The sequence below is a fragment of the Stutzerimonas stutzeri genome (genome assembly GCF_024448955.1).
Classification (GTDB): domain Bacteria; phylum Pseudomonadota; class Gammaproteobacteria; order Pseudomonadales; family Pseudomonadaceae; genus Stutzerimonas; species Stutzerimonas stutzeri_AQ.
The window spans coordinates 57672-115342 of record NZ_JAMOIH010000006.1; the positions used below are offsets into that span (position 1 = coordinate 57672).

The window sequence follows — 57671 nt, forward strand, 5'->3', positions numbered from 1 at the left end:
GCGCACACCAGTCTCGATCAGATCGCTCGCGACGCTGGTGTTACCCGCGGCGCGGTGTACTGGCATTTCCAGAACAAGGCTCATCTGTTTCACGAAATGCTGAATCAGGTGCGGCTGCCGCCGGAACAGATGACCGAGCGACTCTGCAGCTGCACGCAACAGCAGCCTTTGCAGGTACTACGCGAACTCTGCATCGAGGGTCTCGGGGCGCTGGGCCGCGACGAGCAGAAACGCCGCGTGATGACTATCCTGTTGCATCGCTGCGAGTTCACCGAGGAGCTGCGCGAAGCCGAAGAGCGCCACCAGGCGTTCATCAATATGTTCATCGATCTCTGCGAAAAGCTGTTCGAGCACGCCGCCGACGCACTTTATCCAGGCATCACGCCACGGCTTGCCGCGCGCACGCTCCATGCGTTGATCGTCGGCCTGTTCAGCGACTGGACACGCGACTCCGCCCTGTTCGATCCCGAGCGCGATGGCCCAGCGTTGATCGATCCGCTCTTCCGGGGGCTGGTCCGCGATTGGGACGCCGTCCAGGCGAAAGGCTGAGGCACATTCCCTGGACCGCGGCCCAGCTGCCGCGGCGCCTACCCGACCTGATACCCCTCCTGCTCGATCACTTCGCGGATCGCCGCTTCGCTCAGATCGCCGTCAACCTCCACTACACCCGCCTGCCGATCGACGCGGACCCTGGCCTGAGCGTCAAGCGCGAGAATCGCGTTGGTCACGGCGCGCTCGCAATGGGCGCACGTCATACCCTGTACGTTGAACGTCTGCATAGATACCTCCCATCTAGGTGTTGGCAGGCATGATCAACCTTGCCATGCAGGCAAGGTCAACACTTTAGCTGCGACTGTTACCTGTCTTGACCTTTCCATAAGGTAAAGGTTGAAGATGCTGGCAACAGACCACTCGGGGAGCGAACCATGACCAGCTCAACCTTCACCCTGCCCATCAGCGGCATGACGTGCGCCAGCTGTGCCGGACGAGTCGAACGCGCATTGCTGAAAGTACCCGGCGTGCAGAGCGCAGCCGTGAATCTTGCCGCTGAACAGGTCCGTATCGACGCCACCGAGGGCAGCGCCACCGAGCTGATCCGGGCCGTGGAAAAAGCCGGCTATGGCGTACCGGTGCAAACGCTGGAGCTCGCCATCGAGGGCATGACCTGCGCCAGCTGCGTCGGTCGCGTCGAACGCGCACTGCTCAAACAACCCGGCGTCAGCAGCGCTTCGGTGAATCTCGCCAGCGAACGTGCCCGTGTCGAAGTGCTTGGCACGGCCGATCCAGCGGTACTGATACAGGCCGTCGAGGCCGCGGGGTACCAAGCTCGGGCCGCTAATACCGCACAGGCGAACGCCGATGATGGCAAGAGTCGCCTGATCCGTGAACGCCTCGCGGTGATCGCCGCCCTGTTGCTGGCGGCACCACTGGTGGTCCCGATGCTGGGCGAGCCGTTCGGTTTGCACTGGATGCTACCGCCATGGGCGCAGTTCCTGCTCGCCACGCCCGTGCAATTCATTCTCGGTGCTCGTTTCTATGTCGCCGGCTGGAAAGCCGTGCGTGCTGGGGCGGGCAACATGGACCTGCTCGTGGCGATCGGCACCAGCGCCGGTTATGGCCTGAGCCTCTACCAATGGTGGGCGGCGCCGGCGGGGCAGATGCCGCATCTGTATTTCGAGGCCTCGGCAGTGGTCATCGCCCTGGTGTTGCTGGGCAAATACCTGGAAAGCCGCGCCAAGCGTCAGACCAGTGCCGCCATCCGGGCACTGGAGGCGTTACGACCGGACCGTGCGGTACGGGTCGTCGACGGCCGCGAAGAGGACGTCGCCATCACCGCGCTGCGACTGGATGATCTGGTGCTGGTCAAGCCCGGTGAGCGCTTCCCGGTCGATGGCGAGGTAGTGGAAGGCGAAAGCCAGGCCGACGAAGCCCTGATCAGCGGCGAAAGCCTGCCGGTGGCCAAAGCCCCTGGCGATCGCATCACTGGCGGCGCGATCAACGGCGAAGGCCGCTTACTTGTACGTACCACGGCGCTCGGCGGCGAGACCGTCCTGGCGCGCATCATCCGTCTGGTCGAGGATGCTCAGGCAGCCAAGGCACCGATCCAGAAGCTGGTAGACAAGGTCAGCCAGGTGTTCGTCCCCGCCGTTCTGCTCATTGCGCTATGCACCGTCGCGGGTTGGCTGCTCGCCGGCGCATCGGTGGAGGTTGCGCTGATCAACGCCGTCGCCGTGCTGGTGATCGCCTGCCCGTGCGCCCTCGGGCTGGCAACGCCGGCAGCGATCATGGCCGGCACGGGCGTGGCGGCGCGCCACGGGATTCTGATCAAAGATGCCGAGGCGCTGGAAGTCGCGCATGCGGTTACGGCCGTGGCCTTCGACAAGACCGGCACCCTGACATCGGGCGAACCGCGGATCGTCCATCTGCACGCAATCGACGGCGACGAATCCGCGCTGCTGCAGCAGGCCGGTGCCCTGCAACGCGGCAGCGAGCATCCTCTGGCGCGGGCGGTACTGGATCGTTGCGCGGAGCAGGAATTGAAGGTCGCGGACGTGAACCGCAGCCAGTCGCTGACCGGGCGCGGCATCGCTGGCGATCTCGATGGTCGTTCGCTGGCGCTGGGCAACCGTCGCCTACTCAATGACAGCGGTCTGCAACCGGGCGATCTGGCCGATAAGGCCGAGGCCTGGGAAGCCGAGGGACGAACCCTGTCCTGGCTGATCGAAACCGCGCCGCAGCCGCGTGTGCTCGGCCTGTTCGCCTTTGGAGACCGCCTCAAGGAGGGCGCCGCCGATGCCATCGCTCATCTCAATGCGCGACATATTCGCAGCCATCTGATCACCGGCGATAACCGGGGCAGCGCTCGGGTGGTGGCCGATGCATTGCAGATCGATAGCGTGCATGCCGAGGTGCTGCCGGCGGACAAGGCCGCCACGGTGGCCGACTTGAAGAAGAACGGCGCAGTGGTCGCGATGGTGGGTGACGGCATCAACGATGCGCCGGCACTGGCTGCGGCCGACGTCGGCATCGCCATGGGCGGCGGCACCGATGTGGCGATGCACGCGGCCGGCATCACCCTGATGCACGGCGATCCACGGCTGGTACCGGCGGCGCTGGAAATCAGCCGACGCACCTATCGCAAGATCCAGCAGAACCTGTTCTGGGCCTTCATCTACAACCTGGTGGGCATTCCGCTGGCAGCATTGGGCTTTCTCAGCCCGGTGGTAGCCGGTGCGGCGATGGCGTTGTCGAGCGTCAGCGTGGTCAGCAATGCCTTGCTGCTCAAACGGTGGAAGCCGGAAGAATGAGCATGTATGCCCTGAGGCTGCGACTCGGGAATCGAATAGACCTTCAAACGAGGGAAGCCACATGAACATCGGCCAAGCCGCGAAGAAAACCGGTCTGTCGGCGAAGATGATCCGCTATTACGAATCCATTGGACTGATCTCGCCGAGCGGGCGCAGCGCCAATGGCTATCGTCACTTCGGCGAGGAAGACCTGCACCACCTCGCCTTCATCAAGCGCTCGCGGGATCTGGGCTTCTCGCTGGAAGAAGTGGGTCGGTTGCTGACGCTATGGCAGGACCGCCAGCGAGCCAGTGCAGACGTGAAGGCGCTGGCCGGCGTGCACGTCGACGAGCTGAACCATAAGATCGCCGAACTGGTGAGCCTGCGCGATACGTTGCAACAGCTGATCGACCATTGCCATGGTGATCACCGCCCCGACTGTCCCATCCTTCAGGACCTGGCGTCCGGGTGCGGCTCGAACCCGCAACGGTGATCCTGCCACGAGGTGCGTCGCCACGTCACTGGTATGTCCACTTGCCTGAATCATTGCAATATGTAAACCCGATGAATAAACTTCCGCCCATGCAAGGCGGCCAGCGGCTTCACAACCTCTGGCGTTTTAATCGGGCTTAATTCCAGCCCTGATCAAGCCGCCTTGTCTCCAGAGGCCTCTGGCCTTCCCCGCGTCACCTGAACCAATAAAAAGAAGGATAGGCTGCCTTGCCTGCAGCCTGTTCGGTAGATTCGTTCGCCACTTCCCGGCGTCCCTGACCTGATTCGGCGTCGCATTGCGCGCCCAGTCTCCGCCACATCTCATGCGGCGGCCTGCTTCAGTGTCACGGCGCTAGGCATGGTCATACCAATTATCCGAGCAGATCCATGCGGCCATGCCATTGGTCAACAGGTGCGCATTCGATAATTGACTAGGGCAACGAAACCACCGATGAAAAAACTTACAGTGGCGCTCTTGTGCTTGGGCCTGGCCGCCTGCTCCAAGCCCAACGAGCCCGAGAAAACCGTTGATGTGCTGCTGATCGGCGGCGGCATCATGAGCGCAACCCTGGGCACCTACCTGCACGAGCTCGAACCCGAATGGACCATCGACGTGTACGAGCGTCAACCCAGCGTCGCCGATGAAAGCTCCAATGCCTGGAACAATGCCGGTACCGGCCACTCCGCATTCTGCGAGCTGAACTACACACCGCAAAAAGCCGATGGCAGTATCGACATCAGCAAGGCCGTGACCATTGCCGAGTCGTTCGAGATTTCCAAACAGTTCTGGGCACACCAAGTGGAGCGCGGCGTGCTTCAAGAGCCGCGTCGGTTCATCAATTCCGTCCCGCACATGAGCTTCGTCTGGGGCGAGGACAACATGCAGTTCCTGCGCAAGCGTCATGCGGCGCTGCAACAAAGCCCGCTGTTTAGCGACATGGAATACTCCGAGCAGCCCGCGCAGATTGGCGAATGGGTTCCGCTGCTGATGAACGGCCGCGACGAATCCCAGCCGATCGCCGCCACGCGCATGTCGCTCGGCACCGATGTGAACTTCGGCGAAATCACCCGTCAGCTGTTCGATGCCCTGGGCAAGAACGAGCAGGTCAAGCTGAATCTGCAGCATGAAGTACGCGACATCGTGCGCAACGACGATGGCACCTGGACCGTGACCTCGGCCAACCTCGCCGATGGCGAAGCCCAGACCAGCGTCAAAGCCCGCTTCGTCTTCATCGGCGCTGGCGGCGGCGCGCTGAAGCTGCTGCAGCTGGCCGACATTCCCGAAGCCAAGGGCTATGCCGGCTTCCCGGTGGGCGGCCAGTTCCTGATGACGCGCAACCCCGAAGTCGTTGCCCAGCACCAGGCCAAGGTCTACGGCCTGGCATCGGTCGGTTCCCCACCGATGTCCGTTCCGCATCTGGATACCCGCGTGATCGACGGCGAGAAGGTGCTGCTGTTCGGACCCTTCGCGACCTTCTCCAGCAAATTCCTGAAGAACGGCTCGCTGATGGACCTACCTCGCTCGGTCAGCACCGACAACGCACTGCCGATGATCCAGGCCGGCCTGGATAACCTCGACCTGAGCCAATATCTGGTCGGGCAGCTGATGCTCAGCCAGGAAGACCGCATCGAGGAGCTGAAGAACTACTTCCCCAAGGCGGATGCCAGTGACTGGGAGCTCATCACTGCAGGGCAGCGTGTACAAATCATCAAGGACGATGCCGAGAAAGGCGGCGTGCTGCAGTTCGGCACCGAAGTCGTCAGCTCCGCAGACGGCTCCATTGCTGCCCTGCTGGGTGCCTCGCCGGGCGCCTCCACGGCCGCGCCGATCATGCTCAACCTGCTGAAGAAGACCTTCGCTGAACAGGTCGAGTCGCCGGAGTGGCAAGCGAAGCTGAAAACCATCTTCCCGTCCTACGGCCTGGCACTGAACGACGACGCGGACCTCACCGCGCGGGTGCGCGCCTTCACCAGTCAGCAACTGCAGCTCGACGTGCCGGCCGCTCAGGCCGCGGTAAAGCCGAATGCAACTCCGGTGAACTGAGACACTCGCTCGAACCGAGAAACCCGCTTCGGCGGGTTTCTTTTTTGTGACCCGATGCCCGCGCTTAGGCGTCGCAAACAGCTCGTTCCGTCCATTTAATTGGCGTCACATTCACGTCGTAGCGGTTACGCCGGCTCCGCCATAGCGCAACGCTCACCGCGACGATGGCTACGGCTTCTTTTGATCTTTATTTTATTGGTATCTGCATGAACAGATGGTTTGGAAACATTGGCGTCAGCCGCAAGCTCACCATCGGCTTCGGCGCCGTCCTGATCCTTACGCTTGTCCTGGCCTGGATCGGCTGGGGTAGCTTAAGCAGCGTTATCCAACGCAGCGGCTGGATGACGCAAATCGCCCAGCTCAACAACGACCTGACGGATCTGCGCATCGCGCGCCTGCAACTCATGTTGGCCAACGGCGACGCAACCACCAGCGCACGCGTGGACCAGACGCTGGACATCTACCTGACCCACCAGACCAAGCTGCTCAACACCTTCAAAAACCCGGTAAACGTGGCGATGCTCAAGGAGCAGGCCGGCTACAACGAGCTGTTCCGCCGCTCGCTGAACGACATGCGCCAGGGTTATGCGCTGGCCAACGACGCCCGCCAGACCATCGATGACAATGCCGCACGGCTCGGCGAACTCACCACGCAAGTCAGCGCACGGGTCATGCAACTGGCCGAAGACAACGACCAGCACCTCGGGCAGTACCGTGCCATCACCGAGGTCAAGGAAGCGATCAAGCAGGCGCAGTATCTGCTGCGGATCTACATGGCCTCTTCTACCTCGCAGAACGCCCAGGCCGTCTATGGGCAGCTCGATGCAGCCCTGGCCACCCTGGACCGGCACCACGGCGCCCTCCAGCTGACCAGCCGGGATGCCGCGCCGCAGATTCGCACGGTTCTTGGCCAGTACCGCACGGCAATCGAATCGCTCGAAGCCGCGACCCAGGCAATTGCCACGGCGCGCCAGGGCATGATCGACCATCAGACGGAAATCCTGCGACTGAGCAAGGCGCTGTATGCCTATCAGCTGGAACGGCTGGATATCGAGGGCAGCGAAGCGGGCAATCGCCTGATTCTCAGCGCAACATTGGCTGTACTGCTCGGCATTCTGGCGGCGTGGCTGATTACCCGGCAGATCGTTCTGCCGCTGCGCACCACCCTCGCGGACGTCGAGCGCATCGCCGCGGGCGACCTGACCGCCACCACGCAGATCACCCGCCGCGACGAACTCGGTGTCCTGCAGCAGGGCATCCAGCAGATGGGAAGCACCCTGCGCGAGTTGATCGGCGGCATTCGCGACGGCGTGAGCCAGATCAGCAGCGCCGCCGAGGAGCTGTCGGCGGTGACGACGCAGACCAGCGCCGGAGTCATTAGTCAGAAGGAGGAAACCGATCAGGTCGCCACCGCCATGCATGAGATGTCGGCCACTGTCCATGAAGTCGCGCAGAACGCCGAACACGCGGCGCGGGCCGCCACCGAGGCGGATATCGAAGCGAGCGACGGCGACCGCGTGGTTGCCGAGGTAGTCACGCAGATCGAACGCATGGCCAGCGAAGTCGTCCGCTCCTCGGAAGCGATGGCGGCGCTGCAGAGCGACAGCGACAAGATCGGCAGCGTGATGGGTGTGATTCGCGCCGTGGCCGAGCAGACTAATCTGCTGGCGCTCAACGCCGCCATCGAGGCGGCGCGCGCGGGCGAAGCCGGACGCGGTTTCGCCGTAGTCGCCGATGAAGTGCGTGGCCTGGCGCAGCGCACGCAGAAATCCACCGAGGAAATCGAGCAACTGGTCACCGCCCTGCACAACGGCACCCAGCAGGTCGCGGCCATCATGCAAAGCAGCCGCAACCTCACCGACAGCAGTGTCGAGCTGGCGCGTCGCGCGGGTAGCTCGCTTGCCAGCATCACCCGCACCGTGTCCAACATCCAGGCGATGAACCAGCAGATCGCCACGGCGGCGGAAGAGCAGAGCGCCGTAGCCGAGGAAATCAGCCGAAGCGTGGTGAACGTACGCGACGTCTCCGAGCAGACCGCCGCGGCCAGCGAGCAGACGGCTGCATCGAGCGTCGAACTGGCCCGCCTGGGCAGTCAGCTGCAGACGATGGTCAGTCGCTTCCGTATCTGACCGGTTGTTGCCCGAGGCCAGGCATTGCGCCTGGCCTCGATTGCATCAGCTCGCCTGCGACTGCAAATAATTCTGCAGGCCGATGCGGTCGATCAGCCCGAGTTGCTGCTCGAGCCAGTACGCATGATCTTCTTCGGTGTCCATCAACTGCAGCGCGAGGATGTCGCGCGTCTGGTAATCGCCGTGCTGCTCGGCCAGCGTCATACCCTTGGCCAGGGCTTCTCGAACCTTGTACTCCAACGCCAGATCGCTGCGCAGCATCTCGGGCACGGTATGCCCGGCGTTTATCGCATGGGGTGTCATGTCAGGCGTGCCTTCGAGGAACAGGATGCGTTGCAACAGCGCATCGGCGTGCTGGGTTTCTTCTTCCATCTCGTGATTGATGCGCTCGTAGAGCTTGGCGAGGCCCCAGTCGGCATACATCCGCGAATGCAGGAAATACTGATCGCGCGCCGCCAGCTCGCCACGCAGCAGTTCTTTCAGATATTCGATGACTTGTGGCTGACCTTGCATTGCGACTCTCTCCTGCGCTGACTACTGAAAACCCGGGCAATGATACGCCCAATCGGCGTTGGACATCCCGCTACCCCGTTGTCTCGGGCAACGACTGACCAGCCGGTCACTAAAGCATAGGCCGAACTCCCGAGCCGGAGCGGGGTTCTACAAGAACTGTCGCGGCGTTTCGCATTGTCGCTGCGACGCCTTTGCTCGCCCTATCAGGAGTACGGATGTCGCCGCCATTGCGAACACACCGAGGCCCGCTACCGCATTTCAGCATCACCGCAGCCCTATGCGCGCTGTTGACCCTGCCCGGCTGCGCCGACGACGAGCAGCCCGCGCAAGTGCCGCCGCGTGTGGCCTTTGTCGAACCGCTGCAGCGGTTCGATCACGGCCCGCAGACGCTGCGCTTTCCGGGCGTGGTCGAGAGCGTGACCACCACACAATTGGCGTTCCAGGTACCGGGGCGCGTCGAGCGCATTCTCGTCGACGAAGGAGAGCGCGTGGAAAAGGGCCAGCCACTGGCCAAACTCGACCGCACGGATTATGAGCTGCAACTGCGCGAGGCCGAGGCTCGGCTGCGCCAGCTAGAAGCGGACCTGACACGCAAGCGCACATTGCTCGCCGAAGGCATTCTCGCGCCAGCAGCAGTCGAGCCATTGCAGGCCAACGTCGTGGCGGCGCGCGTGGCCCGCGACAGTGCCCGGCGCGACATCGACCACAGCACGCTGAATGCCCCTTACGATGGAGTCGTCGCGCGGCGTCTGGTCGAGCCGGACATGGTGGTCGCCACCGGTTCGCCGGTGCTCGAACTGCAGAACAACCAGCACATCGAGGTCACGGTCGACCTGCCCGAGACCGCCGCGTTGAACATTCCGCTGAACGCCACCTTGCAGGCCGAAGGCGAGCTGGTCATTGCCGACCTGACGCTGCCGCTGACCTACAAAGAGCACAGCACCCAGCCACGCGAAGGCTCGCGCACCTACCGACTGACGCTGCGAGGCGATCCGCCGGCCGACTACAACCTGCTGCCGGGAATGGCCATGCGGGTTCGTCTGCAGCGCCCAGCTGCCCCGCGAGACGATGCGCCACCACGTTTTCGCCTGCCCCTATCTGCCGTACAAGCGGCACCGAACGGCAGCCACTATCTGTGGCTAGCGGTGAACGGCCACGCCCAGCGCCGCGATGTGCAACTCGAACGCATCGAAGAGGACTACGCGGTAGTCAGCGGCGAGCTGAACGATCAGATGCTGGTGGTGGTGGCTGGTGGCAGCAAGCTTTCCGAAGACCAACCGATCAAAGCTGAACGGCGGAAATAAGCGGATGGACTTAGCCCGTTACGCCATCTGCAAGCCGGTCAACATCTGGGTGTTGCTCCTGATCTGCCTGATCGGCGGGACCATTGCGTTCTTCGAGATGGGCCGCCTGGAAGATCCCGAGTTCACCATCAAGGAAGCCGTCGTCACGGTGCAATATCCCGGCGCGACTGCCGTAGAGGTCGAACAGGAAGTCACCGAGCCGCTGGAAAGCGCCATCCAGGAACTCGCCGAGATCAAGGAAATCCGCTCGCGCTCGATGATCGGCCAGGCCGAAATCCGTGTGGAAATCCAGGACCGCTACACCGGCGAGCAGCTCGATCAGATCTGGGACAAGCTGCGCAACAAGCTCGACGATGCCCGGAAGGAGCTGCCACCGGGCATCGACCCACCGCTGGTCAATGATGATTTCGGTGACGTCTACGGCATTTTCTTCGCCTTGACCGGCGACGGCCTGACCCTGGAAGAGCTGCACGAGGTGGCCAAGGATCTGCGCCGTGGCCTGATCACGGCTAACGGTGTCGGCCAGGTCGAAATCGCTGGCGTGCGCGAGGAACGGATTCTGGTCGAGGTCGATCAGGCGCGCCTGGCCGCGCTGCGTCTGTCTCCACAGGAATTGGTCGCCGCGCTCAGCGACGCCGATGCCGCGGTGGAAGCCGGCGGCGTGCGCGCCGGCGAGTTCTTCGTGCACATTCGTCCGAGTGGCGCCTTCGATTCGCTGGATGCCCTGCGCGCGCTGCCAGTCGGCCAGGGCCAGCAGAGCGTCGACCTGGGCTCCATCGCCACTTTGAAACGCGAGTATGCCGAGCGTCCGGTTCAGATCATCCGCCATAACGGCGAGCCGGCGCTGACGCTAGGAATCAGCGGCATCTCCGGCAGCAACATCGTCGAGGTGGGCAATAGCGTCGAAGCGGCGCTGCAGGCCATGCAGCACTTGATGCCGCTGGGAGCCGAGCTGCATCCGCTCTACCAGCAGCACAGCATCGTCAACGAGTCGGTCAATAGCTTCGCGCTGAACGTCTTCCTGTCGGTGGCGATCGTCGTCGGCGTGCTGTGTCTGGCGATGGGCCTGCGCGCCGGCATGATTATCGGTGCGGTGCTGTTCCTGACGGTGCTCGGCACGTTGCTGTTGATGTGGCTGGCCGGAATCGAGCTGGAGCGCATCTCCCTCGGTGCGCTGATCATCGCCATGGGCATGCTGGTGGACAACGCCGTGGTGATCTGCGACGGCATGCTGATCCAGAAGCAGCGCGGTATGAGCATCCTCGACGCATCACGCAAGACCCTGCAACAGACGCAATGGCCGCTGCTGGGCGCGACCATCATCGGCATCCTGGCGTTCGCCGGCATCGGCCTGTCGCAAGACACCACGGGGGAATTTCTGTTCTCGCTGTTCTTCGTCATTGCCGTCTCACTGCTGCTGAGCTGGCTGCTGGCGCTGCTGGTGGTGCCGCTGTTCGGTCATTACTTGTTGGAGCGCAAAGATGACCGGCAAGCGGACAACGCGAAGGGCGCTGACGAGGCCTACAGCGGACCGATCTACAACCGTTACCGTCGCGTTGCCGGCGCTGTTCTGGCGCACCCCTGGCTGACGCTGGGCGTGCTGGTGGTGCTGACCGTTTTCAGCGTGCTGGGTTTCAGCCGCGTACCGCAGAGCTTCTTCCCACCGTCGAGCACGCCGCTTTTCTACGTCAATCTGTTCCTGCCGCAGGGTTCGCACATCCGCGAAACCAGCCGCACCGCCGAAGACGTCGAGGACTACCTGAAGGGACTCGACGGCGTCACCGATGTGTCCACCTTTGTCGGTGCGGGCGCGTCGCGCTTCATGCTGACCTACGCGCCGGAGCAGCCCAACCCGGCGCTGATGCACTTTCTGATACGCACCGAAGATGCGGAGGTGATCGCTGGACTGGTTCACGAGGTGAACCAGACATTGCCAGGCCGTTACCCTTCTGCCGATGTCGCCGCCGCGCAATTCCTGTTCGGACCCAACGCCGAAGCCAAGCTCGAGGCCCGCATCAGCGGCCCCGAGCTGGATGAATTGCGCCGATTGTCCGCTGAAGGTCAGCGAATCCTGCAAGAACAGGGGCACGTCTTCAACGTCCGCGACGACTGGCGCGCACCGGTACCGGCGCTGCGTCCGCAACTGGATCTCGACCGCCTGGCCGACGCCGGGCTGACCCGCCAGCAAGTGGCGCAAGCCCTGTCGGTGGCCAGCGAAGGGCAGCAGGTGAGCGTCTTCCGTGACGGCGACGAGCTGATCCCGATCTTGCTACGGGCAACGCCCGAGGATCGCGTGGCGCCGGGCGACCTGCTGCAACGGCTGATCTGGAGCCCGGCGACCAACCGCTACGTGCCGCTGGCGCAAGTGGCCGACGGCATCGAGGCCACCACCGAGGAATCGATGATCCGCCGCTACGGCCGCGAGCGCACCATTGCTGTGCGCGCCGAACCGCGCGACGGAGAAAACACCAACGTCGCCTTCCAGCGGATTCGCCCGTTGATCGAGGGCATCGAATTGCCGGTCGGCTACTCGTTGGAATGGGGCGGCGACCATGAGCAGTCTTCCGACGCTCAACAGGCGCTGGCCAGCACCCTGGCGCTGCCCTATCTGGCGATGGTGCTGGTCACGGTGTTGCTGTTCGCCAAGGTGCGCCAGCCGCTGATGATCTGGCTGGTGGTGCCGATGGCGCTGTGCGGCGTCACCCTCGGCCTGCTGCTGACCGGCCAGGCATTCGGCTTCATGGCCCTGCTCGGCTTGCTCAGCCTGACCGGCATGTTGATCAAGAACGCCGTGGTGCTGGTGGATGAGATCGACCGGCAAATCGCCGACGAGGTCCCACGCCTGACCGCCATCATCGAGGCATCCGCCTCGCGCCTGCGGCCCGTGGTCATGGCTGCGGGCACCACGGTGCTGGGCATGGTGCCGCTGCTGTTCGATCCATTTTTCGCCAACATGGCGGTGACCATCATGGGCGGGCTGGGTTTCGCCACGCTGCTCACGCTATTGGCGGTGCCGTGCCTGTACCTGCTGTTCATGCGCGTCAAACCGGAGGAAACCTGATGCCGCGCCGATTGCCTCGTACGCCCCTGCTCTGCGCATTGGCATTGGCGCTCGGCGCCTGCTCCAGCGTGCCCGAGCGGCCCGAGCCCGATGTGCCTGAATCCTGGTTTCATGCGGTGCGCGAGCAACCGGCAGACGCTGAGGCGCTCGCCGACTGGTGGCGGCAGTTCGACGATCCGGCATTGACTCAGCTGGTGCACCGGGCATTGGAAAACAACCGCGACATCCGTCTGGCGATGCTGCGCGTCGACACCGCGCGGGCGCAGTTGCGTCAGACTCGCGCCGGGCTGTTCCCGACCTTCGATCTGCCAGGTTCGGCCAGTCGTCAGTGGATCGAAAACAACAATGAGCAAGACCCCGACAGCCCCATCGGCGAGTTCGTCCCGGATGACGACGTGATTACCTTCGACAGCTGGGAACTGGCGCTACAGGCTACTTGGGAATTGGATATCTTCGGCGCCACCCGCGCGCGGACCGACAGTGCATGGCAGCAGATTCGCTCGGCCCAGGCCCAGGCCATCGCCGCTCGGCTGGCGGTTGCCTCGAATACCGCTCAGGGTTACGTGCAACTGCGTGCGATGGAAGGCCAGCGGGCGTTGCTGGTGGAAGGCATCGAACTGGCCTCAGGACTTGAGCGTATCGCCCGCGCGCTGTTCGAGGCCGGCGAGGTCACCCGTCTGGATGTCGAAGCCAGCGCAGCCGAACGGGCTTCGCTGGAAGCCGATCTCGATGAGCTGGACATCGATCTGGCCGAAGTGCGGTTGGCGTTGGACACGCTGCTTGCCGAACCGCCGGGCAGCACCGCGCGCCAGCTCACAGCGTCGACTAAAGTGCCGCTGGCAGACCATCCCATTCCGCCGGGGCAACCGCTGGACCTGCTGCGCAGACGCCCGGATCTGATCGCCGAAGCCGCGCAACTGGAGGCCGCACAACTGCAGTCGCTGGCCGCTCGCCGTGACTTGTTCCCGACGCTGGCCCTGCAGGCTGCCGTGGGCCGCTCAGGGCTGGCGCTGGGTGACGCCATTTCCAGCGCATCGAACTTCGCCCGCCTCGGCGCCACCTTTGGCCTGCCCTTCCTCGATTACCGGCGTCGCGGCGCAGCCATCGACCTGGCCGATGTCGAGGGTGAAAGCACGTATCTTGGTTTTCAGCAGACCTTGGCCGAGGCGCTGGAAGAGGTCGAGCGATCATTGGTACGTATCGACGGGCAGCAACGCCGCCTGGATTCGCTGCGTAACACCCTGCGCCATCGCCAGTACGCCTACGAGCTCGCGCAGAAGAGCTATCGACTGGGCGAGGCGAATCTCAACGAAGTACTCGATGCCCAGCGCGGCTCACTGCAGGCGAGGCAGCAAGCCCTGCAGGGCCGCACCGCTCTGGCGACAGCGCAGGTCGTGCTGTTCGTGGCGCTGGGTGGTGGTTGGGAGATGAATCCGAATGCGCTGGGGGCTGGGACGGACACCGAGACGTCGGGCCAGTAGAGCCTGGCCGAGCCGGACGCGAACGCTCATGGTCCTACGCTCTTGCATGGAACCGCCGATACCAAGCACTCCGGCGTCTTGGACGCAAAGCGTCCCGAAGTGCCGTGCCCACGCGGGAGCGTGGGCACGATCAATCCGTGCCTCCCTCGACGTTCGATCATCGCCAGCTGATCTGGCTGTTTCGGGCTCTGGCTATTGAGCTGGCTTACCCACCGAAAGCAAGCCCTGAGGCCGGGCCGAGCGCCAAGGCCGAACAAATTCGGCCCTACAACTGCTCCGTGGAGCCAAAGACCTTCGGCCACCTTGCCAGCACAGCACCCGTCACAGTGATCAAGGACGCCACACTGCCTCGTAGGGCCGAATTCATTCGGCCCTACGGCCGCCCGGTTCGCGAGCAAGCTCGCTCTTACGAAAGCGCACGGGGCGAACCTCGCTTTTTTTTCGATCACCCCCGCATCCACGGCGGTGTGGGCGGCTCGTCGCTGGGCTCGTCGGTTGCGTTGCGCAAGGCTTCCTTACGTGCCTGATCAGCCAAGGTAGCCTTGATCTCTCGCATGACCGCATCCAGATCGGCAGCGTCCTCCGGCTCGGCAAACTCTCCGGTCAGCTCAGAATCCGGCGTCAACTTGCCATCCTCATACAGCGCCCACATTTCCTTGGCATAACGGGTGAACTTAAGCTCCGGCGCGAACTGCCCGAAGTACGCCGACATGTTGCCGACGTCGCGTTCGAGCATCTCGAACGCATGGTTATTCCCTGCCGCGTCGACCGCCTGCGGCAGGTCGATGATGACCGGGCCGTACTCGTCGAGTAGCACGTTGAATTCGGACAGGTCGCCATGCACCAGACCGGCGCAGAGCATCTTCACCACCTCGCCGATCATGAAGGCATGAAATTCGCGGGCATCGTCGGGGTGTAGATCAACGTCGTTGAGCCGTGGTGCGGCATCGCCATCCTCGCCAGAGATCATTTCCATCAACAGGACGCCGTCGAGGAAGTCATACGGCTTGGGTACGCGTACGCCAGCATCGGCCAGACGGAACAATGCCGCCACCTCGGCGTTCTGCCAGTTCTCTTCCTTTTCCTTGCGCCCATGCTTGGAGCCCTTGGCCATGGCCCGGGCGTCGCGGCTGCTGCGTACCTTGCGACCCTCCTGGTACTTCACCGCCTGACGAAAACTGCGGTTGTTGGCTTCTTTGTACACCTTCGCGCAACGCAGCTCTTCACCGCAGCGCACCACATACACAGCTGCTTCCTTGCCGCTCATCAGCGGCCGCAGCACTTCGTCGATCAGCCCATCCTCGACCAGCGGCTCGAGTCGTTTTGGCGTTTTCATCAGTGGCTTACAGACCCTATTCGACTATGCAGACCTGCAGGTTACGGTAATCGTCAGCACGCTTCCATGCTCGCCCGCAAGTTTGAAAGCGCATTGCGGATTGGCATCGCGGGCGAGCAGGACGGACAATCGAACCCGACTACCCAAGGAGCCGCGAAATGATCGATTTCGACCGCTGCTGGCAAGCTCTCAGCGAACGCGACGCAGACTTCGATGGCCGCTTCGTGTTCGCCGTGCGCTCGACCGGTATCTTCTGCCGCCCAAGCTGCCCGGCGCGCCGGCCGCGGCGTGACGGCGTCAGTTTCTTCAGCAATTCAGCAGACGCCGAAGCCGCCGGCTATCGCCCATGCAAGCGCTGCGCGCCGCATGGCCAGAGCCCGACCGAGCAGCTGGATGCGCTGGTGATCGCCGCCTGCCGTCTGCTCGATGAAAATCCCGAGCCGATGACGCTGGACCGGCTGGCTGCCCGCATCGGCCTGTCCACCTCGCATCTGGCCCGCGCATTCAAGGCCCGAACCGGCCTTACGCCTCACGCATGGGCGGCGGCGCGCCGACGCGAGCGGTTGGAGGCGCAGCTCCCAGGCGCCGAATCGGTACTCGGCGCGGCGCTGGAATCAGGCTATGGCAGCATGCGCGGCGCCTATCAAAACATTGCCGCACTCAGCCCGGCACAGCGTCGGCGCAAGGGGGCCGGCGAAGCTCTGCGTTATGCGATCAGCCCGTGCCCCCTGGGATTACTGCTGGTCGCCGCCAGTGACAGGGGCATCTGCGCTCTATTGTTCGCCGATGAGGAGCACGCCTTGCTTGACGAACTTCAGTTACGTTTCGCTGCAGCGGAACTGACGTGCGACCAGGCCGGACTTGGCGGGTGGCTGCGCTCGATCTTGGAGCAGTTACAAGAACCGACTCGCGCCGCCCTGCTGCCGCTGGATCTGCGCGGCACGGCGTTTCAGCAACGCGTCTGGCAGGCCTTGCAGGACATTCCGGCTGGCGAGACTCGCCGTTACGGCGAACTGGCGGCGAGCCTGGGTACCCATGCGCGCGCCGTGGCCCGAGCCTGCGCCAGTAATCCGATCGGGCTGCTGGTGCCGTGCCACCGCGTCGTCGGTGCCAACCAGGCGCTGACCGGTTACCGCTGGGGCCTTGAGCGCAAAACCGCCCTGCTCGAATCGGAGCGAGGAGAGTCGGGAGCCTGACGGCGATCTGGCGGTCGGATACTCCACGCCACCGGAAAAAGAGCCGCCGCCATGACTGAACTGAAACGCTACCGCATCCATTACCTGATCAATGGCAACCCGGCGTCGCTGACGCTGGACGCCTTCGAAGAGCCGGCCATCGAGCAGGCCGAACTGGAAATACTCCTGCATCACGTCAGAGAACCGCGCGCCGCCACCGACGCCCCTTGGGAGATTCCGGAGCGCGCCAGCGAGCACAGCCGAATGGCCGAGCTGGGCGTCAGCGACATCCAGATCGAAGAAGAACAAAGGCGCTGAGCCCCCGATACAACGAAAGGAGATGCCCGCCGTGCCCCTGATCGACACCCACACGCACCTCGACTTCGACCCCTTCGATACCGACCGCAGCGAGGTGCTGTCCCGCTGCACCCGTGTGGGCGTCGAGCGCATTCTGGTGCTCGGTGTGCATCAGGCTAACTGGGAGAGAGTCTGGCAAATGGCGCTGGACGAGCCCGCCGTGTATGCCGCGCTGGGGTTGCATCCGGTCTTTCTGCAGGATCATCGACCGGAGCACATGGAGGAGCTGCGCGATTGGCTGCAACGCCTGCGCGGGGAAGAAAAGCTCTGCGCCATTGGTGAGATCGGCCTGGACTATTACATTGAGGATCCGGACAAGGAGAGGCAGCAGCACATTCTAGAAGCCCAGCTGGACCTGGCGGACGAATTCGAGCTGCCGGTACTGCTGCACGTACGTCGTGCCCATGCAGCGATGATCGCGACGCTGAAGCAGCGCAAGCTGAAGCGCGCCGGCATCGCCCATGCCTTCAGTGGCAGCTGGGAAGAAGCCCGCGAGTACATCAAGCTTGGCTACAAGCTCGGCCTGGGCGGCGCCGGTACCTGGCCACAGGCGCACCGCATGCACCGCGTGCTGCAGCAGCTACCGCTGGACAGCATCGTGCTGGAAACCGACGCGCCCGACATTACCCCTCACAGCCATGCCGGCCAGCGCAACAGCCCTGAATTTCTTCCCGACATCTGCCGCGAGCTGGCGGAACTGCGCGGCATCGCCCCCGAAGAGCTGGCTGAGGCTAGCTATCGCAACAGCTGCGAGCTGTTCGGCTGGAGCTGAGCGTTATACGCGGAACGCGCCAATCAATCGCTGCAACCGGCCGACCAGCTCGGTCAGCTCACGGCTGGCCTGTTCGGTATGCCCGGCGCCTTCGGCGGTACGCTGCCCGGCTTCGTTGATCGCGACGATGTTGCGGTCGATGTCGTGCGCGACGACGGTTTGTTCCTCAGCGGCGGCGGCGATTTGCTGGTTCTGGTCGACGATGACGCCGACCGCACCGAGAATGTTTTCCAGCGCCTGACGAACCTGGGCCGACTGATTGACCGTCTCATCGGCCATCGAGTGGCTGGCATGCATGGTCTTCACCGCAGCGCCGACACCGCCCTGAAGTCGCGCAATCATCTGTTCGATTTCTTCGGTGGACTGCTGGGTGCGTCTGGCCAGGTTGCGCACTTCGTCGGCGACCACCGCGAAACCACGCCCCTGCTCGCCGGCGCGCGCCGCTTCGATCGCAGCGTTGAGCGCCAGCAGGTTGGTCTGTTCCGCAACGCCTTTGATGACGTCCAGCACCTGGCTGATGGCCTTGCTGTCGCTAGCCAGCTGATTGATCACGTTGACCGACTGCTCGATCTCCGCGGCCAGCCGCTCGATACCGCTGACCTGCGCCTCGACCAAGCCGCGGCCGCTAACCGTTTCTTCATTGACGCTCTGCGCGCTGCCAACCGCCGCCTCAGCACTGGACGCGACGCCCTGCGCGGTCGCCGACATCTGGTTCATCGCGGTGGCGACCTGCTCGATCTGCCCGCGCTGTTCGGACACCGTCTGATTGCTTTCGCCGGAGACGCTCTCGACGCGTGATGCCTGACGCTCCACCTCACCGACGGTCTGGCCGACCCGCTCGATCAGCTCACGTATCTTGGCCACGGTCTCGTTGAATACCTGGCCCAGCTCGCCCAGTTCATCGCGGCTTTGCACGTTGAATCGCGCGGTCATGTCGCCTGCGGCGACGCGGTCCATGGTTGCGCCGAGGCTCTTCAACGTCGCGCGAGTGGACATGTAGAACGCGCTATAGAGATAGACCACAAGCACGAACACCAGCACCAGCGCGGCCAGCAACAGAGTCATGAGCAGGCGTTTCTGCTCCAGGCGCTGCTCGAGCTGCTCGTCGAGGAAGCCCAGAATCGCGTCGTTGAGCGCGTAGGTCTTCGCCATCTCGGCGCTGATCAGGTCATAAAACGCGTCCCATGGCTGATCCAGCGCTTCGGCCATGATCACCTGGTCCTGGAAGATATCGCTGCTGATCTTCAGAGAGTCGCGACTGGCGGCGGTGTGGCTGTCGAGCTGGCGCTGCGCGGACGCGCTACTGGCCAATACGTCCTGCAGCTGAGCGCCGTATTGAGCCTGTTGCTTCTCCAGCTCCAGGAGAAGTTCGTCCAACTTATTGCTGGCGTCGGAGTTCAGATAGCCCTGGCCGAAGGTGTAGGAGCCGACTGCTCGCCCTTCGCCGAGGATGGCGGTGATCGAGGGCGTGACCGAGGTCAGTAGCTCCGCCAGCATCCGAACATCACGCTGGCTGTCCTGGCTCAGACCCGACTGGCTGGCGATCAGCTTGATCATCACCTGAGCCTTGCCCAACAGCGCACGCGCCATGGCGACCTTGGTTTGCAGGGATTGCTGCGCCTGCGCCTCGCGCAGGGCGGCATCGAGGTCGTCCCGGCGGGTATTGAATTCGGCCACCTGTTCGGGGTTATCGCTGACCGGCGTCAGGCTTTGCATCCGCGCGGACAACCCTCGTTCGGCGTCCGCCAATCGGGTCACCAGCGCCTGCACTTCGCCGGTCTGGCCGATGATGCCCTCGATTTCCACCAGGTCTTTCCAGTCTTCCATCTCGCGGCGCAGCTGCAATGCCGTACCCAACAACTCAAGGCTCTGCAGCTCGGTGCGGGTGCCCTCGAACTCCCGATATGAATCGCGCACCAGATAAAAATTGGTGAGCAGCATGGGAACGAAGAAAAGCACGCTGATCAGGCTGAACTTCATGCCGAAGCTCAGGCGATTCATCAACGCGATGGCGGGATACAAAAGACCTTTCAAAAGACGTCTCCCAATTTTTATTGTTGCCAACAGCATCGAGGCTGCAGCAAGGGCTCGTCAGAGTGTGAGGAACTTATACGGGATATCGGTCAGGGGTTATGTAACTTAAGGTAATGGCATAGTGATAGCGCGACAAGCGGCAGAAGGCCCGCCAATTCCGACCTATCCACGGTGCTTATGCAGGGCGCCGGACGACGGGCGGAGGCGACGCGGCGCCCGACGCAATTGTGCAGGGCGGCTAGAGAAAGAGCGTCCAGAGCGCGATGGCGGCATACCAGAGCAAGCGGGTTCTCACCAGCAGCGCGGCAAGGCTGTCCAGCCGTGAGATACCCGCCTCGCCTTCATACGGCTCGCGCAGATCCGCCGCAGCCGGACCGACGTTGGCCAGCAGCCGCGGCGCGGGCGTTTCCCAGCGCAACAGATCCTGCAGCAGGGCGCGATTCATTGCGACGAAGTTACCGACCAATCCGAAGCTGACCAGCAGAAGCCGCACCGGCAGCCAGTCGAAAGCGTGTCGCAGCTGCCCTGCCCGCTCGCGCACGGCTTCGCTCCCGGTGTGTTCGATCGTCAGCGCAAGCAGCCGGTAAGCCAGTGCAGCCATGGGACCGAGCAGTACGTACCAGAAGATCACCGCAAAGAAGCCTTGATGGCTACGCCAGAGCAGCTGCGCCTCGACGGCGCGCAACAGGCTCGGCGCATCCGGCGCGCTGAGGCCCAGGTCGCGCTCGGCCACCAGAGCGGCGGCGTTGTCATCACCCCGGCGCCAGGCGTCGCGGAACGCTCCGAATTCACGCTTGCCCTGCCCTCGCCCCAGGCTGTAGAGCAGCACCAGCAGATGCAGCGGCAAGCTGAGCCAGCCATAGGCCAGCGGTTTGAGCGCCATCAGTAACAAGCCGAGCACCAGCACCGGCAGCAGCACCAGGAGCGAGAGAGACAGCCATGGCCTGGACGCCATGTCCGCGCGCCCTTCGACGCGCCGCAGCAACTGCAGCCATGGGCCGTCGTGCTGCACGTCACGTCGCCAATCGGTGAGTTTGTCGATGAGCAGAACCAGCAGCACCACGAGAAAAATCATTATCGAATCCTATGCGAGGCTCTCAGGCCACGATCGAGGCCGCGCGCAGGCGCAGCCAGTCGAATGCCGGGCCGGGGTCGGTCTTGCGGCCCGGTGCGATGTCGCTGTGACCGCAGACTCGCTCCGGCGTGATCGCCGGATATGCCTGCTGCAGCAGGAGGCAGAGGCGGATCAGGCTGTCGTACTGGGCCTCGCTGAAGGGCACGTCATCGGTGCCTTCCAATTCGATGCCAAGGGAGAAGTCGTTGCAGCTTTCGCGCCCATCGAAGCAGGAAATCCCGGCGTGCCAGGCGCGATCCAGACAGGAGACGAACTGCGTGATCGCACCATCACGTTCGATGAGAAAGTGCGCCGAGACCTGCAGGGCGGCGATTTCTTCGAAGAAAGGATGTTCGTCGCTGGGCAGGCAATTCTGAAAGAACTGCTGGACCTTGCCGGTCCCGAAGCAACCCGGCGGCAGGCTGATGTTATGGATGACCAGTAACGAAATCTCGTCATCGGGGCGCTTGTTGAAGTTGGGCGAGGGGCAATGGCGAATGCCTCGGCACCAGCCTGTCGCATGATCCAGCTGCATCGAAGCGGAACCTGGGTTGGCTGCGGGGTCTGCAGGCTAGCGCCTGCACGCTGCCGGCCGCAATTCGTCTGCGCTATTCGAGGTCAATGGACTGCTGCCCGCCCGTGCGCTTTTCATCACGGCGCGAGGCAAGACGGTCGGCCAACCGCGTCGGCTCCGGTAGTCGATAGCGAGTGACATAGCGCATCACCAATTGCGGAGCGGTCGCCAAGCTGACCCGGTTGCCGGGCGAAATGATCAGTGGCCGCACCTTGTCCTTGCTGCGCAGCACCGTGCCGATCACCTTGCCGTGCTTGTCCAGCAGATCGACCTGATCGCCGCGCCGCTCGCCGAGCGGTTCATGCAGGCCAGTGAGAATCTTCTTCGCCACGCCGATCGTCGGCAGGCCGGTAATGACGCCCAGATGCGCAGCAATGCCGAGGCCACGCGGATGCGCAATGCCATGCCCGTCGGAGAAGATCAGGTCCGGCGTCTGACCGAGCGAGTCGAGCGCCTGCAACACGGCGGGCAGCTCGCGAAAAGACAGCAGCCCCGGAATATACGGCATGCAGGTTGGGATCCGCGCCAAGGTCTGCGCCAGCGGTTCGAGGGTTTCGGCATCGAGCAGCACCACTGCAGCGCGGGTGATCTGGCCACCCTCTTCGAAACCGACATCGACGCCGGCGATCAGCCGCAACGGCCCGAAGTCATCCTCCAGCACGACCTTGCTGGCCAGCTCTTTCTGCATTTCCCGGGCAGCGCCGGGACTGCCATCCCAGCCGCTGAATGCACCGGCGCTCGAGCGTGTCGTATTGATTGTCATGGAAGCCCTCTTTGCTGATCAGATCGGCAGAGCCGCGAGCGGTTCCGCCGACTGAGACGGATTGCGACTAGACAGTCAGTCGAAAAACAAGGACGCTCCCGCCGGACTACGGCAGTTTTACCCTGCATTGCCCCGGTAAAAGTCCTAAAAACAACCGAAACACGCAGAAATCACACCCATGCTCACCGCCCAACCGTTGAAACGTATCAGCATTCTGGCCACCGATGGGGTGTTTGCATCCACCCTGATGCATGCCAAGGATTTTTTTCACATGGCCAGCCTGCGCTATGGCAAACAGTTGGGGATGGATCTGACGCCGGCCTTCGAGACGGTGCTGGTCAGCCCGGATGGCCGGCCGGTCACCACGTTCAGCGGTGCCAGCGTTACGGTAGATGGCGCGCTGGATGGCGCCGATGCGGTGATATTGCCGGCGTTCTGGGGCGATTTCGATGCGCTTGGCCAGCAGTACCCACAGGTGACGCCTTGGCTGAAGGAACGACACGCGGCCGGCAGCACCATCTGCGGCGAAGCCACCGGCGCGTTCTGGATGGCTGCCGCGGGATTGCTCGACGAGCGCGAAGCCACGACTCACTGGCGCTTCGCGCGTGAGTTCGTCGAGCGATTCCCACGGGTGCTCTTTACTCAGGAGAAGCATCTGACCGACAGCGACAATCTGTACTGTGCAGGCGGCACCACTTCGGCGTGCGATCTCTACATGCATCTGGTCGAGCGCTTCTGCGGCTCGCATATCGCACAGGGCATGGCCCGCGACGTGCTGTTCGAGGTGCAACGCAACTACAGCCCGGGACGCATCGGCTTTGGCGGCCAGAAGCTCCATCTGGACACCCGCGTGCTGCAGATTCAGGAATGGCTCGAGGAGCATTTCGCGGAGAAATTCCGCTTCGAGGACGTGGCGCGGGGCCACGGTATGAGCATTCGTAACTTCATGCGTCGGTTTCAGGCGGCGACCGGCGACAAACCGCTGCACTATCTGCAGCGACTGCGCATCGAGACAGCCAAAAACCTGCTCTCCACAACCCGCAAGAGCATAAAAACCATTAGCTACGAAGTGGGTTACGACGACGCCAGCTTCTTCGCTCGGCTGTTCCGCCAGCACACCGAACTATCGCCGAATCGATATCGGCAGCAGTATCGGTATAAGAGCAGCTAGAAGCTGGAAGCGGGGCCGGACAGATCCGGCCAAGCTTTGCTTTTCTTTGAGCCTCAAGCTTCAAACTTCAAGCACGTAGCTGCCTCTCTACGGTTTATGCGGTCGAGCAAGATACTCATGCGACTGCATTTCCAGCAGACGGCTGAGGGTGCGCTGGAATTCGAATTCCAGACGGCCGCCAGCATATAGGTCCTTGAGCTCGACCTCGGCCGAGAGGATCAGCTTGACGTTGCGGTCATAGAACTCGTCGACCATGTTGATGAAGCGCCGTGCCATGTCGTCCTTGGACACGTCCATCCGCTCGATATTGGAGACCAGCACCGCATCGAAGATTTTGCCCAGCTCGATATAGTCGTTCTGGCTACGCGGACCATCGCAGAGCTCGCGAAACTCGAACCAGGCGACGCCGCCCGCCGTCTTGCGTGCGACGATCTCGCGGTTTTCGATCATCAACGCTTCGTTTTCCTGCACCCGGCATTGCTCCGGCAACAGACTGCGAAAGCTCTTCTCCAGGCTCAGCTCTGCCTCGGCATCGAGCGGGAAGTGGTAGAGCTCGGCCTGTTCGAGCGCGCGCAAGCGATAGTCGATGCCGCTGTCGACGTTGACGATTTCGGTGTGTTTCTTCAAAAGCTCGATTGCCGGAAGGAAGCGGGCCCGCTGCAGACCGTCCTTGTACAGGCCGTCCGGAACGATGTTAGAGGTGGCCACTAGACTCACACCGTTCTTGAACAGCTCTTCGAGCAGGGTCGCGAGGATCATCGCGTCGGTGATATCCGACACGAAGAATTCGTCGAAGCAGATCACGCGTGATTCATCGGCGAAGCGCTTGCCGATGATGGTCAGCGGGTTCTTCTCGCCCTTGAGAGTGCGCATTTCCTCGTGCACGCGCTTCATGAAGCGGTGAAAGTGGGTGCGTGTCTTCTGCTCGAATGGCAGCGCGTCGAAGAAGGTGTCGACCAGATAGGTCTTGCCGCGACCGACACCGCCCCAAAAGTACAGGCCCTTTACCGGTTCCTGCTGCTTCTTGCCGAACAGCTTGCCGAGCAGCCCGGATTTGTTGCGGTCGTCGGCGAGCAGATCGTCATACAGACGCTGGAGATGGCGCACGGCAGTTTCCTGGGCGGCATCGTGGAAGAAGTCGGGACGTTTCAGGTCTGCCTGATAGCGCTCAAGAGGTGTCATGGCGGGGTCTGGGTAGTGAAACGGGGCCGACACTTTAGCCGTGCCCTCGGTGGTTGGCAATTTACGCAGATCGTTCAAGCGCTGGGCCTCGAGGAAAACAGGGATCGACAGCGATGCCGTTCAATAATGAACGGCAGACAGCCCTAGGAACTACACGGCCAGTGTCGCCAATGCCTGGCGCAGGCGCAGCATGGCGGCTTCCAGCGCCTGCTCATCGGCGTAGCCGGGGCTGTCGGCGATACATTCGCCGTCCAGCCACAGCGTGAATTGATTGCCCTCATCGGCACGCAGTTCCAGGGCATCCACACCCTGGGCGATCAAGCGTTGGCTGGTCACACCGATCGCCTTGGGATCGTTGAACGGGCGCGACAACAAGAGCTCCTCGCCATCGGCGGCGAAAAAGCGAAAACGGAAGCTGCCATCGCTCTCGCGGAAACTGGCGAAACGTGCGGCCTTTCCGCCTTTTTTCTTGGCCGGCGCGGTACTCGCCACTTCACTACGGAAATTGCGCAGCCCCACCGCTTCACGCAGCTCGCCGAGGAACGGTGTTGCGAGCTTACGCGCCTTGGCGGCACCGGCCTGCAGGATGTCCTCCAGATCGCCGGGGCGCTGCATCAGTGCGTGATAACGCTCGCGTGCTTCGCCCAGTTCGTTGTCGAGCAACTGGAACAGGCGCTGCTTGGCCTCGCCCCAGGCCAGCCCACCGATCAGCTCGGCGCGGAACTCGGCCAGTTGCGCCGGGGTAGCGAAGGCTTGGTAAATAGTGAACAGATGGGAGTCGTCCGGGTCTTTCGGCTCGCCCGGCAGTTTCGAGTCGGTGACGATGCGCGCGATGGTGCTTTTCAGCTCCTTGGCACTGGCGAACAGCGGAATGGTGTTGTCGTAGCTCTTGGACATCTTGCGTCCATCGAGCCCCGGCAAGGTCGCCACGCCTTCCTCGATGATGGCAGCCGGCAGCGTGAAGAACTCTTTGCCATTGCCGAACAGGTGATTGAAGCGCTGAGCGATGTCACGCGCCATCTCCACATGCTGAATCTGGTCACGGCCGACCGGCACCCGGTGAGCATTGAACATGAGGATGTCTGCTGCCATCAGCACCGGATAGCTGAACAATCCCATGGTAACGCCGGCGTCCGGGTCCTCGCCCAGCTCGACATTCTTGTCCACCGACGCCTTGTAGGCATGCGCGCGGTTGAGCAGCCCCTTGCCGGCGACGCAGGTCAACAGCCAAGTCAGCTCGGGGATTTCAGGAATGTCGGACTGCCGATAGAAAGTCACTCGATCCGCATCCAGACCACAGGCCAGCCAGGTGGCAGCGATCTCCAAACGCGACTGCTGGATGCGCCGCGGATCATCACACTTGATCAGCGCGTGATAGTCGGCGAGGAAGTAGAAGGAATCGGCATCGGCTTCACGACTGGCCACGATAGCCGGCCGAATGGCCCCGGCATAATTGCCCAGATGGGGCGTGCCCGTAGTGGTAATGCCGGTAAGGATTCGGGTTTTCATACGATCATCTCGGTTCAGTCAGCGCAAACGGCAGTCGGTTGGGAGGCCATTTGAAGGCGGTCACGCAGCGGAGCACTAGGCCAGCCGGGGCGCTACCAGCTCTTTCAGCTCGACCAGCTTGCCGTGGAAAAAGTGGCCGCATTCTGCCACTTTCAGCAGCTCGTGGGGGCGCTGGAGCTCAGCCGAGAACGCGTGCACCGAAGCCGGATCGATGACTTCGTCATCGTCTGGCTGGATAACCACCAACTCACAGCGCTCGGCCAGCGGCTGATCCGTCAGTCGCGAAACCGCCGGCGCGACCATGAACAACCGCTCCAGCGACTCGCCACGGCCTTCGAGTCGGCCGGCCAGCGTGGCCGCTACGAAACCACCAAAGGAGAACCCCAGCAGCGTCAATGGCAGCTCGGGGTGCTGATCACGAAGCCAGCGCAGGGCAGCTTCGGCGTCATCCACTTCACCGGTATTCATGTCATGGCTACCGGCGCTGCCGCCAACGCCACGGAAGTTAAAGCGCAGCGTGACATAGCCCGCATCACGCGCGGTGCGCTGCAGCGTCGAGACCACCTTGTTGAGCATGGTCCCACCCTTTACCGGGTTGGGATGACAGATCAGCGCCAGCCCGCGAGCATCGGCTTGATCGAAATACAGGCCTTCCAGCACACCGGCCGGACCCTCGATGGAAATTGGGTTTTCACGTTTCAACAAAGTAACTCCGTGACATTGGGGCGAGTCGACTCGTCTTGCTTGTACCTGCGACGCGATCGCCGCATCGCGTCGCGGTATACAGCGCAGGTACGAGACGTTAACGTATCAGGCCGTGGGAAAACCACCGCACAGCAGTTGATAGGGCGGTGCAGAGCACCGGATGTCTGCTGCGTCCGGCATCTCACCATCACACAGTTTTCGCTGCCGAACAGCACAGCCGTTTATATAGAGGAAGTACTCGTGGAACAGACCCTCGCGACCTGGTTGCTCCCGATCGTTGGCGTGATTGCCGGCATCGTCATTGGATATCTGATCGCGCGCAACAGCGCACCGAATAACACGCAGCGTCAGGTGGATGAATTGCAGGAGCGCCTCGATACCTATCAGAGCGAAGTGGTCACGCATTTCAATACGACTGCCAGCCTGCTGCGCAAGCTGACCAACAGCTACCAGGACATGCAGAATCATCTATCCGAAGGCGCCGACAAACTCGCGCTCGACGAACAAACCCGTCAGCGTCTGCTCGCCGCGTTGCATAGCGAGGAAAGCCATAGCCACCGGGAGCGCCTGAGCTCACCGGCATTTACCGAGCCGCCGAAGGACTACGCGCCTAAAGACGGCGACACGCCCGGCACGCTGAACGAAAACTTCGGCCTGAAAAGCCGGCATTGACTCTAAGGCGGCACGTCTCGCGTGCCGCTCCCTCACGCGCTACTGCTTCAGACGCATCGACAGATCGATCGCCCGCACATGCTTGGTCAGCGCACCGATTGAAATATAGTCCACACCGGTTTCGGCAATCGCACGTAGCGTCTCGTCATCGATGCCACCCGATGCCTCCAGCTTTGCCCGCCCCGCCGCGATGCCTACCGCAGCTCTCATGTCCGCCAGGCTCAACTCGTCGAGCATCACGATATCGGCGCCTGCGCGCAGCGCCTGCTCCAGCTCGTCAAGATTCTCGACCTCCACCTCTACCGGCTTGCCCGGCGCGATGCGATGGGCCGCAGCAACGGCTTCGACGATTCCACCACAGGCGGCGATATGGTTTTCCTTGATCAGGAACGCGTCGTACAGGCCGATTCGATGGTTATGGCAACCGCCGCACGTCACCGCATATTTCTGTGCCAGGCGCAGGCCCGGAAGAGTTTTACGCGTATCGAGCAGGCGGACCCCGGTACCCTCGACCAGATCCGCGTAATGCCGACAGCGCGTCGCGACGCCGGACAGCGTCTGAAGAAAATTCAGCGCCGCACGCTCGCCACTGAGCAAGGCGCGCGCAGGCCCCTCGAGATGAAAAAGAACCTGATCGGCCGCGACCTGCTCGCCATCGGCCACATGCCAATGAACCGCCACCCGTGGATCCAGCTGCCGAAACACGGCATCGACCCAGGCCGTGCCACTGATTACCGCAGCCTCACGCGTGATGACCGAGGCATACGCGAGCCGTTCGGCAGGGATCAATTGAGCCGTGATGTCACCGGTACCGACGTCTTCTGTCAGCGCTTTACGCACATTGGTTTCGATTTCGGCGGAAAGGTCCGCAAGAGTGATATTGGTCACGACGGGCTCCCATTGAATTCGACGAGAGTATACGGCGTCGCCCCTTCACGACGCAGCATAGAGCCGTTTGCCAGCATAATTCCCGTTGGGCAGCCGTGCCTGGACTAATGCCTTTCCGACCGCTTGTAGGAATTTCGGGAAGTATCTGTGAGCCGCATCATGTCCAAGGCAAAACCGCGCTAGGCTAATAAATAAGATGCATGTAATGTCTCCGTTAATTGGCGCCACCAAAATGGCGGCCATTGGCCATGACTGACAAATCGTTGCCCCTGCCTATTAACAGCGGCATGCTACGGGTTGTTGAGCGCTTGTATCAGCAGGCGACCGGAGAGTCTCGATGCGAACCGATGCGAAAGTGGTGCACCTGAAGGCCGCCCCTGAGCAAAAGCAGACCTCACCGACAGGCAGGTTGCCCGTCGCGCTCATCAGCGTCCGCGATAAAGCAGCTCAGCAGCTACGTTCGGCATTGCAAACGCTGTTCGACAACGCTGACGACTCGCTCTTCGAAATCGCAGACCGCGCTACCAGCAACGCCGAACAGAACGCATTCTTCGAAGCCATGCGCGATCTGCGAATGAAGCGCCGCGGCATCGAGCGCAGCTTTCTGCAGCAGGTTTTCGAATCCTTCTCCAAGCTCAATCAGTACGAAATCGGAAAACCCGCGCCCCAGGAAGCGTCTTTCGAAAGCTTGGCGCTGGTGCAGAACGACGAACTGGAAGAGTCGGTTGCGATCGACACCATGGTCGCCAAGGTAATGAGCCGCACCACCCAGCCGCTCAGCCATCTCACCACACGCATGAATGTTCTGGTCAGCAGGAAGCTGGACGACAAGAGCAACCCGCTTGGCCCACAGCAGCTATGCGAATACTTTCTTGAGGCCTGCCGCAACCTGGGCGTCGAGATCAAGGTCAAGCTGATCATTCTCAAGCTGTTCGAGCGTTACGTGCTGACGGACCTCGAACAGCTTTACGCCGAATCGAACCAGACCCTGGTCGCAGCAGGCGTTCTGCCGGAACTGCAGTCCAGCCCGCCGCGCCGCGCGCCCAGCCGCCCGAACGCACAGGAAGGCAGCACACAACGATCACTGGGCCCAGGCTTCAGTCAATCGCCCACATACTCAGATGACAGCGCTCACGAAGCGTTTGGCGCGCTCCAGACTCTGCTTTCGGAACTGCGCGGAAGCGCACTGCCCGCCCGCAACCTGCCTAGCGATGCCATTCCGATTTCCAGCAATGACTTGATGCGGCTGCTTTCGCATCTCCAGTCTCGCGCCCCACAGCAGATCGATGAATACGATCTGCAGGGCCAGCTCGAGCAGCTCTTGCAACGCGTCAGCGCCAAGAGCGGTAAATCTCGTGTGGTTGGAGAGGTCGACGAAGACGTCATCAATCTGGTGTCGATGCTGTTCGAGTTCATCCTCGACGACCGCACCCTGCCCGACTCGCTCAAAGCGCTGATCGGTCGATTGCAGATTCCGGTTCTGAAAGTTGCCGTTCTGGACAAGACCTTCTTCAGTCGCGGCAGCCACCCCGCCCGCCGCCTGCTCAACGAGATCGCCTCGGCCGCCATGGGCTGGGTCGATCAGGACGAAGCGCAGCGCGACAGCCTGTATCAGAAGATCGAGCAGATCGTGGCTCGCCTGCTGAATGACTTCGTCGACGATCCTGCCATTTTCTCCGAATTGCTTGCCGACTTCCTCGCTTTCACAGGAGACGAGCGCCGTCGCAGCGAGCTGCTTGAGCAGCGCACGCGAGACGCCGAAGAAGGACGCGCCAAGGCCGAAATGGCCCGCCAGGAAGTGGAGCATGCTCTCAACGAACGCCTGCTCGGCAGAACTCTCCCCGAAGTAGTCGTCCGGCTACTGCAGGAAGCATGGAGCAAGGTTTTGTTGTTGACCTGCCTGAAAAACGGCACTCAATCCGAGCAATGGCGGGACGCCTTAGCGACGATGGACGACCTGATCTGGAGCGTTACGCCTCACGAGGATCCAGCGTCCCGGGAAAGGCTGCTCGAGCTGGTTCCGAGCCTTCTGAAGAACCTTCGTGAGGGCCTGGTCAGCGCAGCATTCGACCCCTTCTCCACCAGCGATTTCTTCACCCAACTCGAAGCGCTGCATGTCCAGACCTTGCAGCAGCTGAACCAGCCTGCGGCTCAGCCGACTCCGACCAACGCCCCGCTCGCGCACGGTGAGATCATCACCGAACCGAAGCTGGAACTGCCGCCGCGCGATGAATACCCCGCCGAAGCCCCCACCACGGCGATGGTCGAGGTCAGCGAGGAAATCGTGCTGTTGGCGCCTGGTGAAAGCAGGGAAAAGGAACCCGAGATAAACCTGGCGGACAATGATGAAGCGCTGATACAGGTCGATAATCTTCGGGTCGGTAGCTGGGTAGAATTTCAGGAAGACGAGGACCACAAGCTACGTTGCAAGCTGGCCGCGGTGATCAAGCCCACCGGCAAATATATCTTCGTCAACCGCACCGGCATGAAGGTTCTGGAAAAGACTCGCATGGGGCTCGCCACAGAGTTCCGTCGCGGCGCAATCCGCTTACTCAACGATGCCCTGCTTTTCGATCGCGCACTGGAATCGGTGATCGGAAACCTTCGCAGCCTGAAGAGCAGCGGGCGCTAAGTGCAACCGGCGTGTCGGCTGAGGCCTGCATGCGCTCCTTTCGTTGTCCGCAGCTGCATCACACAGCCTCCGTCCCGCTTCGATACCCGCCCTCATTTGTCGCCGCGCTTGGCATTTGCCGTCGCGCCGCTAGAATGCCCGCATATCCTTCGAGGTGCGTATGCCCAGCCGCCTGAACCCCGACGACCAAAAACGCGTTGACCAATACCTCAGCGCGCCACAGCACCAAGTCGAGCGCCGCCCCTTTCGGCCCTGGCTGCTCCTTGCGCTGATACTCGTCACGGTCATCGGCCTGGGCTTATTGAGCCGCCTCCTCAGCCGCCTGGTGTCATGAGTAGCGCCCAGATGAGCGACCGAATTCCGCAAAGCCTTATGAGTCCATCCCATGACACACCGTATCGTAATCGTCGGCGGCGGCGCCGGCGGCCTGGAGCTTGCCACCCGCCTGGGTAGAACATTGGGTAAGCGCCGCAAGGCGCGCATCACCCTGATCGACGCCAATCTGACGCATATCTGGAAGCCACTGCTGCATGAGGTCGCTGCCGGCTCGCTGAACTCGTCCGCCGATGAGCTCAATTATGTCGCACAAGCCAAATGGAACCATTTCGAGTTCCAGCTCGGCCGTATGAGCGGTCTTGAGCGGGAGCGCAAATGCGTACACCTTGCCGCCTCGCTCGACGAACACGGCGCCGTGCTGGTACCGGCTCGCACGCTCAGCTACGACACCCTGGTGATCGCGGTTGGTAGCACTACCAATGACTTCGGCACCAAAGGCGCAGCCGAACACTGCATTTTCCTCGACACCCGTGAGCAGGCTGAGCGCTTTCACCGCCGCCTGCTCAGCCACTACATGCACGCCCACGCCAGCGAAGGCCGCCACGGCACGATCAACATGGCGATCGTCGGCGCGGGCGCTACCGGGGTAGAACTCGCCGCCGAGCTCCACCATGCCGCGCGCGAACTCGCCGCCTACGGCCTGGATGGCATCAAACCGGAAAATGTCCATATCACGCTTATCGAGGCTGGCCCGAGGGTTCTGCCGGCGCTGCCGGAGCGCATCAGCCAACCTGTATATCAGACGCTACAGAACCTGGGCGTGACCGTGCTGACCAACGCTGCCGTGAGCGAGGTAACCGAGGAAGGTCTGCATACCAACAATGGCGACTTTATAGCGGCGACCCTGAAAGTCTGGGCGGCCGGTATCCGAGCGCCGAGCTTTCTGCACGAAATCGGCGGCCTGGAAACCAACCGGATCAATCAGCTGCAAGTGTTGCCGACCCTGCAAACCACCCGCGACGAAAATATATTCGCCTTCGGCGACTGCGCCGCATGCCCGCAGCAGGACAGCGACCGCAACGTACCGCCGCGCGCACAGGCCGCGCACCAGCAAGCCTCGCTGCTCGCCAAATCCATCGCTCGCCGCTTGGAGGGCCAAAGCCTGCCGAGCTACCGCTACCGTGATTACGGCTCGCTGATTTCGCTCTCGAGCTTCTCTGCGGTCGGCAATCTGATGGGCAATCTCACGGGCAACGTCATGCTCGAGGGCTGGCTGGCGCGGATGTTCTATGTCTCGTTATACCGAATGCATCAGATCGCACTGTATGGAGTGGCTCGTACCACGCTGATGATGATCGGTGACAAGCTCAGCACCAGTACCGTACCGCGCCTGAAACTGCACTGAAGCTCATGCCCATGGGTCTGTTCCCGCTCGGCGCGAGCATGACTCATGGCGCCACTTCCCGACTGCCGACGCAGCAGGGCCTCGCCTAATCGAAGAGCAGCGTGCGGGCTAGCGATAGCCCGCAGTGCGTCGCCAATATATGCGTAAGGCCACAATTTACGGCCGCGATTTGAGCTGGATAGCGAGTCGCCCGTTCGCGAGCAAGCTCGCCCCTGCAAGTGACCTTCGATAAACGCGCACAAGAAAAAGCCGGAAGACCCTCGCGGCTCTTCCGGCTCTCGTGCGCCTTCGGCGCGATTTGGTGGGTCGTGTAGGATTCGAACCTACGACCAATTGGTTAAAAGCCAACTGCTCTACCAACTGAGCTAACGACCCAAAAATGGTCGGGGTAGGGGGATTCGAACTCCCGACATCCTGCTCCCAAAGCAGGCGCGCTACCGGACTGCGCTATACCCCGATTGGAAATTGGCTCCGCGACCTGGACTCGAACCAGGGACCCAATGATTAACAGTCATTTGCTCTACCGACTGAGCTATCGCGGAACTATCATTTCCAGCTCTTCGGATGGTTCGCTGTGACGCTTTGCAAACCCCCCTCAGAGGCGCGCCATTTTACGGTTCTCGACGCGCCTGTCAACAGAAAAATGCGATTTACTACAACGCGTTGCGAGCCCAGCCGACTCGCGACGAGCGACACCCAAGCCTTGCCGCAATATCGACAGAGCCACCTTGGTTGGGTGGCCCTGCCGCAGATCTCAAGCCTTGGCGAAGCGAATCTCATCGCCCTCCACTTTGCCGGTTATGCTGGTCCCCGGCTCGAATGCGCCAGAAAGGATGTCCTGAGCGAGTGGGTTTTCGATCCAGCGCTGGATGGCGCGCTTCAGGGGCCGCGCCCCATAGACCGGGTCGTAGCCAACAGCGACCAGCTTGCTCATCGCCTCGTCGCTGAGCTCCAGGCTCAACTCGCGCTCAGCCAGACGCTGCCGCAAGCGGCCCAGCTGAATCTGAGCGATACCCGCGATTTGCTCGCGCGCCAGAGGATCGAACACCACCACTTCATCGATGCGGTTGATGAATTCCGGCCGGAAATGGCTGCTTACCGCGTCCATGACCGCCGCCCGCTGCGCATCGGGGTCACCCACCAGATCCTGGATCTGGCTCGATCCCAGATTCGAAGTCATCACGATTACCGTGTTGCGGAAATCCACCGTACGCCCGTGGCTGTCGGTCAAACGACCATCCTCAAGCACTTGCAGAAGAATGTTGAAGACGTCCGGGTGAGCCTTTTCGACCTCATCCAACAGCACCACGGAGTACGGTTTGCGACGGACCGCTTCGGTCAGGTAACCGCCCTCTTCGTACCCCACATAGCCCGGCGGGGCACCGATCAGCCGCGCCACCGAATGCTTTTCCATGAACTCCGACATGTCGATGCGGATCATCGCCTCCTCGGTATCGAAGAGGAATTCGGCCAGCGCCTTGCACAACTCGGTCTTGCCCACGCCGGTCGGGCCAAGGAACAGGAAGGAACCGCTGGGACGATTCGGATCTGCCAGTCCGGCGCGCGAACGACGCACCGCGTTGGCGACCGAAACCACTGCCTCGTGCTGCCCGATTACGCGCTGATGCAGCAGGTCCTCCATCTTGAGCAACTTCTCGCGCTCACCTTCGAGCATCTTAGAGACCGGGATACCGGTCCATTTCGAGACGACCTCAGCGATCTCTTCATCGGTCACCTTGTTGCGCAGCAACTGATTCTCCGCCTTGCCGTGCTGGTCGACCATCTGCAGGCTGCGCTCCAGATCCGGAATGATGCCGTACTGCAGTTCGGCCATACGCGCCAGGTCGCCCTTGCGTCGTGCGGCTTCGAGTTCGGCCTTGGCCTGCTCGATCCTTTGATGCATCTGGGCGGAGCCCTGCACCTCGGCTTTTTCCGATTTCCAGATTTCTTCGAGATCGGCGTATTCGCGCTCCAGCTTGACGATTTCCTCGTCGAGTTTGGCCAGGCGCTTGCGGGTCGCCTCGTCATCTTCGTTCTTCAGCGCCTCGCGTTCGATCTTCAGCTGGATCAGGCGCCGATCGAGGCGATCCAACTCCTCAGGCTTGGAGTCGATCTCCATGCGAATGCGGCTACCTGCCTCGTCGATCAGGTCGATGGCCTTGTCCGGCAGTTGCCGATCAGTGATGTAGCGGTGCGACAGCTTCGCGGCGGCGATGATCGCGCCGTCGGTGATGGATACGCCGTGATGCACCTCGTAGCGCTCCTTCAGCCCGCGCAGGATGGCGATGGTGTCTTCTTCGCTTGGCTCATCGACCTGAACGCGCTGAAAGCGCCGCTCCAGTGCGGCATCCTTCTCGATGTACTGGCGATACTCGTCCAGCGTGGTGGCGCCGACGCAATGCAGCTCGCCACGCGCCAGCGCCGGCTTGAGCATGTTGCCGGCATCCATGGCGCCCTCGGCCTTGCCGGCGCCGACCATGGTGTGCAGCTCGTCGATGAACAGGATGACCCGGCCTTCCTGCTTGGACAGCTCGTTGAGCACGGCCTTGAGGCGCTCCTCGAATTCGCCGCGGAACTTGGCGCCAGCGATCAATGCGCCCATGTCCAGCGCCAGCAAGCGCTTGTCCTTGAGGCCGTCGGGCACCTCGCCGTTGACGATGCGCTGGGCCAGCCCCTCGACGATGGCGGTCTTGCCGACCCCAGGCTCACCGATGAGCACGGGGTTGTTCTTGGTACGCCGCTGCAGGACCTGGATGGTGCGACGGATTTCATCGTCGCGGCCGATTACCGGGTCGAGCTTGCCGTCTTCGGCGCGCCTGGTCATGTCGACGGTGTATTTATCCAGTGCCTGACGCGATTCCTCCACATTGGGGTCGTTGACCGCATCGCCACCGCGCAGGTTGGCGATAGCGTTTTCCAGGGCCTTCTTGCTTACACCTTGCGCCAGCAGCAACTTGCCCAGCCGGGTATTGCTGTCGAGTGCAGCGAGCAACACCAATTCGCTGGAAATGTACTGATCACCCTTCTGCTGCGCCAAGCGGTCGGCCTGGTTGAGCAGACGTGCCAGATCCTGCGACATGTTCATGTCACCCGTGGGGTTCTGCAGTTTGGGCAGCTGATCCAGCTCTTTGGTCAAGGCCTGGCGCAAGCCATTGATGTCAAACCCCACCTGCATCAGCAGCGACCTGATCGAACCGCCCTGCTGATCGAGCAGCGCCTGCATCAAATGCAACGGCTCGATGGAGGGGTGATCAAGACCGACGGCGATGGATTGGGCATCGGAGAGGGCAAGCTGCAGCTTGCTGGTCAAACGATCGATACGCATGTAGTCACCTTTCAGTAAGGCAGGCCGGCGCACTCAATCGCACCTCGAACGAAAGCCTGCGAGATGGAAACTTAGATGAGGCTGATTGTGAGAGATTCAAGCCGGATGAGGCTGATGCATGTCATGGCTGGGGCTGCAACTTGCCGGCTTGGGGTTGCCAGACGCGCCCTTGCAGCTCCAGCTTGCTGCTCTTTAGCCGTCAATCCAGACCAGGCTGGCGAAGCGTCCGGTACGAGCGGCCCGACGATAGGAATAGAAGCGAGGGTCAGTCACGGTACAAAAACCCCCACCGAAAACCCCGGTGACACCGCAGGCAGCAAGCCGGATGCGGGCGAGCTGATAGATATCGGCCATGTAGCGGCCTGCGTTGCGGCTGGGTACGAACGCTTCGGCTGCGATGGCATGCTGCATCGCGAACGCCTCACGCACCTCGGCGCCAACCTCGAATGCAGCAGGTCCGATCGCCGGGCCGAGCCAGGCCATCAACTGCGCATCTGACCCGCCCATCGCCGCCACGGTCGCCTCCAGCACGCCGCCGGCCAATCCGCGCCAGCCGGCATGCGCGGCCGCTACCCGGGTCCCGCCGAGGTTGCAGAACAACACAGGCAGGCAATCGGCGGTCAGTACAGCGCTGGCGATACCCGGTGCGCCCGTCCAGCTGGCATCGGCGACGGGACAGGCATTCGGATCAGCCTCGACCACGCTACTCGAATGCACCTGGCTCATCCAGGCCGGCTGGCAACCGAGCAGCTGCTGCAAGCGCTGCCGATTTGCAGCCACAGCGACCGGATCATCGTCGACGTGATCACCCAGATTGAAGCTGTCGAAAGGCGCCTGACTCGCCCCACCGTTGCGGGTGGTGACACAGGCCCGCACGTGCTGCGGGGCCGGCCAGTCGGGGACGATCCAGTCGCCAGGCCAGTCGCTCACCCGACGAACGCCTCGCGGTCCTGCTGCAGCAGCGTCAGCAACCAGACGAAATCATCCGGCAACGGCGATTCCCATTTCAGCCGCTCACCACTAACCGGATGGTCCAGCTCGAGAAACCGCGCGTGCAGCGCCTGTCGCGGGAAATCGCGTAGCGTCTGCACCATGGTCGGGTTCGCCGCCGGGGGAATACGGAAGCGCCCGCTATACAGGGGGTCGCCCACCAGCGGATAGCCGATATGGGTCATATGCACGCGAATCTGGTGGGTGCGCCCGGTTTCCAGCTTGACCCGGACATGGGTATGCGAACGGAAGCGCTCCAGCACTCGATAGTGGCTGACGGCGGGCTTGCCGCCTTCGACCACCGCCATGCGTTGGCGCTGCTGGCCGTGCCGGCCGATGGGCGCATCGACAGTACCACCGGTGATGACCACGCCAATGACGATGGCTTCGTAGATGCGGCTGACACTGCGCGCCTGCAGCTGCTCGACCAGGCGCGTCTGCGCCTGCAGCGTCTTGGCGACTACCATCAGCCCCGTCGTGTCCTTGTCCAGACGATGCACGATGCCGGCGCGCGGCACATTGATCAGATCCGGCACATGGTGCAGCAGTGCATTGAGCAGCGTGCCATCGGCATGCCCTGCCGCGGGATGCACCACTAGACCAGACGGTTTGTTCAGCACCAGGATGTGCTCGTCCTCGAAGACGATATCCAGGGGAATATCCTGCGCCACCCACTCGCCCTGAGCCTGTTGCTCGGCGGAAAGCTCCAGAACCGCGCCCGCATGCACAGTGTCGCGGGGGCGTAACGCGGCGCCGTCTACCGTCAGCCGCCCGTCCTTGATCCAGGCAGCGAGGCGCGAACGGGAATGTTCCGAAAAAAGCTGAGCCGCGACCTGATCGAGGCGCTGCCCGCCGAGGTCGAACGGCACCTCGGCGCGAAGGTGAATGGCCTGAGTCGAGATCGTGGACATAATTAAGGGCGCTTCATAAGGAGGGAAAAGGCAAGGGTGCGGCAGTTAGGCCAGCCTGACGAGCAATTATCGACCGGGTGCCGCCAAGGGCCAATGCAAAAGCTGGCTGACGTACAAGAAGAGCCGACCTGTGGATAGCGACGCAGGCGGAGCCTTTGGTTTCGGCAACACGCTTGTGTTTAAATACGGCGTCTTTGTCCCGGCCAGCCGGGGCGCTCATCATAACAGGACGGCTCAGCGCGAGACAGCCAGCCGTCACAGGGACGCAAGCCGCCATGCAAGTGAAACACCTGCTGCTGATCGCCATTTTCGCCCTTACCGCTGCCTGCTCATCGAACGAAACCATCAGCGAAAACCTCGGCGAAGCGGAACTGTACCGGCAGGCACAGGCCGACCTGGACAACAAGAGCTATACCAGCGCCATCAACAAACTGAAGACCCTTGAGTCCCGCTATCCCTTCGGCCGCTTCGCCGAGCAGGCGCAGCTGGAACTGATCTACGCCTACTATCGCAATACCGAGCCCGAAGCCGCGCGCTCTTCGGCCGAACGTTTCATTCGCCTGCACCCGCAGCATCCGAGCGTCGATTACGCCTACTACCTGAAGGGCCTGGCCTCGTTCGACCAGGACCGTGGTCTGCTCGCACGCTTTCTGCCGCTGGACATGACCAAGCGTGATCCGGGTGCCGCACGCGATTCCTTCAACGAATTCGCACAACTGACCACCCGCTTCCCAAATAGTCGCTACGCCCCAGATGCGAAAGCACGCATGGTCTATCTGCGTAACCTGCTGGCGGCAAACGAAATCCATGTCGCCGACTACTACTTGCGTCGTCAGGCCTATGTCGCCGCGGCTAACCGCGGCCGTTACGTAGTGGAAAACTTCCAGGGCACGCCCGCTGTCGGTGATGGCTTGGCCGTCATGATTGAAGCCTACCAGCGCCTGGGACTCGACGACCTCGCTGGCACCAGCCTGGAAACACTGAAGCTCAACTACCCGCAGCATCCTAGCCTGGAAGACGGCGAGTTCGTGCCGCGCGAGGAAGAAGCCGACAACCGCGGCTGGTTGTCTCGCGCCACGCTTGGCCTGATCGAAACGGAAAACGAGGCTCCGGACAGCTCGCAATCCAACCGCGACGTCGTGCGCCAGTACGAAAATGCCGCACAGGATCTGCCTGACGAACTGCGCCCCGTCCTGCGGGAGGCAGAAGCCGAAGCGGAAAACGAGCAAGAAGGTAAAGGCCGCTCCTGGTGGAGTTATCTGACCTTCGGCCTATTCGACTAAGGCAGCCCGACGCCAGGACGTCCAACGTGCAAAACCACAGAACCTGCCAGAAGGCAGATCCGCACGCCTTAGCCAGGAAATAGCAACATGGGCCTGTTTCGTCTGTTGTTCTGGATCATTCTGATTGCTGCGGCGTTCTGGCTCTGGCGCCGCCTGACAAGCAAGCCGAAGGCGACCAGCAAACCGCAACAGACCACTGTGATGATGGTTCGCTGCGCTCACTGCGGCGTGCATCTGCCACGCGAGCAAGCGCTGCAGAACCATGATCAGTGGTACTGCAGCCAGGGACACCTGGAACAGGACAATCAGTCAGGTGGGAATTGAGCGCCTGACGTTTTTGGGCCACCAAGGCCAGCGAATCCTTCGCCTCTACCACCTCTATCGCGTCGCGATCGGCCTCGTGCTGGTGCTGCTCATCAGCAGTGATCTGCATAGCGACCTGATGCGCATGATCAACCCAGCGGCATTCCACTATGGCGCCTGGGCCTACCTGATACTCAACATTCTCATTGCCGTACTGCTGCAAAGCCCTAAGCGGGAGCTGCCGATTCTGGGCCTCGCCCTGCTGGACGTCGTGCTGCTCACGGCGTTGTTCTATTTTGCCGGCGGCACGCCCAGCGGGATCGGCAACCTGCTGATCGTCGCGGTCGCCATCGCCAACATACTGCTACATGGACGCATCGGTTTTTTCATCGCCGCGGTTGCCGCGACCGGGCTCATCTATCTGACGTTCTACCTCAGCCTCAGCGATCCCTCCACGGGCAGTCAATACGTCCAGGCCGCGGCGCTGGGCACGCTCTGCTTCGCCGCTGCGCTACTGGTGCAAGGTCTGACGCGGCGGCTGCAGGTCAGCGAAACCCTGGCACGCCAGCGCGCGGAGGAGGTCGCCAACCTCGAAGCGCTTAATGCACAGATCCTGCAGCGTATGCGCACCGGAATACTCGTGCTCGACCAAGCGGAACGCGTGCTGCTCGCCAATCAAGGTGCGCTCGACCTGCTTGGCCAACAATCACTGGCTGGAGAGCGACTGGCGCCACGCTGCCCGGACCTGATCAAAGGACTGCAACAATGGCGCGACAACCCAACCCTGCGCCCGCGCAATTTCAAGGCAACGCCCAATGGCGCCACGCTACAACCGAGCTTCGCCATCCTGCAGCACGGAGTGAAACAGGACACCCTGGTGTTTCTCGAGGACATCTCTCAGATCGCACAGAAAGCCCAGCAGCTCAAGCTCGCATCCCTTGGCCGCTTGACGGCAAGCATCGCCCACGAGATCCGCAACCCGCTCGGCGCAATCAGCCACGCCGCTCAGCTGCTGCAGGAATCAGAAGTTCTGGACGCGGCGGATCTGCGGCTCACGCAGATCATTCAGGACCATTCGCGGCGCATGAATCTGGTCATCGAAAACGTGCTGCAGCTGTCGCGCCGGCGCCAGGCCGAGCCTCAATTACTGGATCTGAAATACTGGGTGCATCGGTTCGCCAGCGAGTTTCGTGAGAATTTACCGCCCCATCAGCACGTGCACGTGGAAACCCGCGGCAGCTCGCTGCAGACCCGCATGGACCCGAACCAGCTGATCCAAGTGCTGACCAACCTCGTGCAGAACGGCCTTCGCTACAGCGGCCAGATGAACGATCAAGCACAGGTGTGGCTACAGCTGTTCCGCGACGAGTCCAGCGATCTGCCGGTGCTCGAAGTGCTCGACGATGGCCCAGGCGTACCAACCGACAAACTGCAAAATATTTTCGAGCCTTTTTTCACGACAGAGAACAAGGGCACGGGTCTGGGCCTCTATATCTCTCGAGAGCTATGCGAAAGCAACCAGGCTCGTCTGGACTACCGAGAACGAGCCGAGGGCGGCAGCTGCTTCCGTATCGTCTTCGCGCATCCGCGCAAGCTGACCTGACGAGGCGGCACGGGTCACACATCCGCCAGGTCGCGGTACAAAGCACGCGCTGTAGCGTTAACATTGCCGACTCCGCGCCACAACCGAAAGACCGAGACCATGACCGCCCGCCAGAAAGCGCTGATCATCGATGACGAACCCGATATCCGGGAACTCCTGGAGATCACCCTCGGGCGCATGAAGCTGGACACCCGCAGCGCCCGCAATCTCAAGGAAGCCCGCGAGTGCCTGGCGCGCGAGCATTACGACCTGTGTTTGACCGACATGCGCCTGCCCGATGGCTGCGGGCTTGAGATGGTGCAGTTCATCCAGCAACAGTATCCGCAACTTCCCGTGGCGATGATTACCGCCTACGGCAGCCTCGATACGGCCATCGGTGCGCTCAAAGCCGGTGCTTTCGACTTTCTCACCAAACCGGTCGACCTTGGCCGGCTACGGGAACTGGTCAACACGGCGCTGCGGCTGCGCGCGCCGAACCCCAATGATCTGAGCGTCGATAGCCGTCTGCTCGGCGCCTCGCCACCGATGAACGTGTTACGCAAACAGATCGGCAAACTGGCACGCAGTCAGGCGCCGGTCTACATCAGTGGTGAGTCCGGCAGTGGCAAGGAGTTGGTGGCGCGGCTGATCCATGAGCAAGGTCCGCGTCATGAGCGCCCGTTCGTTCCGGTCAACTGTGGCGCGATCCCATCGGAGCTGATGGAGAGCGAATTTTTCGGCCATAAGAAGGGCAGTTTCACGGGCGCGTTGGAAGATAAACCGGGCCTGTTCCAGGCAGCCGATGGCGGGACGTTGTTTCTCGACGAAGTGGCCGACCTACCCCTTCCGATGCAAGTGAAACTGCTGCGTGCGATTCAGGAAAAAGCCGTCCGCTCGGTCGGCGGCGCGAAAGAGGTTGTGGTGGACGTACGAATTCTCTGCGCCACCCACAAGGATCTCGCCAACGAAGTGGCGGCCGGCCGTTTCCGTCAGGACCTCTACTATCGGCTCAACGTCATCGAGCTGCGCGTACCCCCATTGCGGGAGCGCCGCGAAGACATCGCCCAATTGGCTGAGGCCATGCTCCGCCGTCTCGCCCGGGAATGCAACGACACGCCGGCGCGACTGCATCCCGACGCAGTGGCCAGACTGCAGAGCTATCGGTTTCCCGGTAACGTTCGCGAGCTGGAAAATATGCTGGAACGCGCCTACACGCTTTGCGAAGGCGATGAGATCAAGCCCAGCGATCTGCGCCTGGCAGACGCACCCGGCATGTCGGAAAACGGCGAAGCGAACCTCGCGCAAATCGACAACCTCGAAGACCACCTCGAGGATGTCGAACGCAAGCTGATCATGCAGGCGCTGGAAGAAACCCGCTGGAACCGCACCGCAGCCGCTCAACGGCTGGGCCTTTCGTTCCGCTCCATGCGTTATCGGTTGAAGAAGCTCGGGTTGGATTGACCGAAAGCTGGGGGCCAGCACAGCGGCTTACCGGCCTGACGTTAACACCCGCGTAGCCGGACGGCCCCCGCTTCAACCCACAGTGGTGCATAAGACGAGACTGGTGGGCTGAAGCCCACCCTACGACGCTTGCACTCTTCGCCCCGCTTTCCAGTCACAGCCTCTTTTCGTCTTTACCCCTGCGACAGCAGCATGCGCAGATCGATAATCGCCGCGTTGGCACGCGAGATGTAGTTCGCCATCACCAGCGAATGATTCGCCAGCACGCCATAGCCGCTGCCATTGAGCACCATCGGGCTCCAGAGCGGCTCCTGTGCGGCTTCGAGCTCACGGATGATCTGCCTGACGCTGATCGTCGCGTTCTTCTTGGCCAGCACATCGGCGAAGTCCACTTCAATGGCGCGCAGTAGATGCGACAACGCCCAAGCCTGCCCGCGCGCTTCGTAGAATACGTTATCGATCTGCAGCCAGGCAGTTTCGACGCGCTCCTCCTCGAGCACTTGTTGCACGCCTTCACGCTCCAGCTCCGGCGCTACTTGGGCATCCAGACGTACCCGGCCAACGCTGGCCGACAGCCGCTGAGATAGCGAGCCCAGCCGAGTACCGACATCTCCCAGCCAGTTATTCAGATTATCGGCACGCGAATAAAACTGCGCCTTGGGCGCTGGGTCGCTCAAGCGCGCCAGGTAACGGTCCAGATAGCGAATGCCGTTGCGGTATTCCGATTCGCTGGCAGGCAGAGCCCAGCTGCGATTGTCGAAATTGAACAACGGCTCGGCCTTGGACAGGTCGGCATCTTCGGTCGATTGGGATTGTGATCGTGCAAAGTCCTTGCGCAACGCTCGGCTGAGATCACGCACCTGAACCAGGACCCCGTATTCCCAGCTGGGCATGTTGTCCAGCCACAGGCCGGGCGGCGCGACGTCATTGGTCAGGTAACCGCCTGGCTTGTCCATCAGGGTGCCGGCAACTCGCTTGAGGGTCTCGACCGTGGTGTAGCCATTGACGATCTGCTGCTGCGAAGCATCGGCTGTCTGTTGAACGTGCTGCTGCACCGAGAAACGATCAGGCTCGGAACTCCAGTACCAGCCCACCAGCAACGCAACCAGCAAATAGACTGCAATCACTGCGACGAGCGCCAGCACCAGCGGATTGCGAGTCGCCCCGTCCGTCCTGGCAGTGCTTCCCGACGAGCCGAGACGGCCGAAGCGGTTCTTCCAATCCAACATGGGGTCTGTCCTTCTTCTCAAAATGCAAAGATTCGACCATCGGTCGCCAAGAGCGTTGCGGCAGGCGAACCACTATAACGCAGCCGATACACCCAAACCTCATAATGAGAACCAAGCCACCTACATGCACTCTGTCGATCGACCAGATCAGTGGTAGCATGCGGCCACCATCGTGCCCTCTCAGAAGAATGCCGCAGCGGGCCCAGGGAACCGAAAATGTCGGACCAAGAAGAACTCAAACAGCACTTCGCGCAACGGGTTATCCACCAGGCACGAGAGGTACTCGAAGTCTGGCAGCAGCTGCAACGCAGCGAATGGAACGATCACTACCGAACTGCCCTTGCCGATGCCAGCCAACGCCTGCGGCGATTCGCCGAACGCTTCGAACAGACCGAGCATCGACAACTCGCACTCGCTATCGAGGAGTGTCTGGGGGATATCAAGGAAAACCGCGGGCGCTTGTCGAGCGACACCATCGCCACCCTCAGCCAACTGATCTATCGCCTGGCCCGTACCGGCCTACGTCATAGCGATCCGCGTGGGCAGTCCGGCTATGTCCCGGCATTGAGCAAGCCTATCTACATCGCCCTGGAGGACAACGAGCGCGCCAATCACGTGGTACGCCAGCTTGAGTTCTTCAGCATGGCCGCTCAGGCTTTTGCCAGCGACGAAGCGTTTCGTGCCGCCATGCATGAGCGCCACCCCGCAGCCCTGATCATGGATGTCGACTTCAATGGCCCGGGCGAAGGGCTGAAACTCGCCGAACGCGTGCAACTGGGCCTGGAAGAGAAACTGCCGTTGATCTTCTTCAGCCACGAGGAAACCGACACGCCCATGCGCCTGGCCGCCGTGCGCGCCGGCGGCCTTGAATTCTTCACCGGCACCATCGATGCATCGAGCCTGCTGGAGAAGGTCGAAGTGCTTACCCGTACCGCCCACTACGAACCCTTCCGCGTACTCATCATCGACGACTCGCGTGCCCAGGCGACACATACCGAACGCGTACTGAACAACGCAGGCATCATCACCCAGACGCTCAACGAACCCATTCAGGCCTTTACTTATCTGGCTGAATTCCAGCCCGATCTGATCATCCTGGACATGTACATGCCCGAATGCCTGGGCACCGAACTGGCCAAGGTCATTCGCCAGCATGAACGCTACGTGAGCGTGCCGATTATCTATCTGTCGGCGGAAGATGATCTCGAAAAACAGCTCGATGCGATGAACGAAGGCGGTGATGACTTCCTGACCAAACCGATCAAGCCAAGCCATCTGATCGCCACCGTGCGGACTCGCGCCGAGCGGGCACGCAATCTCAAGGCACGCATCGTTCGCGACAGCCTGACCGGGCTATACAACCATACGCACAGCCTGCAGTTGCTCGAAGACGCCGCCTCACGAGCCCGGCGAGACGGTCAGCCACTGTGTTTCGCCATGATCGATATCGATCATTTCAAAAAGGTCAACGACACCTACGGGCATCCCATGGGCGACAGGGTCATCAAAAGCCTCGCCCTGTTCCTGAAACAGCGCCTGCGCAAGACCGACCATATTGGCCGCTATGGCGGGGAGGAGTTCGCGGTGGTGCTGCCGAACACCGATATCGAAAACGCAGTAAAGGTGCTCAACGAGATCCGCCAACGCTTTGCCGAGATCCGCTATCCGGCACAACCGGCCGATCTCTGCTGCACGTTCAGTTGCGGCATCGCCGAACTGACTCCCGGCGCCGACACCCGGTCGCTTACCCAGCAGGCTGACGAAGCGCTCTACCGCGCCAAGCACGGCGGCCGAAACCGAGTCGAGCGGTTCACCCTGTCACAGGGTTGACATCAAATGGCCATACATTACTGACCTCCCTGCCAACCGGAGGTCAGGATGCGCCTGAAGTCGCTCACCACACTCAACACATGCCTGCTCGTTGCGATCTGCCTCGCATTGGGCATCACGCTCTGGTGGTCTGAGCGCGAACTGCAGCGCCCTTATCAGCTGATGGATCGCTATCTCGGTCTTTCTCAGCGATTCGCGCATCAGGCCGCGAACAACATCCACGACTACCTGGCTAGCGGCAACGCGGTCAGCCACAGCGCGGCGATGCAAGCGCTGGATGGTCTCTCAGCGGATGTGGAGACGTTGCCAAGCCAGTTTGCCGATCGGCTACGACCCAGCCTGGAACAGCTCGAACAATTCACCGCCAGCGAGTTGCTGGCCGCCGGCAAGCTCGCTGGCGATCCCCAGGGCCTGCTGTTGCAAGCCGAACGGGAGATCGCCGGCACTTTGGCGCAGCTGCATCGATACGCGGCGCAGAGCTCCCAGGCGGCGCACTCCTACCAGACACCCCTGTTCGAGGCCAGCCGCCAACTGCTGCGCCTCAGTCATGCGCGCGGCAAACTGGTAAGCAGTGGTCAGGACGCACTGGCGGTGGACGTGGATCAGGCCCTGCAGGCGCTGGGCAAGGAGGCGGACGCGCTCGACACCCTGCCCTTGCTCGGCATCGCAACCGAACAGCGCACGGGTGCCGGCGCCTTCGCCGCATTGCTGAATCTCGAACGAGAGCAGCCCGAGCAGGCCAGCGAAGACCAAGGCATCGCACTCAAGCGCGACCTGCTCGGACTGATCAAGCGCTACCCTGCCGAACTTCAACGAACGCGGGAACAGATCCAGCAGCGCAGCGAACTGATGACCGCCAGTGCGCAGAAGGTCGCTGCGCTGCAGCTGGCACTCGCCGAATTGGAACCGGTGATACGTGCCGAACATGGCCGCATCCAATCGGAGGTCCGTGTTATCCAAGGCACCATCATTGTGCTGATATTACTGATCGCCTTCGCCATTGATCGCTTGCAGCGCCAGCTGACGCGCTCGTTGGGGCAACTGGCGCCTGCGCTCTCGGCATGGGCTGGTGGTAACTTCGAATACCCCGTCGAGCTCCACACTAGAACACCTGAAATGATCGAGATCGGCAGATCGCTCAACCAACTGCGCAGCTATCTGCTCACGCTGGTCAGAACGCTGCGCCAGCACGCACAGGAGGTCACTGGCAACAGCCGCAGCCTGGCGGATATGAGTAGCGACCTGCACCGCAGTGCCAGCCGCCAGAGCAGCGACACCGCACAGATTCGAGACGCTCTTGGTGAGCTGGAAGCAACCATCCAGGAAGTCGCCAACGGTGCTGGACAGACGGCCGAAGCCGGCCGCGCCGCCAGCCTGGCCGTCAATCAGGGTCAGGACGTCATCGGTAAGAGCCTGACGGGACTGCATGGGCTGGTCAGCGAAGTGCAGGGCAATGCCCGCGCCATCGAACACCTTGCCGATGAAACCGGCACCATCGGCAAGGTGTTGGTCGTGATTCGCTCGATCGCCGAGCAAACCAATCTACTTGCGCTGAACGCAGCGATCGAGGCGGCCAGAGCAGGCGAGCAGGGCCGTGGCTTCGCCGTGGTCGCCGATGAAGTCCGTACCCTGGCGCAACGCACCAGCGGCGCTACCGAAGAGATCCAACTGCTGATCGGCAACCTGCAGAAAGCCGCCCATCAATCGGTAGAGGCCATGCGCATCCAGGTCGATCACGCCGAAGCGACCGCCCAGCTGGCCGAAACAGCCGACTCGGCACTGAATCAGATCGTCGTCACCATTGGCTCGATCGAACAGATGGCGGCGCAGATCGCCCATGCCACTGCACAGCAGAGCGAGGCGGTGAGCGAGATTCGCGGCCATAGCGAACGCATCCATCAACTGGGCGATAGCAACCTAACGCACATTGGCCGCGGCCGCGAACAAAGCGAACAGATGCTGCGCCTGGCCAGCGAGCTGAACCAGGCGACACTTGCCTTCAAGAGTTAAGAGCCACCGGACCATCGAAGCTGGGGTGGCGGCAACCTCAACGCGGCGCGGCGGGACGCTGCGAAGGTTTACGACTCTTGCCGGATGGCTTGCCACCACCGGCCGCGGCCTTGCGTCGCGCTTCAGCGGCGGCCTTGGCCTGCTCGCGCTTGTCCCAAGCATTGCCGTCGTGGCTGCGCGGCGGCAGCCCGTTGTGCTGGGTGAGAATCTGCCCACCCTGCCCGGCCTTCTTGCTTCCCACCGGAGTGGAATTCTTGCGGCGTGCGCTCTGGTAGCCATCCGCCGCTGGCTGATGCACGGGAATCAGCTGATGCTTGCCGGACCCGATCAGATCGGCGCGCCCCATGCGCTGCAGAGCTTCGCGCAACAGCGGCCAACCCTTGGGATCGTGGTAGCGCAGGAAGGCCTTGTGCAAGCGGCGCTGCTCCTCGCTCTTGACGATGGTGACGCCCTCGCTTTTGTACGTCACTTTGCGCAATGGGTTCTTGCCGCTGTGGTACATCGCGGTGGCCGAGGCCATCGGCGAGGGATAGAAGGCTTGCACCTGATCGGCACGGAAGCCGTTGGCCTTCAGCCACAGGGCGAGGTTCATCATGTCCTCATCCGTTGTGCCCGGGTGCGCGGCGATGAAGTACGGGATCAGGTACTGCTCCTTGCCCGCCTCCTTCGAATACTTCTCGAACATCCGCTTGAAGCGATCATAGGAACCGATGCCCGGCTTCATCATTTTGTCCAACGGGCCGCGCTCGGTGTGCTCCGGGGCGATCTTCAGATAGCCGCCGACATGATGGGTGACCAGTTCTTTGACGTATTCTGGGGATTCCACCGCCAGGTCGTAGCGCAGGCCGGAGGCGATCAGGATCTTCTTCACGCCGGGCAGTGCACGGGCTTTGCGATACAGCTCGATCAGCGAGCTGTGATCGGTATCGAGGTTTTCGCAGATACCTGGGAACACGCAGGACGGTTTGCGGCAATGCTTCTCGATGTCGTGGCTCTTGCAGGCCAGCCGGTACATATTGGCGGTTGGGCCGCCGAGGTCCGAGACCACGCCGGTGAAGCCCGGCACGTTCTTCATTTCCTCGATCTCGTGCAGGATCGACTCGTGCGAACGGCTCTGGATGATGCGCCCCTCGTGCTCGGTGATCGAGCAGAAGGTACAGCCACCAAAGCAGCCGCGCATGATATTCACCGAGAAGCGAATCATCTCGTAGGCGGGAATTTTCGCACCGCCATAGGACGGGTGCGGAACACGCGCATACGGCGAAGCGAACACGTAGTCCATCTCTTCGGTAGTCAGCGGTATCGGCGGCGGGTTCAGCCAGATGTCGTGATCGCCGTGACGCTGCACCAGCGCGCGGGCGTTGCCCGGATTTGTCTCCAGATGCAGCACGCGGTTGGCATGGGCGTACAGCGCCGGATCGTTGCGCACCTTCTCGAACGACGGCAGACGGATCACCGTCCTGTCGCGTTCAACCTTCGGGTTCGGCAGCAACTGGACGACCTTCGCCTCGTTCGGATCCTCGGCAGGCCCCTTGTCCTTTTCGATGGCGCAGGCCTGCAGATCCTGGGTACTGACGTAGGGATTGATGATCTGGTCGACCTTACCGGGTCGGTCGATCCGGGTCGAATCGATCTCGTACCAGTCCGGAGCCGGGCTCTTGCGGATGAAGGCGGTACCGCGCACATCGGTGATCTGCTCGACCGCTTCGCCACGCGCAATACGCTGAGCCACTTCCACGATGGCGCGTTCGGCATTGCCGTAGAGCAGGATGTCGGCAGTCGCGTCCATCAGGATCGAACGGCGCACCTTGTCGGACCAATAGTCGTAATGCGCAATGCGCCGCAGCGAGGCCTCGATGCCGCCCAGCACCACCGGCACGTGCTTGTAGGCTTCCTTGCAGCGCTGGCTATAGACCAGGCTGGCACGGTCCGGACGCTTGCCGGCCAAGCCACCGGCCGTATAGGCGTCGTCTGAACGCATCTTTCGGTCGGCCGTGTAGCGGTTGATCATCGAGTCCATGTTGCCGGCGGCGATGCCGAAGAACAGGTTCGGCTCGCCGAGCTTCATGAAGTCATCTTTGCTGTGCCAGTCCGGCTGACTGATGATGCCAACGCGAAACCCCTGGGCTTCCAGCAGCCGCCCGATGATCGCCATGCCAAAAGACGGATGGTCGACGTAAGCATCACCGGTGACGATGATGACGTCGCACGAATCCCAGCCGAGCTGATCCATCTCCTCCCTGCTCATCGGCAGGAAAGGCGCCGGGCCGAAACACTCGGCCCAGTATTTGGGATAGTCGAACAGGGGCTTGGCAGCGTGCATGGCGAAAAACCGGGCAACGAAAACGGGCGCGGAATATAGCACAAAAAATGATCAGGAAGGCCGAGTAAACACCTCGGTCTTTGTGCTGGAAGCTGGAAGCTCGTGTGGGGCCGCAGCTACGCCGCCAAGCTTTTCGCTCGTGCTTCAGGCTTCCAGCTGCTTCTACCCGATATATCGGCGCGGCACCCGCTGCGTCACCTTGGTGAGCAACTCGTAACCGATGGTGCCGCAGGCATGAGCCAGCTCGTCGACGGGCATTTGTGCGCCCCAGAGTTCGACCGCATCGCCGATGGCCGCGCCGGGAACGCCCGTCAAATCGATCGCCAGCATATCCATCGATACGCGTCCTGTCAGCGGTACGCGTTGACCGCGAACCACAACCGGCGTGCCCGATGGTGCATGACGCGGATAGCCATCGGCATAGCCACAACTGACGGTGCCGATACGCGATGGGCGCCGCGCCACCCAGGTCGCGCCATAACCGACGCTTTCGCCGGCTGGCACTTCGTGTATGGCAATCACTTCAGCGGTCAGCGTCATGGCCGATTGCAATCCCAGCTCGGCGGCGCTGCGCTCGGCAAACGGCGATGCGCCGTAGAGCATGATGCCGGGGCGCAGCCAATCCATGTGCGCCGGAGCCAGCGTCAATACGGCTGCGGAGTTGGCAAAGCTGCGCTGGTCGAAAGCGATGTCCTGCAGCCCCTGATAGCTTTCCAGCTGACGCTCGGTCAGCTGATGCATGTGTTCATCGGCGCAAGCGAAATGGCTCATCAGATTCAGCTCCGCCACCTGCGGCGCGGCGCGCAAACGCTCGGCCCAGGACCTCAATTCGGCCGTATCGAAGCCCAGTCGGTGCATCCCCGAATCCAGCTTGAGCCAGACGTTCAGCGGTCGCGTCGTCGCGCAGTCCAAAAGCCGCTGCGCCTGCTCAGCACCCTGCACCGAGATATCCAACCCTAACTCCATCGCCGCTCGGCAATCCTCCAGATCGAAGCAACCTTCGAGCAGCAGCACGCGCGCATCGGGCGCCTGTTCCCGTACGACGCGCGCCTCCTCGACGCTGCACACCGCAAAACCGTCAGCCTCAGCGCGTAACGCCGCCACTACCGACGCCGCGCCATGCCCATAGGCATCGGCCTTGACCACCGCAAAAGCCCGCCGCCCCGGCGCGCAACGTTTCGCAAGGGCGTAGTTGTGACGGATGGCGGCCAGATCGACCGTGGCAACGAGGGGGCGCATGGGAGGGTTCCTGGCATCGAGGGGAAGATGGAATCTTAGGCTGAACAGCTGGAAGCTGGAAGCTGGAAGCTGGAAGCCAAGCATCAGGGACATGTCGTTTACATCTGACTTGCCCCACTTATCGAATGGGAAGCTTGGTCCGACCCACGATCCGCAGCCGATCGCGTTTAAGCCTCAAGCCTATGGTTGCCTTTATTCATCATCGAACTGGTAACTGCCCGGCGCCAGGTTCTCGAAGCGCGAGTATTTGCCGAGGAACGCCAGCCGCGTGGTGCCGATGGGGCCATTCCGCTGCTTGCCGATGATGATCTCGGCCACACCCTTGTATTCGGTTTCGGGGTGATAGACCTCGTCCCGGTAGACGAACATGATGATGTCGGCGTCCTGCTCGATAGCGCCGGACTCACGAAGGTCTGAGTTGATTGGGCGCTTGTTGGGTCGTTGCTCAAGGGAGCGGTTAAGCTGCGAGAGTGCGATGACTGGACAATTGAACTCCTTGGCCAAGCCTTTCAACGAGCGCGATATCTCGGAAATCTCGTTGGTACGGTTGTCGCCGCTGGAGCCAGGGATCTGCATCAGCTGCAGATAGTCGACCATGATCATGCCGATTTCGCCATGTTCACGAGCCAGACGCCGTGTGCGGGCGCGCATTTCTGACGGCGAGATGCCTGCGGTATCGTCGATGAACAATTTGCGGTCGTTGAGCAGGTTGACGGCAGAGGTCAGCCGCGGCCAGTCGTCGTCGCTGAGCTTGCCGGTCCGCACCTTGGTCTGATCGATTCGGCCAAGGGAGGCCAGCATACGAATTACGATGGAGTCTGCGGGCATTTCCAGCGAAAACACCAGGATCGCTTTGTCGGATCGCAGTGCAGCGTTCTCTACTAGGTTCATCGCAAAGGTGGTCTTACCCATGGAAGGACGACCGGCAACGATGATCAGGTCAGCAGGCTGCAGGCCGCTGGTGGCCTCGTCCAGATCAGCGAAGCCGGTCGACAGCCCGGTAATGTCCTCGCCCGCATTGAACAGCGAGTCGATCCGGTCGATGGCTTTGACCAGAATGTCGTTGATCCCTATCGGCCCGCCCGTGTTGGGGCGTGCCTCGGCGATCTGGAAGATCATCCGCTCGGCTTCATCAAGGATTTCGTCGCCCGTGCGCCCCTGCGGTGCGTAAGCACTGTCAGCAATGTCATTGCTGATGCCTATCAGCTGACGCAGCGTGGCACGCTCACGAATGATCTGCGCATAGGCCTTGATGTTCGCCACTGACGGCGTGTTCTTGGCCAACTCACCCAGATAGGCGAGTCCGCCGACCTGAGACAGGTGCCCTTCTTTGTCCAGCTGCTCGGACAGCGTCACCACGTCGAATGGCGAGTTGCGCTCAGCCAAGGTAAAGACGGCACGGAAGATAAGCCGGTGATCATGGCGGTAGAAATCGCCATCCGATACCTGATCGAGCACGCGCTCCCAGGCATTGTTGTCCAGCATCAGTCCGCCAAGTACAGCCTGTTCGGCCTCGATGGAATGCGGCGGCACCTTGAGCGCTGCGGTTTCCAGGTCGTACTGCTGTGGCACGCTGATGTCGTTCATGGCACTCGGAATTCTTTAACGTTCAAAAAACAAAAGGCACGTTCCACTCGCGTAGAAACGTGCCCGATGTTACCCGTCAGGCACCGGTGGTGCCAGACGATGGCCTGTATCAGCCAGCGACCACAATCAACTTCACGGTCGCTTCGACGTCGGTGTGCAGATGCACAGCTACGTCGTATTCACCAACCTGACGGATGGTGCCGTTCGGCAGGCGAATTTCGCTCTTGGCCACTTCAACGCCAGAGGCGGTCAGGGCGTCGGCGATGTCGTGCGTACCGATGGAACCGAACAGCTTGCCCTCATCGCCCGCGGTAGCAGTGATGGTGACTTCCAGCTCAGCCAGCTGAGCAGCGCGAGTTTCGGCGGACGCCTTACGCTCGGCAGCGGCTTTTTCCAGCTCGGCACGGCGAGCTTCGAACTCGGCGATGTTGGCCGGGGTTGCAGCGGTAGCCTTGCGCTGCGGCAGCAGGTAGTTGCGACCGTAACCAGACTTGACGTTTACCTTGTCGCCCAGGTTGCCCAGGTTTGCGACTTTTTCTAGCAGGATGACTTCCATTTGAGTCTTACCTCTTAACTTTTAACCTTCACCGTTCGCAGGTCCCGCATCGTCATCACGAGATGCCCGACCGCGAAAATCAAACAAACTGTCGACAATAGCCATGACGGCCAATAACGGATAAATCAACTGCATGAACAGCACCAGCGTGACGTAAAGCCCCACCAGCCAGAACCGCGACATCCGATTCTTCGCCACCAGCCCGTGCACCAATGCAATACCGGCAAACGCCAGCGGAACACTGCACAGCGGAGCCAGTATCGCCATCTGCACACCAAGGCTTGGCCCTAGCAACATGCCTGCAAGAAGCACCATCGCCGGTACCGGCGAAAAGCGCAGCGCCCGGAACTCGAGTCCGAAGCCACCCGGGTTGTACAACAACGCTTGCCAATACCGTCCGAGCATCAGACTGAGCAGGGTGATTATCTGCAGCAGCGCTGCCAACAATCCGGTTAGAACCGGTATCAGCAATGCGCCCAAACGGGTCTGCTCTTCCACCGAGAGCTGCTGATAGGCCTCCGACAGCATGTCGGGCAGCACTTTCTGCAATTCGGTGGCAAGCGCCGCGATCGGCTCGCCGAAAACCATTCCAAGCGCCCAGGCATAAAACAACCCGAGCCCCACACTGCACAACATCACTCGAGGCCAGGAACTCCGGTTGCGCAACAACAGCGCCAACCCGAACGATCCCAGCAGTACCAGCAGCGTGCGTGGATCTCCGAAATACCACCAGGCCAGTGCAGGCAATACAGCCCAGACCAATACGCCTAGCGCGTCATTCAGACCTCGACGCAACAACACCAGGCTTCCTGCTGCAGCACATAGCCAGAACAACATCGGCAACGCCGCAGAGCCAGCCACTACAACAATCGCCTGCATACGGCCGCGCATGATGAAGTCAGCCAGGGCACGCATGCGATTTATCCTTTACGTCTGTCGAACAGCTCGATCAACGGCCGTGGCTGTCGGTGTAGGGCAGCAGGGCCAGGAAGCGGGCGCGCTTGATAGCGGTAGCCAGCTGGCGCTGATAGCGTGCTTTGGTTCCGGTGATACGGCTAGGAACGATCTTGCCGGTTTCGGAAATGTAGGCTTTCAGTGTGTTGAGATCCTTGTAGTCGATCTCTTTCACGTTCTCTGCAGTGAAACGGCAGAACTTACGACGACGGAAAAAACGTGCCATGAAATAGGCTCCTCAATAGGTCCGTGGATTACTCGTCAGCGTTGTTGTCGCGGCTGTCGCTGTCGCTGTCATTTTCGTTGACAGAGTCAGATTCAGGGCGATCACGACGCTCACGGCGCTCGCTACGGTTTTCCTCAGCCTTGAGCATCTCGGACTGTTCAGTCTCGGCTTCATCGCGACGGATGACCAGGTTACGGATGACGGCGTCGTTGTAGCGGAAGTTGTCTTCCAGCTCGGCCAGGGCCTTGCCGCTGCACTCGACGTTCAGCATCACGTAGTGAGCCTTGTGGACGTTGTCGATGGCGTAAGCCAGCTGACGACGACCCCAGTCTTCCAGGCGATGGATCTTGCCACCGTCTTCTTCGATCAGCTTGGTGTAACGCTCCACCATGCCGCCAACCTGCTCGCTCTGGTCGGGATGGACCAGAAAGATGATTTCGTAATGACGCATTGTTGCTCCTTACGGGTTGCAGCCTGCCGCAACGCGCGGATCAGGCAAGGAGTGAATGAGTATGTTGTCTTGCCTGCCAGAGAGGCGCGCAAACGCCTGCCATCCGGGCAAGGGGCGCAATTCTAGAGAAGCCCGACCAACCACGCAAGGCGCTTTGGTGATTATTTAACCAGCCAGGCTCAGCCGCGCGCGACGCTCATTCGTTCGGCCCGAATGCTGTCGAGCAGCGTCCTGACTTGATGAATGTCATAGGGTTTGAGCATGGTGCGCAGATTATCCAGCCCTTCTTCACGGGCATTGATGGCGTATCCGGAGGCGATCACGATGCTCAGCGCAGCATCGCGCGACCGCGCCTGACGCACCAGTTCGATACCGCTCATACCGGCCAGCCCCACATCGGTCAGCAGTACGTCGAAGCGACGTTGCTCCAGCATTTCCAGCGCAGCCTCCGCCGATTCGCAGGGGCTGACCTGGTGCCCGAGTTCCTCCATCACCTCACCAGTGAGCATGCGCAACGTCGGATCGTCCTCGACGAAGAGAATGTTCAAACCTGCGGCCTGCTCCGGCATCGCCTCGGCCATGCCGACGCTGGATACCGACGCCGGGTTGTGCTCACGATCGCCGCCCGACTTACCTTCTTCAATGCCCTCAGCAGCGGCCCGTGGCAAATAGACCCGCACGGTCGAGCCTTTGCCCTCTTCGCTTTCGAGTACGACAAAGCCTCCGCTCTGCCGAACGAAGCCATACACCATGCTCAGACCGAGCCCCGAAGCATTGGCGTCCTGGCGCGTGGTGAAGAAGGGTTCGAAGGCGCGCGCCAGCACCTCGGGGCGCATGCCTTCGCCTTCGTCGATCACGCTCAACTCCACGTAAGCGCCGGCAGCGACACCAGGATGATCGGCCAGCTGCGCGACACCCAGCGAACGGTTGCGCAGCTGTATGGACAGCGCACCGCCACCGACCATCGCATCACGTGCGTTGACCGCGAGATTGAGGATCCCGGCCTGTAGATTGCCGACATCGGCGAAAACCGACCACAGATCCGACTGGATATCGACCTTCACCTGCACGGCCCGCCCCAGCGCGCCGCTCAACAACTCGCTCATCTGCTCCAGCAGCTCACCCAAATCGATCGACTGCGGCTGAAGCGGCTGACGGCTGGCAAACGCGAGCAACTGGGACGCCAGACGTGCGCCTTTTTCCACGCCGCCAACCGCCGACTCCAAACGCCGCTGCGCCGTCTCGTCGCCGCTCAGGTTGCGACGCAGCAACTGCAAGTTTCCGCCGATGATCTGCAGCATGTTGTTGAAGTCATGGGCGATGCCGCCGGTCAGCTTACCGACCGCTTCGAGCTTCTGCGCCTGCATCAGCGCAGCCTCTGCTACCCGGCGCTCGGACTCGCTATGCAGCAGCTCCCGTGTCCGCTCGCGAACCAGCTCTTCAAGGTGTTCGCGATGTTCGCGCAGCTCTTGCTGACTGCGATGCTGCTCGGTCACGTCGCTACCCAGCACGAAAACACCTGACGTCCGCCCGTCACGCCCGATAATCGGCTGGAACACCAAATCGAGATAGACCTCCTCGGGCTCGGCACCGGAACGACGCTGCAACAGCGTCCGCAACCCTGCGCCACGGTAGGGCTCGCCCGTACGATAAACCTGATCCAGAAGATCGATGAAGCCCTGCTCCGCCAGCTCGGGCAATCCGTCATTTACCCGCTTACCGATCAGCTGACGATTACCGGTGAGCTGCTGATAAGCCTCGTTGACCAACTCGTATACATGCTCCGGACCGCGCAGGAAGCAGACAAAACCCGGAGCTTGTGCGAACAGCTGGCGCAGCTGATTCCCCTCGTCCTGAATCAATCCGGCGCGCGACATGATCGCTGCTTCGAGCTGCTGCAACGGCTGCCCCCAGGATTCGGCCGAGCGCTGCGAAACCTTCAGCGATTGCAGCTCGGTAATGTCCATGGTGTGCTGCAGAATCGCGGTCACCTCGCCCTGCTCATCGAGCAACGGGCTGTGCGTCGCACTCCAGTAACGATCCTCATAAGACGCATCGTTATCGGCGCTTACCGCAATCGAGTAGCGGATGATCGGCAGCGTATCTACAGCCCCGGTGCGCAGCACACGGGCGAACGATTCCAGCAGCTCCTCGACATGGGTCGTTTCCGGCGCTTGCGGATCAGCGGCGAACGCGTCGTGTATGCGACGCCCTACGATGTCTTCGAGCTGGCGTCCGGTGAGCTTCAGGTATGCCTCGTTGGCATCCAGGATGGTCAACTCGCGATCGAGCAATAAATAAGCGTTCGGAGAAGTCCTGAACAATGCCTCGAAAGGCGGGCGCTGCGGCATACAACCTCCATGATGCGCGCTTGATTTGGCCGCTATCGATAGCGGCCATCAGATGCACGACCAAACCAATAATCGACAGAGCCGACCAGAAACGGACAATTGACCGCTACAGGAGCGATCCGTTTCGCGATGAACGGCAACGCGGCGGCAACTTGTCAGCCAGCCCTTACCCTGCCGAACGACG

46 protein-coding genes and 3 tRNA genes (2 of these 49 cut by a window edge) are annotated in these 57671 nt (G+C 61.8%); 22 read left to right on the forward strand and 27 right to left on the reverse strand.

Features of this window, described 5'->3' with window-relative positions; genetic code table 11:
* Positions 1 to 549: the 3' portion of a TetR family transcriptional regulator gene (locus NA645_RS08205; protein ID WP_256048384.1), read on the forward strand. Its footprint begins 84 nt before the window's first position; only the last 549 of its 633 coding nucleotides appear in the window; its start codon lies off the left edge, out of view; it ends in the stop codon at positions 547 to 549.
* A 38-nt stretch (positions 550 to 587) separates the two neighbouring features.
* On the opposite strand, the gene NA645_RS08210 is transcribed toward NA645_RS08205, so the two are convergent.
* Positions 588 to 779: a heavy-metal-associated domain-containing protein gene (locus NA645_RS08210; protein WP_256048385.1), complete on the reverse strand. Its 192-nt coding sequence runs from the start codon at positions 777 to 779 to the stop codon at positions 588 to 590.
* 147 nt (positions 780 to 926) lie between these two features.
* Between NA645_RS08210 and NA645_RS08215 the strand changes: the two genes are divergently transcribed.
* The 4 genes from NA645_RS08215 to NA645_RS08230 all read left to right on the forward strand — a co-directional run bounded on the left by NA645_RS08215 (position 927) and on the right by NA645_RS08230 (position 7952).
* Complete coding sequence (locus tag NA645_RS08215; protein WP_256048386.1) at positions 927 to 3308, forward strand: heavy metal translocating P-type ATPase; 2382 nt, start codon at positions 927 to 929, stop codon at positions 3306 to 3308.
* Positions 3309 to 3369: 61 nt separating this feature from the next.
* Positions 3370 to 3780 (forward strand): Cu(I)-responsive transcriptional regulator, encoded by a 411-nt coding sequence (gene cueR / locus NA645_RS08220; protein ID WP_256048387.1) that lies wholly within the window; start codon positions 3370 to 3372, stop codon positions 3778 to 3780.
* A gap of 450 nt (positions 3781 to 4230) precedes the next feature.
* Entirely contained in the window at positions 4231 to 5823 is a 1593-nt protein-coding gene (locus NA645_RS08225) for a malate:quinone oxidoreductase (RefSeq protein ID WP_256048388.1), read from the forward strand.
* A gap of 206 nt (positions 5824 to 6029) precedes the next feature.
* Positions 6030 to 7952 (forward strand): HAMP domain-containing methyl-accepting chemotaxis protein, encoded by a 1923-nt coding sequence (locus NA645_RS08230; protein ID WP_256048390.1) that lies wholly within the window; start codon positions 6030 to 6032, stop codon positions 7950 to 7952.
* Positions 7953 to 7997: 45 nt separating this feature from the next.
* On the opposite strand, the gene bfr is transcribed toward NA645_RS08230, so the two are convergent.
* Positions 7998 to 8465, reverse strand: a complete 468-nt coding sequence (bfr, locus tag NA645_RS08235) for a bacterioferritin (RefSeq protein WP_256048391.1) — start codon at positions 8463 to 8465, stop codon at positions 7998 to 8000.
* Positions 8466 to 8680: 215 nt separating this feature from the next.
* On the opposite strand from bfr, the gene NA645_RS08240 reads away from it, so the two are divergent.
* Genes NA645_RS08240 through NA645_RS08250 form a run of 3 tightly spaced genes read left to right on the forward strand, consistent with a single transcriptional unit; the run spans position 8681 to position 14311 of the window.
* Positions 8681 to 9769, forward strand: coding sequence for an efflux RND transporter periplasmic adaptor subunit (locus NA645_RS08240; protein WP_256048392.1), 1089 nt, complete (start codon positions 8681 to 8683; stop codon positions 9767 to 9769).
* Positions 9770 to 9773: 4 nt separating this feature from the next.
* On the forward strand, positions 9774 to 12830 hold the full coding sequence (locus NA645_RS08245; protein WP_256048393.1) for an efflux RND transporter permease subunit: 3057 nt from the start codon (positions 9774 to 9776) through the stop codon (positions 12828 to 12830).
* A complete protein-coding gene (locus NA645_RS08250) occupies positions 12830 to 14311 on the forward strand; it encodes an efflux transporter outer membrane subunit (RefSeq protein WP_256048395.1) in 1482 nt (493 codons plus the stop codon). The genes NA645_RS08245 and NA645_RS08250 overlap by 1 nt, the downstream gene beginning before the upstream one ends.
* A gap of 445 nt (positions 14312 to 14756) precedes the next feature.
* Here the strand turns inward: NA645_RS08250 and NA645_RS08255 are convergent, their stop codons facing one another.
* Positions 14757 to 15647, reverse strand: a complete 891-nt coding sequence (locus tag NA645_RS08255; protein ID WP_256048396.1) for a PA4780 family RIO1-like protein kinase — start codon at positions 15645 to 15647, stop codon at positions 14757 to 14759.
* Between the two features lie 158 nt (positions 15648 to 15805).
* Between NA645_RS08255 and ada the strand changes: the two genes are divergently transcribed.
* From ada to NA645_RS08270, 3 genes are read left to right on the forward strand one after another with little or no spacing between them, the layout of a single operon-like run.
* Positions 15806 to 16843, forward strand: coding sequence for a bifunctional DNA-binding transcriptional regulator/O6-methylguanine-DNA methyltransferase Ada (gene ada, locus NA645_RS08260; RefSeq protein ID WP_256048397.1), 1038 nt, complete (start codon positions 15806 to 15808; stop codon positions 16841 to 16843).
* 51 nt (positions 16844 to 16894) lie between these two features.
* On the forward strand, positions 16895 to 17140 hold the full coding sequence (locus tag NA645_RS08265; protein WP_256048398.1) for a hypothetical protein: 246 nt from the start codon (positions 16895 to 16897) through the stop codon (positions 17138 to 17140).
* A gap of 31 nt (positions 17141 to 17171) precedes the next feature.
* Positions 17172 to 17951, forward strand: coding sequence for a TatD family hydrolase (locus tag NA645_RS08270; RefSeq protein ID WP_256048399.1), 780 nt, complete (start codon positions 17172 to 17174; stop codon positions 17949 to 17951).
* 3 nt (positions 17952 to 17954) lie between these two features.
* Here the strand turns inward: NA645_RS08270 and NA645_RS08275 are convergent, their stop codons facing one another.
* From NA645_RS08275 to nfi, 4 genes are all read right to left on the reverse strand, one after another.
* Complete coding sequence (locus NA645_RS08275) at positions 17955 to 19985, reverse strand: methyl-accepting chemotaxis protein (protein ID WP_256048400.1); 2031 nt, start codon at positions 19983 to 19985, stop codon at positions 17955 to 17957.
* A 238-nt stretch (positions 19986 to 20223) separates the two neighbouring features.
* On the reverse strand, positions 20224 to 21060 hold the full coding sequence (gene ampE / locus NA645_RS08280) for a regulatory signaling modulator protein AmpE (RefSeq protein ID WP_256048401.1): 837 nt from the start codon (positions 21058 to 21060) through the stop codon (positions 20224 to 20226).
* A gap of 22 nt (positions 21061 to 21082) precedes the next feature.
* On the reverse strand, positions 21083 to 21634 hold the full coding sequence (gene ampD / locus NA645_RS08285; protein WP_256048402.1) for a 1,6-anhydro-N-acetylmuramyl-L-alanine amidase AmpD: 552 nt from the start codon (positions 21632 to 21634) through the stop codon (positions 21083 to 21085).
* A 73-nt stretch (positions 21635 to 21707) separates the two neighbouring features.
* Positions 21708 to 22436: a deoxyribonuclease V gene (gene nfi, locus NA645_RS08290; protein WP_256048403.1), complete on the reverse strand. Its 729-nt coding sequence runs from the start codon at positions 22434 to 22436 to the stop codon at positions 21708 to 21710.
* Positions 22437 to 22614: 178 nt separating this feature from the next.
* On the opposite strand from nfi, the gene NA645_RS08295 reads away from it, so the two are divergent.
* Positions 22615 to 23607: a GlxA family transcriptional regulator gene (locus tag NA645_RS08295; protein ID WP_256048404.1), complete on the forward strand. Its 993-nt coding sequence runs from the start codon at positions 22615 to 22617 to the stop codon at positions 23605 to 23607.
* An 87-nt stretch (positions 23608 to 23694) separates the two neighbouring features.
* Here the strand turns inward: NA645_RS08295 and zapE are convergent, their stop codons facing one another.
* The 3 genes from zapE to NA645_RS08310 all read right to left on the reverse strand — a co-directional run bounded on the left by zapE (position 23695) and on the right by NA645_RS08310 (position 27003).
* On the reverse strand, positions 23695 to 24789 hold the full coding sequence (gene zapE / locus NA645_RS08300; protein WP_256048405.1) for a cell division protein ZapE: 1095 nt from the start codon (positions 24787 to 24789) through the stop codon (positions 23695 to 23697).
* A gap of 150 nt (positions 24790 to 24939) precedes the next feature.
* Entirely contained in the window at positions 24940 to 26298 is a 1359-nt protein-coding gene (locus tag NA645_RS08305) for a tryptophan--tRNA ligase (RefSeq protein WP_256048406.1), read from the reverse strand.
* Positions 26299 to 26373: 75 nt separating this feature from the next.
* Positions 26374 to 27003, reverse strand: coding sequence for an alpha/beta hydrolase (locus NA645_RS08310; protein ID WP_256048407.1), 630 nt, complete (start codon positions 27001 to 27003; stop codon positions 26374 to 26376).
* A gap of 240 nt (positions 27004 to 27243) precedes the next feature.
* Here NA645_RS08310 and NA645_RS08315 point away from each other — a divergent pair, with 240 nt between their 5' ends.
* The gene (locus tag NA645_RS08315; protein ID WP_256048408.1) at positions 27244 to 27675 is read left to right on the forward strand and encodes a YhcB family protein; all 432 of its coding nucleotides are present in this window, start codon (positions 27244 to 27246) and stop codon (positions 27673 to 27675) included.
* A gap of 39 nt (positions 27676 to 27714) precedes the next feature.
* On the opposite strand, the gene nadC is transcribed toward NA645_RS08315, so the two are convergent.
* Positions 27715 to 28563, reverse strand: coding sequence for a carboxylating nicotinate-nucleotide diphosphorylase (nadC, locus tag NA645_RS08320; RefSeq protein WP_256048409.1), 849 nt, complete (start codon positions 28561 to 28563; stop codon positions 27715 to 27717).
* A 337-nt stretch (positions 28564 to 28900) separates the two neighbouring features.
* Here nadC and NA645_RS08325 point away from each other — a divergent pair, with 337 nt between their 5' ends.
* The 3 genes from NA645_RS08325 (at position 28901) to NA645_RS08335 (ending at position 32876) form a co-directional block, all read left to right on the forward strand.
* The gene (locus NA645_RS08325) at positions 28901 to 31195 is read left to right on the forward strand and encodes a DUF1631 domain-containing protein (RefSeq protein ID WP_256048410.1); all 2295 of its coding nucleotides are present in this window, start codon (positions 28901 to 28903) and stop codon (positions 31193 to 31195) included.
* Positions 31196 to 31355: 160 nt separating this feature from the next.
* Positions 31356 to 31529 carry a DUF3094 family protein gene (locus NA645_RS08330; RefSeq protein ID WP_256048411.1) on the forward strand — a complete coding sequence of 58 codons (174 nt, stop codon included), beginning with the start codon at positions 31356 to 31358 and terminating at the stop codon, positions 31527 to 31529.
* 51 nt (positions 31530 to 31580) lie between these two features.
* Positions 31581 to 32876, forward strand: coding sequence for an NAD(P)/FAD-dependent oxidoreductase (locus NA645_RS08335; protein ID WP_256048412.1), 1296 nt, complete (start codon positions 31581 to 31583; stop codon positions 32874 to 32876).
* Between the two features lie 299 nt (positions 32877 to 33175).
* Here the strand turns inward: NA645_RS08335 and NA645_RS08340 are convergent.
* The 6 genes from NA645_RS08340 to rluD form a co-directional block, all read right to left on the reverse strand.
* A tRNA-Lys gene (locus NA645_RS08340) sits at positions 33176 to 33251 on the reverse strand.
* A gap of 5 nt (positions 33252 to 33256) precedes the next feature.
* Positions 33257 to 33333: transfer RNA gene (locus tag NA645_RS08345), tRNA-Pro, on the reverse strand.
* A gap of 9 nt (positions 33334 to 33342) precedes the next feature.
* Positions 33343 to 33418: transfer RNA gene (locus tag NA645_RS08350), tRNA-Asn, on the reverse strand.
* A gap of 212 nt (positions 33419 to 33630) precedes the next feature.
* The gene (clpB, locus tag NA645_RS08355; protein ID WP_256048413.1) at positions 33631 to 36201 is read right to left on the reverse strand and encodes an ATP-dependent chaperone ClpB; all 2571 of its coding nucleotides are present in this window, start codon (positions 36199 to 36201) and stop codon (positions 33631 to 33633) included.
* Between the two features lie 192 nt (positions 36202 to 36393).
* Complete coding sequence (pgeF, locus tag NA645_RS08360; protein ID WP_256048414.1) at positions 36394 to 37131, reverse strand: peptidoglycan editing factor PgeF; 738 nt, start codon at positions 37129 to 37131, stop codon at positions 36394 to 36396.
* Positions 37128 to 38102 carry a 23S rRNA pseudouridine(1911/1915/1917) synthase RluD gene (gene rluD / locus NA645_RS08365; protein ID WP_256048415.1) on the reverse strand — a complete coding sequence of 325 codons (975 nt, stop codon included), beginning with the start codon at positions 38100 to 38102 and terminating at the stop codon, positions 37128 to 37130. Before rluD ends, pgeF begins: the two co-directional genes overlap by 4 nt.
* A 275-nt stretch (positions 38103 to 38377) precedes the next feature.
* Here rluD and NA645_RS08370 point away from each other — a divergent pair, with 275 nt between their 5' ends.
* The 4 genes from NA645_RS08370 (at position 38378) to NA645_RS08385 (ending at position 42731) form a co-directional block, all read left to right on the forward strand.
* Positions 38378 to 39385 (forward strand): outer membrane protein assembly factor BamD, encoded by a 1008-nt coding sequence (locus NA645_RS08370; RefSeq protein WP_256048416.1) that lies wholly within the window; start codon positions 38378 to 38380, stop codon positions 39383 to 39385.
* Positions 39386 to 39472: 87 nt separating this feature from the next.
* Positions 39473 to 39709 carry a PP0621 family protein gene (locus NA645_RS08375; protein ID WP_256048417.1) on the forward strand — a complete coding sequence of 79 codons (237 nt, stop codon included), beginning with the start codon at positions 39473 to 39475 and terminating at the stop codon, positions 39707 to 39709.
* Positions 39699 to 41291, forward strand: coding sequence for a sensor histidine kinase (locus tag NA645_RS08380; RefSeq protein ID WP_256048418.1), 1593 nt, complete (start codon positions 39699 to 39701; stop codon positions 41289 to 41291). Before NA645_RS08375 ends, NA645_RS08380 begins: the two co-directional genes overlap by 11 nt.
* A gap of 99 nt (positions 41292 to 41390) precedes the next feature.
* Complete coding sequence (locus NA645_RS08385; RefSeq protein WP_256048419.1) at positions 41391 to 42731, forward strand: sigma-54-dependent transcriptional regulator; 1341 nt, start codon at positions 41391 to 41393, stop codon at positions 42729 to 42731.
* Positions 42732 to 42904: 173 nt separating this feature from the next.
* Here NA645_RS08385 and NA645_RS08390 read toward each other — a convergent pair whose 3' ends face one another.
* Positions 42905 to 43960, reverse strand: a complete 1056-nt coding sequence (locus NA645_RS08390; protein WP_256048420.1) for a DUF2333 family protein — start codon at positions 43958 to 43960, stop codon at positions 42905 to 42907.
* 216 nt (positions 43961 to 44176) lie between these two features.
* Between NA645_RS08390 and NA645_RS08395 the strand changes: the two genes are divergently transcribed.
* Both NA645_RS08395 and NA645_RS08400 read left to right on the forward strand, forming a co-directional pair.
* Entirely contained in the window at positions 44177 to 45790 is a 1614-nt protein-coding gene (locus tag NA645_RS08395; RefSeq protein WP_256048421.1) for a response regulator, read from the forward strand.
* A 48-nt stretch (positions 45791 to 45838) separates the two neighbouring features.
* The gene (locus NA645_RS08400) at positions 45839 to 47800 is read left to right on the forward strand and encodes a methyl-accepting chemotaxis protein (protein ID WP_256048422.1); all 1962 of its coding nucleotides are present in this window, start codon (positions 45839 to 45841) and stop codon (positions 47798 to 47800) included.
* Positions 47801 to 47837: 37 nt separating this feature from the next.
* On the opposite strand, the gene NA645_RS08405 is transcribed toward NA645_RS08400, so the two are convergent.
* The 9 genes from NA645_RS08405 to rlmB all read right to left on the reverse strand — a co-directional run.
* The gene (locus NA645_RS08405; protein WP_256048423.1) at positions 47838 to 50123 is read right to left on the reverse strand and encodes a YgiQ family radical SAM protein; all 2286 of its coding nucleotides are present in this window, start codon (positions 50121 to 50123) and stop codon (positions 47838 to 47840) included.
* A 162-nt stretch (positions 50124 to 50285) separates the two neighbouring features.
* Positions 50286 to 51362, reverse strand: a complete 1077-nt coding sequence (gene alr, locus NA645_RS08410) for an alanine racemase (RefSeq protein ID WP_256048424.1) — start codon at positions 51360 to 51362, stop codon at positions 50286 to 50288.
* Positions 51363 to 51554: 192 nt separating this feature from the next.
* Complete coding sequence (dnaB, locus tag NA645_RS08415; RefSeq protein WP_256048425.1) at positions 51555 to 52949, reverse strand: replicative DNA helicase; 1395 nt, start codon at positions 52947 to 52949, stop codon at positions 51555 to 51557.
* 109 nt (positions 52950 to 53058) lie between these two features.
* Positions 53059 to 53505, reverse strand: a complete 447-nt coding sequence (gene rplI, locus NA645_RS08420) for a 50S ribosomal protein L9 (RefSeq protein WP_168425129.1) — start codon at positions 53503 to 53505, stop codon at positions 53059 to 53061.
* A gap of 21 nt (positions 53506 to 53526) precedes the next feature.
* Positions 53527 to 54420 carry a hypothetical protein gene (locus tag NA645_RS08425; RefSeq protein WP_256048426.1) on the reverse strand — a complete coding sequence of 298 codons (894 nt, stop codon included), beginning with the start codon at positions 54418 to 54420 and terminating at the stop codon, positions 53527 to 53529.
* A 34-nt stretch (positions 54421 to 54454) separates the two neighbouring features.
* Complete coding sequence (gene rpsR, locus NA645_RS08430) at positions 54455 to 54685, reverse strand: 30S ribosomal protein S18 (RefSeq protein WP_019340128.1); 231 nt, start codon at positions 54683 to 54685, stop codon at positions 54455 to 54457.
* 28 nt (positions 54686 to 54713) lie between these two features.
* Entirely contained in the window at positions 54714 to 55136 is a 423-nt protein-coding gene (gene rpsF, locus NA645_RS08435) for a 30S ribosomal protein S6 (RefSeq protein WP_131649791.1), read from the reverse strand.
* A 179-nt stretch (positions 55137 to 55315) separates the two neighbouring features.
* On the reverse strand, positions 55316 to 57487 hold the full coding sequence (locus NA645_RS08440) for a PAS domain-containing protein (protein ID WP_256048427.1): 2172 nt from the start codon (positions 57485 to 57487) through the stop codon (positions 55316 to 55318).
* Positions 57488 to 57653: 166 nt separating this feature from the next.
* Positions 57654 to 57671, reverse strand: the end of a protein-coding gene (gene rlmB / locus NA645_RS08445; protein WP_256048428.1) for a 23S rRNA (guanosine(2251)-2'-O)-methyltransferase RlmB. It continues 729 nt past the right edge of the window; the window shows 18 of its 747 coding nt (coding positions 730-747); the start codon falls outside the window, past its right edge; the stop codon is at positions 57654 to 57656.

Bases quoted from the DNA above. Each gene is read 5' to 3' on its own strand.
- rpsR (WP_019340128.1), bottom strand. From the start codon at position 54,685: ATGGCACGTTTTTTCCGTCGTCGTAAGTTCTGCCGTTTCACTGCAGAG.
- NA645_RS08230 (WP_256048390.1), top strand. From the start codon at position 6,030: ATGAACAGATGGTTTGGAAACATTGGCGTCAGCCGCAAGCTCACCATC.
- nfi (WP_256048403.1), bottom strand. From the start codon at position 22,436: ATGACAATCAATACGACACGCTCGAGCGCCGGTGCATTCAGCGGCTGG.
- rplI (WP_168425129.1), bottom strand. From the start codon at position 53,505: ATGGAAGTCATCCTGCTAGAAAAAGTCGCAAACCTGGGCAACCTGGGC.
- zapE (WP_256048405.1), bottom strand. From the start codon at position 24,789: ATGACACCTCTTGAGCGCTATCAGGCAGACCTGAAACGTCCCGACTTC.
- bfr (WP_256048391.1), bottom strand. From the start codon at position 8,465: ATGCAAGGTCAGCCACAAGTCATCGAATATCTGAAAGAACTGCTGCGT.
- NA645_RS08325 (WP_256048410.1), top strand. From the start codon at position 28,901: ATGCGAACCGATGCGAAAGTGGTGCACCTGAAGGCCGCCCCTGAGCAA.
- NA645_RS08405 (WP_256048423.1), bottom strand. From the start codon at position 50,123: ATGCACGCTGCCAAGCCCCTGTTCGACTATCCCAAATACTGGGCCGAG.
- NA645_RS08440 (WP_256048427.1), bottom strand. From the start codon at position 57,487: ATGCCGCAGCGCCCGCCTTTCGAGGCATTGTTCAGGACTTCTCCGAAC.
- NA645_RS08335 (WP_256048412.1), top strand. From the start codon at position 31,581: ATGACACACCGTATCGTAATCGTCGGCGGCGGCGCCGGCGGCCTGGAG.
- rpsF (WP_131649791.1), bottom strand. From the start codon at position 55,136: ATGCGTCATTACGAAATCATCTTTCTGGTCCATCCCGACCAGAGCGAG.
- NA645_RS08370 (WP_256048416.1), top strand. From the start codon at position 38,378: ATGCAAGTGAAACACCTGCTGCTGATCGCCATTTTCGCCCTTACCGCT.
- NA645_RS08330 (WP_256048411.1), top strand. From the start codon at position 31,356: ATGCCCAGCCGCCTGAACCCCGACGACCAAAAACGCGTTGACCAATAC.
- rluD (WP_256048415.1), bottom strand. From the start codon at position 38,102: ATGTCCACGATCTCGACTCAGGCCATTCACCTTCGCGCCGAGGTGCCG.
- NA645_RS08240 (WP_256048392.1), top strand. From the start codon at position 8,681: ATGTCGCCGCCATTGCGAACACACCGAGGCCCGCTACCGCATTTCAGC.
- NA645_RS08375 (WP_256048417.1), top strand. From the start codon at position 39,473: ATGGGCCTGTTTCGTCTGTTGTTCTGGATCATTCTGATTGCTGCGGCG.
- ampE (WP_256048401.1), bottom strand. From the start codon at position 21,060: ATGATTTTTCTCGTGGTGCTGCTGGTTCTGCTCATCGACAAACTCACC.
- NA645_RS08265 (WP_256048398.1), top strand. From the start codon at position 16,895: ATGACTGAACTGAAACGCTACCGCATCCATTACCTGATCAATGGCAAC.
- NA645_RS08295 (WP_256048404.1), top strand. From the start codon at position 22,615: ATGCTCACCGCCCAACCGTTGAAACGTATCAGCATTCTGGCCACCGAT.
- NA645_RS08225 (WP_256048388.1), top strand. From the start codon at position 4,231: ATGAAAAAACTTACAGTGGCGCTCTTGTGCTTGGGCCTGGCCGCCTGC.
- NA645_RS08215 (WP_256048386.1), top strand. From the start codon at position 927: ATGACCAGCTCAACCTTCACCCTGCCCATCAGCGGCATGACGTGCGCC.
- cueR (WP_256048387.1), top strand. From the start codon at position 3,370: ATGAACATCGGCCAAGCCGCGAAGAAAACCGGTCTGTCGGCGAAGATG.
- NA645_RS08250 (WP_256048395.1), top strand. From the start codon at position 12,830: ATGCCGCGCCGATTGCCTCGTACGCCCCTGCTCTGCGCATTGGCATTG.
- NA645_RS08245 (WP_256048393.1), top strand. From the start codon at position 9,774: ATGGACTTAGCCCGTTACGCCATCTGCAAGCCGGTCAACATCTGGGTG.
- NA645_RS08385 (WP_256048419.1), top strand. From the start codon at position 41,391: ATGACCGCCCGCCAGAAAGCGCTGATCATCGATGACGAACCCGATATC.
- NA645_RS08210 (WP_256048385.1), bottom strand. From the start codon at position 779: ATGCAGACGTTCAACGTACAGGGTATGACGTGCGCCCATTGCGAGCGC.
- NA645_RS08425 (WP_256048426.1), bottom strand. From the start codon at position 54,420: ATGCGTGCCCTGGCTGACTTCATCATGCGCGGCCGTATGCAGGCGATT.
- NA645_RS08400 (WP_256048422.1), top strand. From the start codon at position 45,839: ATGCGCCTGAAGTCGCTCACCACACTCAACACATGCCTGCTCGTTGCG.
- clpB (WP_256048413.1), bottom strand. From the start codon at position 36,201: ATGCGTATCGATCGTTTGACCAGCAAGCTGCAGCTTGCCCTCTCCGAT.
- ampD (WP_256048402.1), bottom strand. From the start codon at position 21,634: ATGCAGCTGGATCATGCGACAGGCTGGTGCCGAGGCATTCGCCATTGC.
- dnaB (WP_256048425.1), bottom strand. From the start codon at position 52,949: ATGAACGACATCAGCGTGCCACAGCAGTACGACCTGGAAACCGCAGCG.
- alr (WP_256048424.1), bottom strand. From the start codon at position 51,362: ATGCGCCCCCTCGTTGCCACGGTCGATCTGGCCGCCATCCGTCACAAC.
- NA645_RS08395 (WP_256048421.1), top strand. From the start codon at position 44,177: ATGTCGGACCAAGAAGAACTCAAACAGCACTTCGCGCAACGGGTTATC.
- NA645_RS08255 (WP_256048396.1), bottom strand. From the start codon at position 15,647: ATGAAAACGCCAAAACGACTCGAGCCGCTGGTCGAGGATGGGCTGATC.
- NA645_RS08305 (WP_256048406.1), bottom strand. From the start codon at position 26,298: ATGAAAACCCGAATCCTTACCGGCATTACCACTACGGGCACGCCCCAT.
- NA645_RS08390 (WP_256048420.1), bottom strand. From the start codon at position 43,960: ATGTTGGATTGGAAGAACCGCTTCGGCCGTCTCGGCTCGTCGGGAAGC.
- ada (WP_256048397.1), top strand. From the start codon at position 15,806: ATGATCGATTTCGACCGCTGCTGGCAAGCTCTCAGCGAACGCGACGCA.